Source organism: Kitasatospora sp. NPDC059146, assembly GCF_042786665.1.
In the GTDB taxonomy this organism is placed as follows: Bacteria; Actinomycetota; Actinomycetes; order Streptomycetales; family Streptomycetaceae; genus Kitasatospora.
The window spans coordinates 1-52,468 of the sequence record NZ_JBHZCY010000062.1; the positions used below are offsets into that span (position 1 = coordinate 1).

Genomic DNA, 52,468 nt, shown 5'->3' on the forward strand with positions numbered 1-52,468 from the left:
GGGTGGGGGAGCAGCGGCCGTCGGGCGTTCCGGGAGGGGGGTCAGCCGCGGACGGTGGACTCGAAGGCGTGGAGGTAGGGGTTGACGGGGCGGACGGCGGCGACGTCGAGGCCGGCCTCCTGCATGAGGTGGACCATGCTCTCCTCGGAGTGCTTGGCGCCGCCGACGTTGAGCATCAGCATCAGGTCCATCGCGGTGGTGAAGCGCATCGAGGGGCTGTTGTCGACGAGGTTCTCGACCACCACGACCCGGGCGCCGGGGCGGGCCACGGCGACCACGTTGGCGAGGGTGCGGCGGGTGCTGTCGTCGTCCCACTCCAGGATGTTCTTGATGATGTAGAGGTCGGCGCGCACCGGGATCTCCACCCGGCAGTCGCCGGGGACGAGGCGGGCGCGGGCCGAGAAGGCGCCGCCGTCCTGGAGGCGGCGGTCGGCGCCGGCGACCACCTTGGGCAGGTCGAGCAGGGTGCCGTGGAGGGCCGGGTGCTTCTCCAGCAGGCTGGCGAGGACATGGCCCTGGCCGCCGCCGATGTCGGCGACCGAGTCGATGCCGGTGAGGTCCAGGTACTCGGCGAAGTCCCGGGCGGACTGCCGGCTGGAGGTGGTCATCGCCTTGTCGAAGACCTTCGCCGAGTCGCCGGCGTCGCTGTGCAGGTAGTCGAAGAACTCCTTGCCGAACAGGTCGGGGAAGACGTTGCGGCCGGAGCGCACCGCCTCGTCGAGCTTCGGCCAGGCCTCCCAGGTCCACGGCTCGGTGCACCAGAGGGCGATGTGGCGGAGGGAGTTGGGGGCGTCGTCGCGCAGCAGGCGGGACATCTCGGTGTGTTCGAAGCGGTCGCCGCCGGTCTCCGCGAAGATCCCGTAGCAGGTGAGCGCGCGCAGCAGGCGGCGCAGCTGGCGGGGTTCGGTGTCGAGCTGCGCGGCGAGCTCGGTGGCGGTGGTCGGGGTGTCGCCGAGCACGTCGGCGACACCGAGCCGGGCGGCGGCGCGGACGGCGGCGGCGCAGGCGGCGCCGAAGACGAGTTCGCGCAGGCGCATCGCCGGCTGGGGGGTGGGGTTGACGGGGGCGGTGGTCATGGTGTGGTCCTTGTCGGTCGGGGACGTCAACGGGGGTGTCAGCAAAGGCCGGACGGCTCGGAGACCGCGCAGGTGTTGCGGACGAAGGAGTTGTCGGTGCCGGTGTCGCGGTCGGCGAGGTCGGCCGGGCGGTTGCCGCTGAGGCGGTTGTCGGCGATGGTCGCCCGGGTGTTGGGGATGCCGACGACGCTCTTGAACAGGACGATGCCGCCGGAGAAGTCGGTGGATCCGACGTTGTCGCGGACCTCGTTGTCGGTGACCCGGGTGTCCTCGGTGCCGGTGAGCACGATGCCCGCGCCCTGGATGGCGCCGAGGCGCGGATTGGCCGGGCAGAACTTGTTGTTGGCAACCACCCGGTTGCGCCGGACGTCGAGGTCCCCGGCGCGGGGCACGCCCTCGTCGCCGACCACGAAGACGCCGCCGCAGTTGCCGCTGATCTCGTTGCCCTGCACGGTGAGCACCCGCAGCCGGCGCACGGTGACGCCGACCCGGTTGCCGGTGAGCACGTTGTCCTCGACGACGGTGCCCCCGGTGTCGGGAGCGCCGCCCTCGCGGTAGGCGTAGTTGGCGAGGAAAACGCCGGACTGGCCGTTGTCGACGGAGCGGTTGCCCACGATGGTGGCCTTGGTGGAGATCTCCTGGCTGATGCCCTGCTGGGCGTTGTCGTGGACGTAGGTGTCGCGGACGGTCAGGCCGGTGGTGCCGCTGGCGTCGATGCCGTTCTTGCGGAAGCCGGTGACGGCGAGGGCCTCGACGGTGACCCCGGGCAGCGGGGCCTGCTCGGTGCCGACCACGCAGACGCCGTGCCCGGCGGTGGCGCAGGCGTTCTCGGTGCCGTCCCCGGGGGTGATCTCGGTGGCCGCTCCGGCGCCGCGCAGGGTGAGACCGGGGGTGGCGATGCGGACGCTGCCGCGGTAGCTGCCGGGCAGGACCTGGACCGTGTCGCCCGGGGCGGCGGCGTCGACGGCCTGCTGGATCGATTCGCCGGGCTGGACGAGGTGCAGGGTGCCTTCGGCGGCGTGGGCCGCGGGGGCGGCGGCCAGGGTGGCGAGAACGGTGGTCAGGGCGGTGGCGGCGGCGGTGGCCGCGGCGAGGTGGTGGACCCGGCGCGTGGGCATGAGTGGTGACCTGTCTTTCGGCGCGCGCGGTGGGGCGGTGGGCGCGCTGGTCGGCTGCGGGAGGGCGGAGGGGACGCTCCGACCCGGCGTGTGCGGGTGGTGACGTTCGGTGAGTACGGCCGAGTCGACGGTACGGTCGCCCCCGGGGGCCCGCCACCAGGGCTGGGCTGCCGGACTGACGGGCCGTCGGCCATTGGGACGGGTCCGGCGGTTCCCGCCGGGCGCGCCCCGGCGTGGCGTGCGCACCCGGCGCGGGGACGGGCCCGCGCGCCGTCGCCGGCCGGGACCGTGACATCCTCGGGGCATGAGCACCGCGACCGGACCGACCCCCGCCGCCCGCCGGAACCCGATCGGCGCCCACGTCCCGGTGGCCGGCCGGGGCCTGGCCGGGACGGGCCTGGCGTACGCGAACCGGGTCGGTGCCGAGACGGTGCAGGTGTTCGTGGCCAATCCGCGCGGCTGGGCCACGCCCGCGGGCAACCCGGCCCAGGACGAGGAGTTCCGTACGACCTGTGCCGAGCAGGGCATCCCGGCCTGGGTGCACGCGCCGTACCTGATCAACTTCGGCTCGGACAACCCGGCCACCCGGGAGCGCTCGGCCGACTCGCTGCGGCACTCGCTGCACCGCGGCCACGCGATCGGCGCGCTCGGCGTCGTACTGCACACCGGCTCGGCGGTCGGCACCGCGCCCGGCGGCGGTTCGCGCCGGGCCGAGGCGATGGCGCAGGTGCGCGCCGACGTCCGGCCGCTGCTGGACGAGCTGGACGCGCTCGGCGACGACGCGCCCTGGCTGCTGCTGGAGCCCACCGCCGGCCAGGGCAGCTCGCTCTGCTCGCGGCTGGAGCAGCTGGCCGAGTACGTGGAGGCGCTGGACGGGCACCCCAAGGTCGGCGTCTGCCTGGACACCTGCCACGCCTTCGCCGCCGGGCACGACCTGGCCGCCCCCGGCGGGGTGACGGCCGCGCTGGACGCCCTGGCCTCGGCCGCCGGTCCGGGCCGGCTGCGGCTGATCCACGCCAACGACTCGGAGGACGTGGTCGGTGCCCGCAAGGACCGGCACGCCAACATCGGCGCCGGGATGATCGGCGCGGAGCCGTTCCGCGAGCTGTTCGAGCACCCGGAGACGGCCGGGGTGCCGCTGCTGGTGGAGACCCCGGACCGCAAGCACGGCGGGGACGGCACCGGGCACGCGATGGACATCGCGGTGCTGCGGGAGCTGCGCGAGCGGGCGGCCGTACCGGTGTCCTAGCGGACGGCCGTGCCCGTGACCTGGCGGACGCCCGGAGCTGCCGGTCCGGCGGGGCGGTGGCAGGCTGGAACGAGTCACTGCGACCTGGGGGTGGATGCATGTCCACGACTCGGAAACTGGCCGCGCTGCCCTGCGGGCGCCGGGGCAAGTGGGTGGTGCTGGCTCTGTGGCTGGTGCTGCTGATCGCGCTCGGCCCGCTGGCCGGGAAGCTGATGGGCGCCGAGGACAACCAGGCGTCCAGCTGGCTGCCGGGCAACGCCGAGTCCACCCAGGTGCTGAACGAGCAGCGGGCCTTCCAGCCGGTGGACACCGCCCAGGCCGTCGTCGTCTACCAGCGGACCACCGGCATCACCCCCGCCGACCGGGCCGAGGCCGCCCGGCAGGCCGTCGGGTTCGCCGCCGTCCCGCACGTGGTCGGGCCGGTCATCGGCCCGGTGCTGTCCGCCGACGGGCAGGCGATGCAGACCGTCGTGCCGATCGACGTCGGCACCAACGGCTGGAACGACCTCAAGCCCGCCGTGGACACCCTGCGGCAGACCGCGACCGCCGACAGCCACGGCATGACCACCCACGTCACCGGCCCCGGCGGGATCGCCGCCGACCAGGCCAAGGCCTTCGCGGGCATCGACGGCTCGCTGCTCGCCGCCACCGTCGGCGTGGTGATCGTCCTGCTGCTGCTCACCTACCGCAGCCCGGTGCTGTGGCTGCTGCCGCTGCTCTCCGCCGCCGGTGCGCTGACCGTCTCCCAGGCCTTCATCTACCTGCTGGCGAAGCACGCCGGGCTGACCGTCAACGCGCAGAGCGCCGGGATCCTGATCGTCCTGGTGCTGGGCGCGGGCACCGACTACGCCCTGCTGCTCACCGCCCGCTACCGGGAGGAGCTGCGCCGGCACGAGGACCGGCACGAGGCGATGGCGTACGCCCTGCACCGGGCCGGGCCCGCCGTGCTGGCCTCCTCGGCCACCGTGGTCGCCTCGATGCTGTGCCTGCTGATCGCCCGGATGAACTCCACCCGCGGCCTCGGCCCGGTGCTGGCGATCGGTGTCGTGGTGGCCCTGGCCGCGATGCTGACGCTGCTGCCCGCGCTGCTGGTGCTCGTCGGCCGCTGGGTGTTCTGGCCGGTCAGACCGGACTACGGCACCCCGGAGCCGACCCGGACCGGCCGCTGGGCGCACGTCGGCGCCTGGATCGGACGGCGCCCGCGCAAGGTGTGGGTCGGGACGGCGCTGGCGCTCGCGGCCTGCTGCGTGGGGCTGGTCTCGCTGAACGCCAACGGGCTCAGCACGGCCGCCTCCTTCACCGGCAAGCCGGACTCGGTGGTCGGCCAGCAGGTGCTGGAGCAGCACTTCCCGGGCGGGACGGGCGCACCGCTCACCGTGGTCTCCGCCGCGGCCGGCGCCCCGGCCGTACGGGCCGCCGCGCAGTCCACCGCCGGGATCGCGGCCACCTCGCCGCCGGTGGTGCGGGACGGGCGGGCCCTGTTCCAGGCCACCCTGACCGACCCCCCGGACAGCCAGGCCGCCAAGGACACCGTCGACCGGGTGCGCACCGCCGTGCACGCCGTACCGGGGGCGGACGCCAAGGTCGGCGGGAACACCGCCGTCGTCCTGGACGCCGGGCGGGCCGCCGGGGACGACAACCGGGCGATCATCCCGCTGGTGCTCGGAGTGGTGCTGCTGATCCTGGCCGTACTGCTGCGGGCCGTCACCGCGCCGCTGGTGCTGATCGCGACCGTGGTGCTCTCGTACGCGGCGGCGCTCGGGATCAGCTCGCTGTTCTTCGCCCACGTCTTCCACTTCCAGGGCGAGGACAACGCGTTCCCGCTGTTCGTCTTCGTCTTCCTGGTGGCACTCGGGATCGACTACAACATCTTCCTGATGACCCGGGTACGGGAGGAGTCCGCCCACCACGGCACCCGGCGGGGCGCGCTGATCGGGCTGTCCGCGACCGGCGGGGTGATCACCTCGGCAGGGCTGATCCTGGCCAGCACCTTCGCGGTGCTGGGGACGCTGCCGGTGGTGGGGCTGGCCGAGATCGGGTTCGCGGTGGCGCTGGGGGTGCTGCTGGACACCCTGGTGGTGCGCTCGGTGCTGGTCACCGCGCTGACCATGGACCTGGACCGGCACATGTGGTGGCCGGGGCGGCTGTCCCGGCGTCCCGGGGCGGATGCGAAGACGGAGACGTAGGCGGACGGACGGCCGTGAGCCCGGGGACCGCTACGGGCGGTCCCCGGGCTCAGCTGCGGATCAGCCGGATCAGCAGTCGCCGATGCAGTCGTCCTCGGTGTGCGAGTGAGCGTTCAGCCAGCTGGCGTGCGGGCCGAACAGGCCGACACCCGCCGAGCCCGACTCCAGGCTCTGCCCGGTCGACGCGTGCGACCCGTGCCAGGCCGCCATCGCCGGCGCCGGCGCCGCAAGGGCCGCGGCACCCGTCACCACGGTGATCACGGCGAACTTGCGGATGTTCCCACGAAGCGACATCTGATGTCCTCTTGGTTGGTCTCTGGTCGTCAACCCGCGCCCCCGAACGGCCAGTTCGAGCCGGTCCGAAAGGCCGGGCGGCGCTCCACCGGGGAGCGCCGGGCCAAGGTTGGCACACGAACCCGCAGGCGGCGCGCGCGTCGCGGCCGCGCTGAGTCATTCGGGTGACACATCTCCCCCGGCCGGACGAACGTGCTCGTACATCCGCATTCCGGGTCGAACGCCCTCGCGGGGCGCACCGGACGAGTGCCGGTCCGACAGGCGTACGACCGTAAGTCTTGCGGTGTTCCCTCGGGCGAAATGAACAAATACCGTCGATTTGGTGCAAGGTGCCGCCCGGTCTGAGCATGAACGGTCGCTCCACCGAGCGCAGGCAGGACCACGAAAGGCGCACCACCCTCATGCAGACCAGCCCCGCCGCGACCCGGCAGGCGAACCCGCAGGCGACCCCGCACGCGACCCGACCGAGCAGCCCGGAGACCCCGGACCAGGCTCCGGCTCCTGGTTCGGCTCCGGCTCCGGCTCCGGCGAAGAGCGGCCGCTTCGGGCTGCCCGTCGCCACCGCCCTGGTGATGGGCAACATCATCGGCGGCGGCATCTTCATGATCCCGGCCGCCGTGGCGCCCTTCGGGACGGTCAGCCTGCTCGCCTTCGCCGTCATCACCGTGGGCTCGATCGCGCTGGCGCTGGTCTTCGGGCAGCTGGCCCGCCGCAACCCGCGCACCGGCGGGCCGTACGTCTACGCCCGCGAGGCCTTCGGCGACTTCGCCGGCTTCCTGTCGGCGTGGTCGTACTGGATCACCGCCGTGGTCAGCAACGCCGCGCTCGCCGTGGCGGCCGTCGGCTACCTGGACGTGCTGCTGCCGATGCACCACGACGTCGCGCTGGAGATCACCGCCGCACTGGTCCTGCAGTGGCTGCCCGCACTGGCCAACCTGGCCGGCACCCGGTACGTCGGGGCGGTCCAACTCGTGTCCACCGTGCTCAAGTTCATTCCGCTGCTGCTGATCTCGGTGGGCGGACTGTTCTTCTTCGACCCGAAGAACGTCGGCCCCTTCGAGGCCAGCGGCCAGGGCTGGATGGGCGGCATGACGGCCGCCGCGGCGATCCTGATGTTCAGCTACGTCGGCGTCGAGTCGGCCGCGATGAGCGCCGGCCAGGTCCGCGACCCGGAGCGCAACGTCGGCCGGGCCAGCGTGCTCGGCACCAGCGGCGCCGCGGTGGTCTACCTGCTGGGCACCCTCGCGGTGTTCGGCACCGTCGCGCACCAGCAACTGGTCGACTCCAGCGCGCCGTTCTCGGACGCCGTGAACGCCATGTTCGGCGGCACCTGGGGCGGCGCGGCGATCGCGGTCGCCGCGCTGGTCTCGATGACCGGCGCGCTCAACGGCTGGACCCTGCTGGCCGCCCAGGCGCCGTACGCGGCCGCCGGGGACGGGCTCTTCCCGGCCGCCTTCGGCAAGGAGAAGCGCGGCGTGCCGACCTTCGGCGTGCTGGTCAGCGTGGCGCTCGCCTCGGTGCTGACCGTCGTCAACTTCGCCAGCGGCGCCAAGGGCGCCTTCGACGTGCTCGTCCTGATCACCACGTTCACCGCCGTCGTGCCCTACCTGCTGTCCACCGCCGCCCAGTTGTACTGGCTGGTCCGCGGCGCCACCGACAAGGTCGACGGCACCCGCCTGGTCCGCGACGCGGTGCTCGGCCTCGGTGCCTTCGCCTTCTCGATCTGGCTGCTGGCCGGGGCCGGCTACGCCGCCGTCTACCAGGGCGTGTTGTTCCTGTTCGCCGGCATCCTGGTCTACGTCTGGCTGGCCGGCCGTCGCCACCGCCAGGAGCAGCAGGACCAGGAACAGGCGCGGCAGGAACAGGTGAACTGACCGCCGACCTCGGCGAGGTCGGCGAGGTCGGCACGACGAAGGGCCGAGGGCCCGGGACGCACAGCCGCGTCCCGGGCCCTCGTCGCGTCCGGGCCGGGTGCGAACGGCCCCCGGGAGTGCCGGACTTGTCCGTACCCGTCCGATGTCCACGAGGATTTCACTCCCGGGGTCTACCCGCGTAGCCGCGAAGCCGACACACTGGCGCACGCAACTCATCAGTCAATCCGATCTTCTGATGGAGCGTTCGCCATGGCCCTCACCGGATCCATACGCCGGTTCCTGTCCTGCCTGCCGGCCGCCGCCGCCCTCGTCGCCGCGACCGTGGTCGCCGGCGGCAGCCCGGCCCAGGCCGCACTGCCGACCCCGATCTCCGCCGCCACCGCCCGGCTCTACCTCGACGGGATGACCGCGACCCCCGAGACCCACGCGGACAGCTACGACAGAACCCTCTTCCCCACCTGGATCAAGATCAGCGGCAGCTGCGACACCCGCAAGTGGATCGTCAAGCGGGACGGCACCGACGTCACCACCGACACCTCCTGCAAGGCCACCAGCGGCAGTTGGACCTCGCCGTACGACGGCGCCACCACCACCAACCCGTCCACCTTCGACGTGGACCACCTGGTGCCGCTCTCCGAGGCCTGGGCCTCCGGCGCCTGGGCCTGGACCACCGCCCAGCGCCAGGCCTTCGCCAACGACGTCACCCGCCCCCAGCTGGTCCTGGTCTCCGCGAGCAGCAACCGCTCCAAGGGCGACCGCGACCCGGCCGAGTGGCTCCCCCAGGCCTCCTACCGCTGCACCTACGCCCGCGCCTGGGTGCAGGTGAAGCAGTACTACGGGCTCGGCGTGGACAGCACCGAGAAGACCGCGCTCACCGGCATCCTCGACAACTGCTGACCCGCCGAACGTCGGGGACGGGTGCCGGACCCGGGCGCCCGTCCCCGGGCCGGACCCACTCGCCCCCTGACCCCGGCCCCGCTCACCCCTCCGAGTCCGCGGGGAAGGCCACCGGGTAGGGCTCGGTGAAGTCGGCCGAGCGGGAGACCTCGCGCCACCGGCTGTCCTCCTCCAGCAGCCGGCGGTCCTGCGCGATCGAACCCTCGGCCGCGTTGACCCCCAGCGGCAGGTGGTCCGGGACATCGCGGCGCCCGGCCATCCGCACCAGGATCTCGGCAGCCCGGTCCGGGTCACCGGCAGCGCCGTCCACACCCTTGCGCAGCCGCTCGTTGACCGCGCCGACCGTTCCCGCGTAGGCCTCCGGGACCTCGTGCACCACCATCGACGCCCCCGCCCAGTCGGTACGGAAGCCGCTCGGCTCGACCACCAGCACCTTCACGCCGAACGGCGCGAGCTCGGCCCGCAGAACCCGGCTGAACCCGTCGATGGCGAACTTCGCCGCCTGGTACGAGGCGATGCCCGGCGAACCGCCGACCCGCCCGCCCACCGAGGAGAACTGCATCACCAGGCCCCCCTTCTGCTCGCGCAGCAGCGGGATCGCAGCCTTGGTGACGTGGTAGACGCCCCAGAAGTTCGTCTCGAACTGGGCCCGGAAGTCGGCGTCCTCGGTGGTCTCGATCGGCGAGACGTTGGCGTACCCGGCGTTGTTGACCAGCACGTCGATCCGGCCGAAGGCCTCCCGCGCCTGGGCGACGGCCGCCCGGGCCGCCGCCGGATCGGTGACGTCGAGCGCCACCGGGCGGACGCGCTCGCCGAACTCCTCGACGAGGTCGGCCAGCTGCTCCGGCCGCCGGGCCGTCGCGACCACCAGGTCACCGGCCTCCAGTGCCGCGCGCACCAGGCTCCGGCCGAAGCCGCGCGAGCTGCCGGTGACGAACCAGACCCGCGCCTCGGGGCGGCGTGCGCTCTCCGCGTTCTCCATGCTCTCCGCGCTCTTCGTGCTCTTCGTGCTCTCCATGACTCTCCTCCGCGTTCTCCGGCGTGCCGTGTCGTGCCGTGCCATTAGTAGAACACTGTTGCGCTAATAGTGCAACGCCGTTGCGGTAATACGGCAACGGCGTTGCCCTACCATGGGTGGATGGCAGACACACCGGAGTTCCAGCGCGCACGCTCGCCCGAGGCCAAGCGCCGACGCGAAGCCGCGATCCTGGAAGCGGCCGCGGCACTCGGCCGCGAGCGCGGCGTCAGGGAGATCACCCTGACCGACATCGCCTCCGCCGTCGGCATGCACAAGTCGGCCCTGCTGCGGTACTTCGAGACGCGCGAGGAGATCTTCCTGCGCCTCACCGCCGAGGGCTGGGCCGAGTGGTCGCAGGCCCTCACCGCGCGGCTGCGGGAGACCGGGGACCCGAGCCCGGCGACCGTCGCCCGGGCCTTCGCCGCCACCCTCGCCGAGCGCGGGAGCTTCTGCGACCTGCTCGCCCACGCACCGCTCAACCTCGAACGCCACGTCTCCGTCGACGCGGTCCGCGAGTTCAAGCTCGCCACGGTCGCCGCCCGCGAACCCGTCACCGCCGCGCTACGGGAACAACTCCCCACTCTCGACGACCAGGACGTCACCGACCTGTTCGCCACCGCCGTCTCCCTCGCCGGCGCCATGTGGCAGATCGCCAACCCGGGCCCCGAGGTCGCCGCCCTCTACCGCAGCGACCCCCGCCTCGCCCACGCCGTCGTCGAGGTCGAACCCCGGCTCGCCCGCATCCTCACCGCGACGATCACCGGCCTGGCCGGGAAGTCCGAGGGCTAGGGTCCGTCCCGCGTTCAGTCGGCCGGCCGGGACGGGAAGGCCCGCAGCGTCCGGAGGTCCGCGGTCGCGATCAGGGGCAGGCAGGAGAGCAGGCCGATCCCGGCGATCGTCCACAGCGTGGGGCGGGTGCCGAGGACCGAGCCGAGGTAGCCGCCGGCCAGTGCCCCGAGCGGGCGGGTGCCCCAGATGGCGAACCGCACGGAGGCGTTCATCCGGCCTTGCAGGCCGGTGGGGGTGATGGCCTGGCGCAGGCTCACCTGGCCGATGTTGTAGACGGTGATGCCGCAGGCCATGATGCCGGTCGCGACGCCCAGGGTCGGCACGGCACGGGCCGGCGCCGCGGTCGCGAGCACCAGCACGGCGATCCCCGACATGGACTTGGCCGCGACCAGGACGGGGCCGAGGCCCACGCGCCGGATGACCCGGCCGCTGAGCGTGGCCCCCAGCAGCGCACCGCAGTTGCCCATGCTCAGGGCCAGCCCGAGCTCCCCCGGCGAGAGCCGCAGGTCGCGCAGCGCGTACGCGGTCAGGACGGCGCCCAGCGCGCCGCTCAGGCCGACGAGATTGCTGATGCCCGTGGCCAGGGTCAGCGAGCGCAGGGTCCGGTGGCCGAAGACGAACCGCAGCCCCTCGGCGATCCGGGTGCGCATCCGCTCCCTCGTCCGCGGCACCGGCACCCGGGGCGTCCGGATGAGGCAGAGGAGCAGCGCGGACACCAGGTAGCTCACCGAGTTGACGGCCAGGACCAGGGGCGCGGCGACGGTCTGCAGCAGCAGGCCGCCGATGCTGGGGCCCGCCAGCTCCGCCGTCGAGCGGGAGAACTCCAGCCGGCTGTTGCCGTCCGGGGTCTGCTCCCGCGCCACGACCGTCGGCAGGAACGCCTGGTCGGCGATGTCGAAGAAGACCGTGCACAGCCCGATGGCGAACCCGACCGCGCAGAGCAGCGGCACGCTCAGCACCCCGGCGAGGTGGGCCGCCGGCAGCAGGGCGATGGTCACGGCCCGGCCGACGTCCGCCACGACCATCACCCGCCGGCGGTCCCACCGGTCGAGCAGCGCGCCCGCCGGCAGGCCGACCAGGAGGAACGGCAGGGACTCCATCGCCGAGACGAGTCCCAGCTGGCCGGTCGAGGCGGACAGGGTCGTCAGGGCGAGCACGGGGATGACGAAGAACGTGATCCGCGTCCCGAACTCGCTGACGGTGTGCGCCGCCCACAGGACCTGGAAGTTCCGCTGCCGCCAGACGCTGACCAGCGGTCCCGGCCGCGGCCGGGACCGGGGCCGGGCGGGAGCGGCCGGCCCCGGGGGCGGGACCACCTCGACCGGCCGGCTCACAGGTACAGCGGGTGCGGCCGTCCGGAGCCCGCGACGTTGTGGCGCTCCCCGTAACCGGCGCGGGAGAAGGCCGAGACCAGCCGGCCGTCGACGGCGCCCAGGGCCACGTCGTGGCGGGGGGCCGGCCCGTCCACGACCCCGAGGAGGTCGGGGCTGGTCACGTACTCCTGGACGAGCCAGCCCTCGGCGCCCGCGAGGTCGACGGCGGCCTCCCAGGCCGGTGCGTCGGCGGCCTCCCGGCCGATCACCACACCGTTGCCGCGGGTGTCCAGCGGGCGCTTGAGGACGTAGCGGTCGCGGTCGCGGACGACCGCGCGCAGCGTCGCCGCGTCGCAGTGCGCGAGGTTGCGCGACCACGGGATCGCCGGACGGACCCGGCGGTAGTCGGCGGCGTCGAAGAGGTGGGCGAAGCGCGGGTCGGAGAGCACGGCGAGGCACAGCTTGTTGTCGCCGATCAGGCGTCCGCGCAGCCCGTTCTGCACGAACAGCCGGCCCTCGCGCACGGCCTCCAGGTAGGACGCCGCGCCGTCGCCCATCCGCAGCAGGTCCTGGATGCCGACCTTGGCGAACGCGTGCCGCACCGCCTCCCCGCGTACGACGACGCCCCCGCGCCCGTCGAGCGAGATCTCGCGCGGGTCCGCGTGCAGGACCCGGACGCCCAGGGCCGTCAGGGCGGTGTCGTAGTCACGGGTGTCGGCGCGGTAGCTGCCGTCCGGGCAGAGCAGGGCCACCGTCTCCGGACGGGTCCCGGTGTGCTGCTCCGCCAGGCGCAGCAGCCAACTCCCCGGCCAGAGCGGGTCGTCGGCCGGCAGCGGGCCCGGCACGTCGACGCCGTGCCGGGCCAGCAGCGACCGCCAGGCCGCCCGGCCCCGGCCGGCCCCGGGCAGGCCCCCGGGGCAGTTGGCGTTGGTCTCCAGCACCCGCAGCGTGCCGTCGGCCTGGGGCAGCAGGTCGATCCGCAGCAGGTGCACCCGGGTGTCGCGGGCGGCGTCCACGTGCTCGCGCAGCACCTGGGGAAGCGTCAGCACCTCGCGCAGGTCGCGGTCGTGGTCCCAGGCCGCCACCAGCGTCTCGATCACCCGGTGGTACGAGGCGACGAACGCGTCCAGCTCGCCGCGCAGCTGCGGGCGCACCCGCAGCGGCAGCCCCTGCGGCTGCGGCTGCGCCCGGACGATCTCGAAGACCTGCGACTCGGCGAGCTCGCGCCCCTCGGCCGTCCGCGCGATCGCGACGACCTCCCGGGTGAACTCCTCGTCCAGCCCGGGCCAGGTGTACCCGCCGGCCCTGGGCCCGTCCGGGGACGGCACGTGGGGGCGGGCCGGCATGACCGTGGTCGTGCCGGTCGGCCCGCCGACCGCGCCCTGGTCGCCGCCGGGGCCGCCGGGGCCGGGAATCGACTGCATGATCCGGTGTCCTTCCGCAGTTGGGAGGCGTGCGCCCGCGCCCCGCCACGGCCGGTGCACACACGTGATCCCGGAGTATCCAGCCAGCCGCGGACGACTCGGTGGACCGCAGCGCGCGGTTCGTCAGATCGAGTGAGGGGACCGGACCCGCACAGGACTGCCTGCACCGGTCGGTCCGCGTCGCCCCGCCCACCGACGCGGACTGGTCACTGGGCGCTCGCCGCGGGGCGGACCACCAGCTCGTTGACGTCGACCGCCCGGGGCTGGGACACCGCGTAGGCGATGGCCCCCGCCGCCGCGGAGGCGGGAATGGCCACGGCGCGGTACGCCTTCATGGCCTCCCGCGCGGCGGGGTCCGCGATGCCGTCGGCGAGTTCGGACTCGGTCACGCCGGGAGAGACGAGGGTGACCCGGATGTCGCCGGCCGACTCCTGGCGCAGCCCTTCGGAGATCGCTCGGACGGCGAACTTGGTGGCGCAGTAGACGGCGGCGGTGGGCGAGACCTCGTACGCGCCGACGGACGCGATGTTCACGACGTGCCCGCCGCCCTGGGCCCGCATCACGGGCAGCGCGGCGGCGATGCCGTGCAGGACTCCCCTCACGTTCACGTCGATCATGCGGTCCCACTCGTCCGTCCTCAGCGCCTCCAGGGGCGACAGCGGCATCACTCCGGCGTTGTTGACCAGGACGTCGACCCGGCCGTAGCGCTCACCGGCGGCGGCCACGAAGGCCCGGACGTCGGCGGCGTCCGTGACGTCGAGGCGCCGGAACGCCGCGGTGGCGCCCGCGGCGGTCAGCTCGCCGGTGAGCGCGTCGAGGCGGTCGGTGCGCCGGGCCCCGAGGAACAGCCGGTGGCCGTCGGCGGCGAGCCGGCGGGCGGTGGCCTCCCCGATGCCGCTGCTCGCCCCGGTGACCAGTACGACCTTGGATGTCTGCGTCATGCCTGCTTCTCCTCCTGGTGGAGCACGGGGTTCGTCGACGGATGCGGATCCGTTCCGCCGGACCGAGTCTGGGCGGGGCTCGGGCGACCGACCAGGACGTGTCCTGCCTGGGTGCGGTACACCCAGGCAGGGCCCGGTCGGCGCCACCTAGGGTGAGGGCGTGACCGACAACCACCTGGGAGAGTTCCTACGCGCACGCCGCGCGGCCCTGCGGCCGCAGGACGCCGGCGTGGCGAGCCACGGGGTGCGCAGGGTCGCCGGACTGCGCCGGGAGGAGGTCGCCGTCCTGGCCGGGGTGAACGCGGACTACTACACCCGCCTGGAACAGGGGCGGGAACGCCACCCGTCGGCCCAGGTCCTCGACGCGCTCGGCCGCGCCCTGCGGCTCGACCCGGACGGGCAAGCGCACCTGCACCAGCTGGCGGGGACGGTGCCGGGCAGCCGGTTCGCCCACACCACCGACCTGGTCGGCCCCGCCCTGCGCCAGCTGCTGGACGGCTACCCCGCCGCCCCGGCCTTCGTCATCAACCGGACCCTGGACGTCCTGGCGGCCAATGCCCTGGCCGAGGCCCTGCACTCGCCCTTCGAGCGGATGGACAACCTCGCCCGGATGGCCTTCCTCGACCCGGCGGGCCGGCAGTTCCACGAACGGTGGGGCCACACGGCCCAAGCCGTCGTGGGCCATCTGCGGCAGGCCGCCGGGCTCGACCCGGACAGCCCCCGGCTGCGCGCGCTCGTCCGCACCCTCACCGACCACAGCACCGACTTCACCCGGCTGTGGAACACCCACGCCGTACGCGGAAAGACCCAGGAGGCCAAGCACTTCCTCCACCCGGACGTCGGCCCGCTGACCCTCACCTACCAGGCCTTCGACGTGCGCGACGCTCCCGGCCAGCAACTGGTCGTCTACCAGGCGGAGCCCGGCAGTTCCAGCGCCCAGGCCCTCGCCCTGCTCGGGTCCCTGCGCGCCACCGCGAACCGCGCCGCCGGCTGAGCCGGAGGTCGGCTCCGCGACTCGAACGGTCGCCACCCGGCTGGGTCAACTGGCGAGCGTTCCAACGGATTTGGGCCTACGGTGCGGTCCCAGGGGGGCCATCGAGCGAAAGGCTGTTGACGGCATGGCTGGGAAGTTCGAGCTGTACACGGACGAGAGCGGGATGCACCGGTTCCGGCTCAAGGCGAGCAACGGGACCGTCGTGGTGACCGGTGACCCGCAGGAGAGCAAGGACGACTGCCTGAAGAGCATCGAGTCGATCCGTAAGCTCGCGCCGTACGCGGAGCTCAAGGAGGCGGCCGGGTCGATGTGACGCGGCGGTGCCGGGGCGCGGGTCGGCGGTGCAAATCGCCGACCCGCGTTCGCTTGTACGACAGATCCCTTTGGCCGGGTGCACGCCGTGCGCGGAGACAACACAGGCATGCGCGTCGCCATCGTCACCGAATCCTTCCCTCCCGAGGTCAACGGAGTCGCCCACAGCGTGCTGCGGACGGCCGAGCACCTGCTCCGTCGGGGCCACCGGCCCCTCGTCGTCACCCCCGCACCGGCCCGGGGCGCCCAGTGCCCGCCGCAGACCTTCGGCTCCGGCGCCGACGCGGAACGGATCCCCGTCGTGCGGATCCCGTCGGTGCCGCTGCCCGGGTACCCGCAGGTGCGGATCGCCCTGCCGAGCCGGCAGCTGGCGGCCGCGCTGGCCGGGCACCGGCCCGACATCGTCCACCTGGCCAGCCCGTTCGTCCTGGGTGCGCGCGGCATGCAGGTCGCGGCCCGGCTCGGCGTGCCCGCCGTCGCCGTCTACCAGACCGACCTCGCCGGGTACGCCCACGCCTACCGGGCCGGACGCGGGCTCGGCGAGGCCGCCGCCTGGCGGCGCATCCGGGCCGTGCACCGGGCCGCCGCCCGCACGCTGGCGCCGTCCACCCCCGCCGCCCAGGACCTCACCGCGCACGGGGTGCCCCGGGTCCAGCTGTGGCCGCGCGGGGTGGACTCGGTGCGCTTCCACCCCCGGCACCGGGACGAGGCGCTGCACCGGGCCCTCGCCCCCGGCGGGGAGGTGCTGGTCGGGTACGTCGGGCGGCTGGCGCCCGAGAAGCGGGTCGACCTGCTGGCCGCCGCCTCAGCGCTGCCCGGGGTGCGGGTGGTGGTGGTCGGGGACGGCCCCTCGGCGCCCGGCCTCAGGGCCGCCATGCCCGGCGCGGTGTTCCTCGGGCGCCGCACCGGCGAGGAACTCGCGCGATGTTTCGCCACCCTCGACGTGTTCGTCCACACCGGCCCGCTGGAGACCTTCTGCCAGACCATCCAGGAGGCGATGGCCAGCGGCGTCCCCGTGATCGGCCCGGCCGCCGGCGGCCCGCTCGACCTGGTCTCCCACCACCGCACCGGACTGCTGGTGCCGCCCCGCGACGGCACGGCGGTCGCCCGGGCCGTCGCCGAACTGGCCGCCGACCCGGCCCGGCGGGCCCGGTACGGGCAGGCCGGACGGGCCGAGGTGACCGCCCGGACCTGGGAGGCGGTCGGGGACCTGCTGCTGCGGCACTACGCCGAGGTGCTGGCGGAGCACCGGGGGGTGGGGGTGGCTCCTTCGGCGGCTCCGTCCGGGGTCGGGGCCGAGGTCGGGATCGGGGCCGGGACCGAGGTCGAGGTCGAGCCCGGGTCGCCGGGGGCGTCGGCCGGGACGGTGGTGCCGGTGCTGCCCGTGCTGCCCGTACTGTCGGAGGAGTTGCCGGCATGACTGCGCCGCCCCGCGGCGGGCCGCTGACCATCGTGCGGCTCGCCAACTTCGTCACCCCGGTCTCCGGCGGCCTGCGCACCGCGCTGCGCCACCTGGGCGCCGGGTACCGGGCCGCCGGACACCGGCCCGTCCTGATCGTGCCCGGCGAACGGCGCACCGAGGAGGACACCGAGCAGGGTCTGGTGATCACCCTGCCCGGCCCGGTGCTGCCGGCCAGCGGCGGGTACCGGCTGCTCGCCGACCGACGGGCGGTCGCCGCCGAACTGACCCGGCTCGGCCCCGACCGGCTGGAGGTCTCCGACCGCACCACCCTGCGCTGGACCGGCGCCTGGGCCCGTCGGCACGGGGTCCGCTCGGTGATGGTCTCGCACGAGAGCGCCACCGGAGTGCTGCGGACCTGGGGCCTGCCCGGCCCGCTCGCCGCCGCGGCCGCCGACCGGCTCAACGCGGCCACCGCCCGCGGCTACGACTCGGTGCTCTGCACCACCGACTGGGCGGCGGCCGAGTTCCGCCGGATCGGCGTGCCCAACCTGGTCCGGGCCCCGCTCGGGGTCGACCTGGCGGCGATGCGCCCGCTGCCCACGGCCGTACGGGCGCTGGAACGGGCCCGGTACGCAGCGCCCGGGGACGTCCTGCTGGTGCTCTGTTCCCGGCTCTCCGCCGAGAAGCGGCCCGAACGCGCCGTCGAGGCACTGGCCCGGCTGCGGGCGCGGGGGCTCCCCGCCGTCCTGGTGGTGGCCGGGACCGGACCGCTGCGGTCCCGGCTCGCCGCCCGGGCCGCCCGGCTGCGGCTGCCCGTACGCTTCCTCGGGCACCTGAACGGGCGGGCGGAGCTGGCCGCACTGCTGGGCAGCGCGGACGTGGTGCTGGCCCCCGGACCGGTGGAGACCTTCGGACTGGCCGCCCTGGAGGCACTGGCCTGCGGCACCCCCGTCGCGGTCAGCCGCTCCTCCGCGCTGCCCGGCCTGATCGGGCCCGCCGGGATCGCCGCCGCCGACACCGGGGCCGGATTCGCCGCCGCCGTCACGGAGTTGCTCCGCCGACCGGAACCGGCCCGGCGGGCCGCCGCCCGGGCCCAGGCCGAACGGTACGGCTGGTCGGCGGCGGTGGCCGCCTTCCTGGCCGCGCACGGGGCCCGGACCGCCGATGCCACCGGGAGGAGTGGGGATGAGCGTGCTCGACGCGGGGCCTGACCGGACCGCCGACGACCAGCCCACCGCGGGCGAACTGCTGCGCTTCGTCGCGCTCGGCGACTCGCTCACGGAGGGCGTCGGGGACCAGGTCGGCGAACGGTGGCGCGGCTGGGCCGCCGTCCTCGCCCGGTCACTGGCCCCCGAGGGCCAGGACGTCGAATTCGCCAACCTGGCGTACAGCGGCGCACTGACCGCAGATCTGACGACTCGTCAACTCCCGGCGGCACTCGCCCTTCGGCCCCAGCTGGCGGCGGTCCTGGTCGGCGGCAACGACACCCTGCGGGCCGGCTTCGACATCCGCCGCACCACCCGGGAACTCGACGCCACCCTCGGCGAACTCTCCGGCCACGGCGCCGTCCTGCTCACCGCCTGCCTGCCCGACCCCGGCACCCTCCTCCGGCTCCCCGCCCCGCTCGCCCGACCACTGGCCCGACGGATGCGCGCCGTCAACACCGTCGTCCACGCCCTCACCACCCGGCACCGGGCCGTCCACCTGCACATCGCCGAACTGCCCTGGTGCGAGCAGCGCGGCCTGCTCAGCGTCGACCGCCTCCACCCCAGTGCCGAAGGACACCACCTGATCGCCCGCCGCTTCCACGAACTGCTCGCCACCCAGGGCCACCCCCTCGGCCCGCCACCCGCCGCCGAACCCGTCGAACCGCCGCCCGGCCTCGCCGCCGACCTGTGGTGGATGGCCACCCGCGGCACCCGCTGGCTCGCCGCCCGCAGCACCGACCTCCTACCGGGCCTGCTCGCCCTCGCGGCCGTCGAAGGCGCCGCCCGCCTCCGCGGATCGAGCGCCCGGCACGACGAACAGATGGCCCGAGCGGCCGCCCAGGCCCTGGCCTCCCTGGGGTGACGGCCCGCCGGGCGGGGCCGGGAGGGCAGGTCGGGCGGCGGTGCGGGGGCGTGTCCCTTCCGGGTGGTGGTCGGGGTGGGCGGGAACCATCGGGCACGTGGGGATGTCGTCCCCCGGGAGATGAGCGGGTGGAAGGAGTCGGGGTGGAGGGAGTCGGGGTGGAGGCGTCGGGTGCGGCGGGACGAGAGATGATGGCGGCCGCCGGGGTGCTGTTCCCGGACGGGCGGGGGCGGGTGCTGGTGGTGCGGCTGCCGTACGACCGGAAGCATCCGGTGGCGATCCCGGGTGGCGGGTGGGAGCCCGGCGACCGGTCGCCGCGGGAGACGGCGTTGCGGGAGATCGCCGAGGAGCTGGGGTTCACGCCCCGGCTGGGAGCGTTGGCGTGCGTCGACTGGGCGATGTCCCCGAGCCGGCCGCCGATCGTGGCCTACCTGTACTGGGCCGAGGCGTTGACGCCGGAGCAGGTGTCGGCGATCCGGCCGGACGCGGCGGAGGTCGGCGGCTGGGTCTGGCTGACGGCGGAGGAGGCCGGGCACGCCCTGCCGCCGCGGCTGTCCCGCCGGGTGGCGGCCTGTCTGCGGGCGCCGCGGGAGGCCGGGCCCCTGGAGCTGGAGGACAGCCGGCCGGTGGGGCACACCCTGGGGGCGCTGCCCGCCGAGGGGCCCGTGCCGGAGTACACCGGGCTGGCCGCCGCGCCAGGGCTGGGGTCGGGGCCGGGGTCGGGGCCGGGGTCAGCTGCGGGGCAGCCGTCGGAGGCGCCGGAGCCGCTGGAGCCGCCGATGGACCGGGACACCTACTACGCCACCCGGCCGCGGATCCGGGCGAAGGCGCGGGCCCTCTTCACGGACGGTGACGGCCGGGTGCTGCTGGTGCGGCTGCGGCCGTGGGACGGGCCGCGCGGGCGGGTGCCGTACTGGACACTGCCGGGCGGCGGGGTGGAGGCGGACCGCGAGACGCCCCGCACGGCGGCGGGGCGGGAGATCCGCGAGGAACTGGGCTGGGAGGTCGAGCCCGGGCGGCTGCTGGCGTTGGACTGGCTGCCGGGGGCGGCGGCCGATCCCGGGGCCGGTCCCGCGACCGACCCTGCGACCGGTCAGGACACCGCCGTGCTGGTGTACGTCTACGACGGCGGCGCGGTGACGGAGGAGTCGCTCGGCACGATCGTCCTCCAGGAGCAGGAACTGGTGGAGTGGCGGCTGTGCGACCCGGCCGAGGCGCGGACGCTGCTCTCCGGACCGTCCTGGGACCGGGTGGCCGCGGCCCTCGCGGCCCGGGAACGGGCGGGCGGACCGGTCGAGCTGGTACGCGGACGGCCGGTCGGTCCCGTGGTTGGGAACGCGTCGGCCGGTGAAGACTGGGAGCATGCAGAACACGATCACTGAGGTGCTGGCCGGCCGGACGGTCGAGGCGGTCAGCGGAGGCGACCGGCTGGACCTGCGGCTCGACGGGTCGGTGACCGTACGAGTGGTGCACGAGTTCCGCTTCGCGGCGCCGTCCTTCACCACGCCGGAGGAGGTCGGGCACTTCTTCCCCGCGCTCACCTTCCGGCCGACGCCCACCCTGCTGGCCCTGGTCGGCCGGACCGTCGGCACCGCCCGGATCACCCTGGCCGGCGGCCTGGAGCTGGGTTTCACGGAGGGCGGTGAGCTGTCCGTCCCGCCGCACGCGGTGCTCGCGCCGTGGACCGTGCTGAGCGCCGAGGGGGCGGTCTGCGCGGGGCTGGCCGGCGGGGAGGTCCAGTGGGCACCGCCGGACGGGGCACGGCTGGACGGGGCCGGGCCCGGCGGGGCGGGGCCCGGCGGGGCGTGAGCCGCCGCCGGGGCCGTGCCGGTGCCCGGTCAGACCTCCAGGTCGGCCTCGATCTTGACCAGCTGGTGGCGGGCCATCGCCAGGTTGGCGCGGCCCTTGTCCAGTGCCAGGTAGAGGAACAGGCCCTTGCCGGTGCGGCCGGTGAGCGGGCGGATCAGGTGGTACTGGGTGCTCAGCGTGATGAGGATGTCCTCGATGCCGTCCTGGAGGCCGAGCATGTCCATGGTGCGCATCTTGGCGCGCATCACGTCGGTGTTCCCGGCCGCGGCGACGTTGAGGTCGAGGCCGCCGGGGCCGTCGAGGGTGGCGAGCGCCATGCCGCTGTTGTAGTCCACCAGGGCCGCGCCGATGGCGCCCTCGATGACGGTCATGGCCTGCTTGAGCGCGCCGGCTGCGTCGGTCATTCTGATCAACTCCTGTGGGTCGGTTGGTCGGTGGGTCGGTAAGTCGACAGGTTGGTCGGTGGGTGGGTCAGTGGGTCGGTGGGTCGGTACGGGGGCGGGCGGGGCGTTCGGTCCCGGGACGGGTCAGAGCGCGTCGCGCGGGTCCTTCGGCACCAGGGCGTCGTTGAGCAGTTCGGCGATGTGCCGGGCACTGCGGCGGCCCTCCAGGTGGAGCCGGCCGACGTTGACGTCCGGGAGCGCCAGCAGGGTCAGCACACAGCTGCCGCCGGCCGCGTAGGTGGCGACGTAGCCGTGCTCACCGCGCACCACGGACTCACGGAACTCCCCCTGCCCGGTGGTGTCGGCGAGCCGCTGGGCGAGCGAGAGCGAGGCCGCCGTCATCGCGGCCAGGCCCGAGGGTTCGGTCCCGTGGGTGTCGTGCGCGACCAACAGGCCGTCCACGCTGGCCACCAGCCCGCCCGCGAGGTGCGGGACGCGACGTTTGACGGCGCGGAGTTCGGCGAGCAGCTCGGTCTCCAAGGCGATCAGTTGTCTCCTTCCGACACGCTGCTTGAGTGCCCGCCTCATGGCCGGTACGGCGGGGTCGCGGGCGGGGAGTGACTCAAAGTCGGGCCTCCAGAAGGTCTCGGACCCGGGTCAGCAGCGCGATGTCCGGGTCGGGGACGGTCAGCGGGTGGGCCGCTGCCGTGGTGGGCGGTCGGTCGGAGCGCGTGGGGGCGGGGGCTACGGGGACTGCGGGGCCGGTCGTTGCTGCGGAGCCGGTCGTTGCCGCGGGGCCGGTGCTCGGGAGGCCCCGGAGGGTGGCTCCGGGGACCCTGCGGTGCAGGCCGCTGCCAGGCCGGGAGGGTGCGGCGGCCGAGAGGACGGGGTCGGCGACCGGGCGGACGGGGTCGGCAGCCGGGCGGGAGGGTGCGGCGGCCGGCGCGGCGTGCCGGGGGGTGTCGAGCAGTCCGGCGGCGGCCAGGCGGCGGATGTCCGCCGTCACGCCGAAGCCGGAGCGGCCGAGCAGCCGGGCCAGGTCCGCCGGGGTTCTTCGGCCGTCGGCGTGGTCCAGCAGTTCGCGCCGCCGACGGCCGGGCGGGCGGTGGGAGGGCGATCGGCTGTGCTCGACCGGCCGGACCGGCGCGGTGTCGAGCTGCGGCCAGGGCCAGATCCGGTCGAGGAGTCGGTGCCGGCGCTCGACCTCGCGACCGAGCCGCGCCGGGTCGACCGGCGTCACCGTGCCGAGCCAGTGCCGGGCCTCGGACTCGAACCGCCAGGTGCCGCCGGCCCGGTCGGCGAGCACGAAGTAGGCGGCGTCGAACAGCGTTCCCAGGTGGCCGAGTTCGAGTTCGCCGCGGGTGAGCAGCTGCCGGTCGACCAGTGCCTCGCCGACCCGCCCCTGCGGGCCGTGGCGGTGCAGGAGGTCGGCCCACTCCTCGGGGGTGAGCCGACCGCAGCCGGTGAGCAGGTCGGCCAGGCCGGGCGCGCGGGGGGACTCCGCGGCGGCGACCTGGCCGTCGACGAGCCACAGGATGCCGAGCGGGCCGTGCAGGGCCCCGGTGGCGCGGCGGGCGGCGAGCAGGGCGACGGCCTCGCCCGGGGTCCTCGGCGCGGCGGGTTGGACGTGGTGGTCGGCGGCCTCCACCAGGGGCGTGTACGGGGCGGCCACGCGGTCGGCTGGCCGGAATGCGACGGTCGGTGCGGGCCTCGTGTTCACCCCAGCACCAGTTCCTCGGCGAGGGCCTGGAGGCGGAACCGGGCCGCGGCGAGGTTGCCCGACTCGCGGTCGAGCCAGAGGTGCAGGACGAGCCGGCTGTCGAAGACGGTGTCGATGAAGCGGATCAGGTGGTAACTGCGGCCCGCAGTGACGATGATGTCCTCCAACGGGGAGCGCCGGTCCTCCGCCGCGGTGAAGGTCTGGCTCTCAACGGCCGCGCGCACCAAGTCGGTTGCCTCGGCGGCAGCGGTCTCGTGTTCGCCGACCGGGCTTTCGCCCAGGCTCCCGAGGGCGAGTCCGCTGCTCCAGTCGACCAGGCTCGCCGAGCGGGCTCCGGCGATCGCCATCGCTCCGGAGAGACATTCGTCGATACCCGGCACACCGGCTCCTTCGAGGGGGTCTGGGGGTGGCCGGGCGCAGCGCAGATCCGGCCGGATCGCCACCAGCAGTGGCAGGTTCGACACGGAAGGCTACTGCCGGTTTCCGTATGACGAACATTCCAATGGCATATTCACACCAGCTACGGCGACTTCCGGCCAAGGTGCGACGATCCACCGGCTCGACCGGAGCGGCAAAACTGCTGGCCGCCCGGCCGCCGCAGACCGTCACTCGTCGGCCACCTGGTACGGGACCTTGGCCGATACCGGATCGCCGCCCGGAGTTTCGCCAGCGAAAGTGCGATAAGAGGACTCGGCGCACACCAGGGCCGAGGACGGTGCACAGCCGGACATGACGAAGGGGCCCGTTCCCTTGACGGAACGAGCCCCTTCGGATGGAGCGCCAGGCCCGGATCGCACGGACTCTTCCTACTGAAAGTAGGACGTGCTCTGGTAGCACCGCTGACGCATGTTCAAGGGTTCCGGGATCTCCGTTTCGGAAGATCATTTCCCCTCGACGAGAAGAACAGTAGCAGGCCATCGGGCCTGGTCAGAAATCCGCCGGGACGGCCGGGGAGCGGTGGAGTGGGCGGTCGCGCGGGCTGCGGAACGGGCGGCGCGGCAGGCGGCGCGGCAGGCGGCGGGCCGCAGCCGGTCAGAGCAGGCCGACGGCCTCGGCGAGCAGCCGGTACGAGTCGAGCAGGGCCGTCCGGTCGTAGGTACTGGTGGCGATCAGGACCTCGTCCGCACCGGTGCGTGCCACCAGGGCGGACAGCTCGGCGGCCGCCTGCTCCGGGGTGCCCGCGATGTGGCCCTTGAGCGACTGCTCGAAGGCCGCCCGTTCGCGCGGGCTCATCGTGCGCGCCCGGATCTCGGCGGCCGGGGCCAGCGGCGGGAACTCCCCGTGGGTGCGGGAGTAGGCGCCGGCCCAGGCCTCCGGGAGGAGGAGGTCATGGGCCCGCTCCTCGGTCTCGGCCACCGCGACCGTGCCCGAGACCACCACGTACGGTTCGGCGGCCTGCGCGGAGGGGCGGAAGCGGCTGCGGTAGCCGTCGAGCGCGGCGAGCATCCGCTCCTCCCCACGTGCGGCGGCGATGACCAGCGGCAGCCCGGCCTCGGCGGCCAGCTCGGCGCCCGCGCCGGTGGCCAGCACGAAGGCCGGCACGTGCAGGCCCTCGGCCGGGCGGGCGTGGACGCCGCGGTGCACCTGTTGGGAGCCGTCGAAGTACCCGAGCAGCTCGGTCAGCTGGCCGCCGAAGTCCTCGGCCGCGTCCTTCTCGCGCCCGAGCGCCCGCCGGACGCCGTCGGTGAAGCCCACCGAGCGGCCGAGCCCCATGTCGATCCGGCCCGGGAACAGCGCCGCCAGCACCCCGAACTGCTCGGCCACCACCATGGGCCGGTGGTTGGGCAGCATCACCCCGCCGGTGCCGACCCGGATCCGGCTGGTGGCCGCCGCGACCGCCGCGGCGAGGACCGTGGGCGCCGACCCGGCCACCCCGGGCACGCCGTGGTGCTCGGAGACCCAGAAGCGGTGGTAGCCCAGCCGCTCGATCTCACGCGCGAAGGCCACGGTGTCGCGCAGCGCCTGCGCCGGCTCCTCGCCCTGCCTGGTCCGGGAGCGGTCGAGGACGGAGAGCCTGGTCGCGGGCGTAGCGCTGGTCACGTGGGTGGACAACACCCACCCGCCGTACGGGCATTCCCCGCCGGTACGCCCGGGCGCGCCGTCACCGCCGTCACCGGCCCTCGGGCCCTTGCCCGGCCCCGGCCGCGCCGGAGGCCCCGGGTATTCGGCCCGGACGCGTGCCCGCGGCCTTGCGGCGGCCCAGGGCTTGTACACCGAGAGGATCACGTTGAACAGGTAGAGCGCCAGGGCCACCGCCGGGACGATCACCGTGTTGTAGCGGACGAAGCCGAGGTCCGCCACCGGGATGGGGCCGGTCGGGTGGGCGTCCGCCACCCGGACCGCGTCGTGCAGCCGGGCGGTGAGGGCGAAGACCGAGGCCGCCATCGCACCGAGCGTCAGCCAGAACTTGGTACTCACCCAGTAGTACCGGAACAGGCCCCAGGACGTGCCGAGCCCCAGCGCCACTCCGCTCAGGAAGGTGAGCAGGCTCAGCGGCAGGATGAGCGCGTCGCCGAGCAGGCCCATCGCCCGGTAGGCCGTTCTCAGCCGGTCGGCGTCGTCGGTGGTGAGGGCCGTCACCGCCAGGGTGAGCAGGCAGAGCATCAGGGCCAGCCAGCTCACCGAGGCGACGACGTGCAGCACCACCAGGCGTTTGCGCGCTCCCGGCGACAGTCGGCGGCCGGCGGACCGCCGCCCCGCGCCGGGGGCCGCGACGGCTTCGGTGGACGGGCGCACAGGTACCTCCTTCGAGTCGGGGTCACGAGGACGCGCCCAGACTCCCCCGTCCGCCCCTCATCGGGCATCTGACGGCGGAAGTAACCTCGGCTACTCCCCGGCGAGTACGTCCCCGGCCGTCGCCGCGACCGACCGACTCCCCGGGGAGTACCCACACCGACCCGCGGCCCCGCAGCGCCCCGCCCGTCGGCCCGTCAGTCCGTCAGTCCGTCACCGCGAACCCCCGCGCCGCCCCCAGCCGGTGCAGCGAGTCCCGCCCCGGGATCCCGTCCGCGGCACCCGCCGAGTACCCGCAGCGCCGCTGCCAGCCCGCGTACGCCGTCACCGTGAGGCTGCCGTAGGACCCGTCCACCCAGCGCTGTTCGAGCAACCCCTCGTCCGCCAGCGCCTGTTCGACGATCGCCACCTCGGCCCCGTACGTCCGGTGTCCCTGCTCCGCCCCCGGGTCGCTGCGCGCCGCCGCGACGACGTGGGCGAGCGAGACGGTGCGCGGGCCGGGCAGGTAGCCGAGCAGCCGGCGCAGCGAGGCCTCGCCCGGGACGCCGTCCGCCGCCGGCCCGGAGTACCCCAGGCTCGCCTGGTAGTCCGCGTAGTTCTCGGTGTCGGCGTCCGTCCAGGTCGGTCCGGGCCCGGAGTGGTAGTGGGTGCCGAAGCCGGCCGTGACCAGCGCCCGTCCGACGGTGGTCACCTGGTAGCCCTGGGCGCCGTAGCCGTACGCCAGGCCGTTGACGGTGACCTGGTAGCGGGCGGGGGTCGGGTCGGCGGGCGGGGCGGGGTGCTGCTGGGAGGGCGGGCCGGTGGGCGAGCCGGGGCCCGCGGTGAAGGCGGGCCAGGAACCGGGGTCGACGTGGTCGTTGTACGGCACGTGGGCGTGCGCGTACCAGCCGCCCGCGGTCTCCCAGACCCGCTCGTCGCGGTGCTCGGTGAAGTCGGTCGGCCGCCCCATCGGCCAGGCGTCGGGCACCCCCCAGGAGGTGATCCAGGCGTGGATCCGGTCCCAGCCCGCGCACGGGGTGTCGACCAGCCGGGGGTAGACGGTGCCCTGGTGGCGGCAGTAGGGGAAGAACACCGCCTCGATCTGGATCACCACCAGCCCGGCCCGGTTGGTGCGGGTGGGGCTCTGGGCCGGGCTGAGCAGGCTCTTGGAGCGGGAGTCGGCGGGGAACAGCTGCGCCGTGCGGCCGCTGAACGGGTCCCAGACCAGGTGCGGGGCGTCGCCGGCGCCGGCGCCGGTGAAGTACCCGACGAGGTCCTCGTAGGTGCACCAGTCCTGCGGCGCGGCGGCGGTGGCGTTGCGGTCCCAGGTGATGTGGGCGATGGCCTTCGGGGGGTACTGGTGGTCGGTCGGCGCGTGGTCGCCGAGGTCGTGGATCTCGGCACCGGGCAGCCACGGTTCGGGCATGCTGGCTCCTCCGAACGGCGTAATGACGTCGTTGCCGGTATCGGCAGGTCCGGGTCGCGGATTGACCCCGGCGGCGGGATCGGCGGGGTTGAACCGCCCGGGGCCGCACGGCCGTTCGGATCAACGAGGGGAATTCGTCCTCACGTGCGGACCCGGCGGCGACAGGGCGCGCCGCCGGTTCCGTGCTCCGCCCTGTCCGGGAAGCGGGTCCGGGCTCGGTCCGCACGGCCCCCGGACGACCCCGAAGGCCCTCCGAGGGCCCTCCGGAGCCACCGGGCGGGGGCGCATTCCACCCCGCCGCAGCCCCGCTGTCAATCGTTGACTTGGGAAGTGGTCTAGTCCACGGTGGTGCGCTCGAAGCCCTCACGGCGCCACCGCCGCAACCGTTCTGACGAACCGACGGAGAACCACCGCCATGCAGAGAGTCTGCCTCGCCCTGCCCACCATGCGTTCCTGCCCCGAGACCATCGCGGAACTCGCCGAGGAGGCGGCCTACGCCGTCGCGACCTTCGGCGTCGAGGTGCACCTGCTCATCCTCGACACCACCGACGCCGCCGCCTTCGCGCAGAACGCGGACGCCGTGGCCGCGCTGGAGCCGACCCCCGGCGTGGCCGTCCACCACCTGGGCGAGGCGCGGCAGCGGGAGTTCCTGCGCCGGGTGGCCGAGCGCTCCGGCGCCGCCGACCCCGGCCTGCTGCTCGACCTGATGCTCCCGCCGGCCGTCGCGTACGGCTCCTGCGTCAACCGGCTCTTCCTCGGCGCGGCCGCCCTCGGCTGCACCTCGGCGCACCTGCGCAACGACGACGCCGACTTCCAGGTCGTCGACGGCCGGAAGGTCTTCCCGATCCACCACGAGCTGCTCTCGATCGGCCGGCCGGCCGGCGAGGCGGTGGCCGGGGTGACCCGCTCCGAGCTCGACCCGGCCGACGCGGACAAGCCGGTGATGCTGGTCAGCGGCTCCTTCATCGGCGAACTCAACGTGGACATCAGCGAGATCCACGAGCTGGACCCGGCCGTCTACCGCGAGATCGTCCGCCTCTGGACCCCGCCGGTCTGGCCGGAGGAGGACCGGGACGCGATGGTCGACGTCTCGTTCAAGGGCGCCGGCTCCGAGCCGTTCACCGCCGACGAGTCCGTCCTCGGCGTCCCCGACATCTGGGACGTCTACATGTGCAACATCGCCCTGGACCACCGGGCCTACGAGGTGCTGCCGCTGCTGCCCTCGATCGAGACCATCGGCAGCGACTACGCCCTTCTGCACGCCCTGGTCCACTCCCGGCTGCCCGGCGTCGTCCATAACCGGCACATCGTCAACTACTACACGCCCGAGCGCCGCATCGGCGCCGGCTTCGTCAACTACCAGCTGCGGTTCGTCAAGTTCCTGCTCTCGATGCTGTACCTGTACCCGGTCTACGGCGGCATGATCGACCTGGGCCGCGGGCTGCTGGACGAGCGGCACGGGCTGAAGGTCGAGCCGATCGTCGACCTGGTGCGCGGCAGCGTCGACTGGGACCAGGCCGGGAACGAGCACTGCCTGGACGTTCTGGACCGCTCCTACCGCAAGCTCGGCGGCAAGTACACCGAGCTCGCGGACGTGGTGGCCGAGCGGCGCGGACAGCTCCTGGACGAGGCCCGGCAGGACGCCGAACGCTGGGCGGTGCTGGTCGAGGCCTGGGCCGCGATGGTGTCCGCCGCCCGCGCCCACGGACTGGACGCCGGTCCCGAAGGTGCGGAAGGCCCGGAAGGCCCGGACGCCGGTGCGGAGGGGGCGACCCGGTGAGCGAGGACCTCCGGATCCGGCGGCTGGCCGACGGGGACTGGGACGCCGTGGTCGCGCTCGAACACGACGCCTACGCCGCCGACGGCCTGTCCGAGGGCCGGGAGGCGCTGCAGTCCCGGGCCCGCAGCTCACCGGACACCTGCTACGTGCTGGAGCAGCAGGGCGTCGTCCGCGGCTACCTGCTGAGCCTGCCGTACCCGCCGCTGCGCTGCCCGGACCTCACCCGGCCGGAGGAGACGGCGTACACCTCGGCCAACCTGCACGTGCACGACCTGGTGATCGCCGAGGACCTGCGCGGCCGGGAGGTCGCCCTGGGGTTCATGCGGCACTTCCGGGAGCGGGCCGAGGAGTCGGGCTTCGAACGGATCTCGATGGTCGCGGTGCGCGGCGCGGACATCCTGCTGCGGCTGCTCGGCTACCGGGCGCACCGCGAGGTCACGGTGCCGGAGTACTACGGGCGGCGGGCCGTCTACATGTCGGCGCCCGTGCGCTGACCCGGGCCGACGCCCCGGCGGGCGGACGACGGCAACCGGTCGGGCCCGCACGGAAATCGGTCGGGCCCGCACGGAAATCGGCGGCGGGCCCGACCGGGCGGCGGGCAGAATGCGCGGATGCCCACCCTGCTGTACGCCGTCGCCCGCAACCCCGCCCTGCCGCCCGAGCTGCTCGGGCAGCTGATCGACCGACTTCCCGCCGCGGACGAGGAGTTGGCGTGCGCACTCGCGGAACGGCCGGACCTCGACCCGGGGCAGGTCCGGCTGCTGGCCGAACGCTTCGAGGACGCCGCCGTACGGCTCGCCGAGCGCGGCCTGTTGCCCGTCGGGGACGTCGACCCGCTCGCCCGGCCGCGGGTCGCGCTCGTCCTGCTGGACGAGGGACGCGGGGACCCGGCCTGGGCCCGGCTTTTCGCCCGCGACCCGGACGAGCTGGTGCGGGAACGGCTCGCCTCCGCGGTCGGGCTCCCGGACGAGGTCGCGGACCTGCTCGCGGTGGACGAGTCCGACGACGTGGTGGCCGTTCTCGGACACTGCACCGGGCGCCCGGACCTGCTGGCACGGCTGGCCGCGCACCCGGCGGCGCAGGTCCGACGCGCGGCCGCGGCCAACGAGGCCACGCCCGCGGAACTGCTCACGGCCCTGCTGGACGATCCCGAGGTGATGGTCCGCGAACAGGCGGCGGCCCATCCGACCACCCCGGGGTCGGCCGCCGCCCGCCTGGTGGGTGACCACATGATGATCCGGCAGGCGCTCGCCACCCACCCCGGGCTGCCCGCCGAGCCGTACCGCCGGCTGGCCGGGGACGAGATCCCCTGGGTCCGGTCCAACCTGGCCCGGAACCCGGGGATCGACGCGGCACTGATGAGCCGGCTCGCCGAGGACGACGGCTACGACGTCCGGCGCTCGCTCGCCCACAACCCCGCCATCCCGTTCGACCTCCTCGCCCGGCTCGCGGCCGCCGTCCGGATCGGCTCGACCCTGCTTCCCCGGATCGCCGCCGCCACTCCGGCCGAACTCCGCGCCCTCGCCGCCGTGCCCGAACCCAGGGTCCGCGTGCTGGTCGCCGAGCACCGGGCCCTGCCGACGGACCTCCGGGACCGGCTCGCCGCGGACCCGGACGCGAGCGTGGTCAAGTCGGTGGCCCCGCATCCGGGCCTCAGCGGTGCCCAACTGGCCACCGTGCTGGACCGGTTCGGCACGAAGGTGGCCACCGCCGTGACCAGGAACCCGGGTACCCCCACCGCACTGCTCGACCGCATCGCCACCACCCCGCCCACCCCCGTCAAGGCCCTGCGGACCCTCGCCGCCCACCCGAACGCCTCCCCCGCCGCGCTGACCGCCTGCCTGGCCTCCCCGGACCACCGCACCGCCGAGGCCGCGGCCGCCAACCCGGCGCTGCCGGTGGCGGTGATGGCGGAGCTGGCCACCCGGTGACGGACCGGACCGGCGACCGACGGGACCGGCGACGGACGGGACCGGTGGGCCGCCGGGTCTCCGCCAGGTCCGCGCGCGGTTGCAGTTGCGTCTCCGTTCAACCGGAGGGGGGTGTGCCCCGGCGGCCGGTCCGGGAGCCTGGGGGCAACGACTCGTACGGCGGGGGGAGTTGCCATGGGGGACGGCCGCGGGCTGGTGGCGGGTGTGGTGGGGGCGCTGGTGCGACTGGCCCGGGGCACGCCCGGCGGGCGGGGGCGGGCGGTGGCCGAGGTGGTCCGGGCCCGGTTGCGGCTGACGCCCGAGGGGGCCCGGGCGCTGTCGGCGATCGAGGCGGACCCGGACGATCCGGCGGCGCGGGCCGAACTGGCCGCGGCCGTCGCCCGGCTGCTCGCCACCGACCAGGGGTTCGCGCAGTACCTGACCACCACCGACCTCGGCGGGACGGCCGATCCGAACACCGTCCAGCTGCGGACGGACGCGAGCCCCAGCACGGTCCAACTGCGGACCGGCCCGAGCACCGTCCAGCTGCGCACCGGGGGGCCGGACGCGGAACCGGAGCCTCGCACCGTCCGGCCGGGGGCGGACCCGGACGCCCCGGCCGGCGGCCCGAGCACCGTCCAGCTGAGGGTCGACCCGGCGGCCGCCGGCGCCGCCCGGGCCCTGGCGGCCCGGCGCGGCAACGTCGCCGTCCTCACCGTCCTGGCCCTGGTCCTGATCGCCGCGCTGGTCGCACTCGGGATCAACCTCGGCTCGCGCCCGCTGCTGCAACCCACCGGGCCCGACTTCGCCCACGCCGCCCGGACCATCCGCGATCCCGCGCGGGTGCAGGGCGTGCTGCCGGACGCCGCCGCGATGCCGGGCGGCTGGCAGCAGCAGGGGGCGCCGCGTTCGGGGACGGGCAGCGGGCCGGGCGCGCCCTGTCTGCTCCCGGGCGCCTGCGACCAGCAACTCGCCTATGCGACGGTGTCGTTCAGTGCCGCGCCGCTGCCGTCCGTGCAGTTCACCGTGGTCACCTTCAGCTCCGCCGAGGCGGCCGGCCGGGCCTTCGACACCCGGCTCGACCTCCTCGACGCCCGGGGCGACGCGGCCCCGGCGGCCGTCCAGGCGGTCGGCGACCGGAGCGCCGCCCGCACCCGGGGCGACTCGACGGCGGAGACGGTGGTCCGGGTCGACTCGACGCTGCTCTACGTGCACTACGCCGGGCCGGGGGCCGCGGTGGCACTGCCCGGGCTCACCCCGTTCGCCCGGATGCTCGCCGAGCGCGCCCGGCAGGCCGAGGACGGCCGGACCCCGGACGCCGTCTTCCACGCCACCGGGGGCTGAACGCCGACGCTTCCCGGCCGCCCCGGCAAGCCCGGCCACCCGGCAAACCCGGCAAACCCGGCCGCCCAACGAGGCACAGCCACCCCGTGAAGCCCAGCCACCCCAGGAACCCCACCCGCACCGCAGCACCCCTGCGCCCCGCAGGCCCCACCGGCCGGCGGGGCGTTCCGCTCGCCCCGCCCCGCCCCTGACCTGCGCCGACCGCCCCCGTCGCCCGAATGCATGTATCGCTCTCTTGACTGGCGTCACGAGCGCGCCATACTGGCTTCACTCCCGCTCGCCCGACGAGGTGCCGCCCATGGAGCTCTCCCCCTCGGCGCACATGGACACGTTCTGCCGAGACCATCTCCCGCCCTTCGACCAGTGGCCAGAACTCCTCTTCGAACTCCCGGAGTTGGCCTACCCCGACCGACTGAACTGCGCGTCCGCCCTGCTCGACGACACCATCGCCCGCCTGGGCCCCGACCGCCGCTGCCTGCTCACCCCCACCACCCGGTGGAGCTACGGCGAACTGCGCGACCACGCCGACCGGACAGCCCGCCTGCTCACCGAGGAACTGGGCCTGGTCCCCGGCAACCGCGTCCTGCTGCGCGGCCCCAACACCCCCTGGCTGGCCGCCTGTTGGCTCGGGGTCCTGAAAGCCGGCGGGGTGGTCGTCACCACCGTGCCGCTGCTCCGGGCGGCCGAGCTGACCGAACTGGCCCGGATCGCCCGCCCCACCCTCGCCCTGTGCGACCACCGCTTCCGCACCGAGCTCGACCTCGCCGACGCCCCCGGGCTGCGGGTCCTCTCCTTCGGCGGCCCCGGCCCCGAGGACCTCACCGCCCGCAGTGCCACCCAGCGGCCCGGCTTCACCGCCGTACCGACCGCCGCCGACGACGTCGCGCTGATCGCCTTCACCTCCGGCACCACCGGCCGGCCCAAGGCCACCCTGCACTTCCACCGGGACGTGCTGGCCAACGCCGACACCTTCTCCCGCCACCTGCTCCGCCCCACCCCCGACGACCTCTTCACCGGCACCCCGCCGTTCGGCTTCACCTTCGGCCTCGGCGGCCTGCTGGTCTTCCCGCTGCGGGCCGGCGCCGCCAGCCTGCTGCTGGAGCGGGCCACCCCCGAACAGCTCGCCGAGGAGGTCGCCCGGCACGGGGTGAGCGTGCTGTTCACCGCGCCCACCGCCTACCGGGCGATCCTGGCCGCCGGGCTCGCCGACCGGCTGTCCGGCGTACGGCGCTGCGTGTCGGCCGGCGAGCCGCTGCCCGCCGCCGTGTGGGAGGCCTTCCACGCCGCCACCGGCCGACGGCTGATCGACGGGATCGGCGCCACCGAGCTGCTGCACGTGTTCATCTCGGCCGCCGACGACGACGCCCGGCCCGGCGCCACCGGCCGCCCCGTCCCCGGCTACCGGGCGGCGATACTCGACCGGCAGGGCAACCCGGTGCCGGACGGCCAACCCGGACTGCTCGCCGTCAAGGGCCCCACCGGCTGCCGCTACCTGGACGACGAGCGCCAGCGCGAGTACGTCCGCGGCGGCTGGAACCTCACCGGCGACACCTACCTCCGCGACCGGGACGGCTACTTCCGGTACCAGGCCCGCAACGACGACATGATCGTCTCGGCGGGGTACAACATCGCCGGCCCCGAGGTGGAACAGGCCCTGGCCGCCCACCCCGCGGTCGCCGACTGCGCCGTGGTGGCCGCGCCGGACGAACGGCGCGGCACGGTGGTCAAGGCGTACGTGGTGCTGACCGGGGGCACCCCGGCCGGCGCCGGGACCGTCAAGGAGCTCCAGGAGCACGTCAAACGCACCATCGCGCCGTACAAGTACCCGCGCGCCGTCGAGTTCGTCCCCGAGCTGCCGCGCACCGCGACCGGCAAGCTGCTCCGCGCCGAGCTGCGCAGAAGGGCCGCCGTGACACACCGATCCGAGCCGGAGCCCGCCCCGGCCGCCATCACCATCGAGCGCCGGGTCGAGTGGTCGGACACCGACGCCGCCGGGCACTACCACTTCTCCGCCGTCCAGCGCTGGGCCGAGGCCGCCGAGGCGGCGCTGCTGCGCCGGCTCGGCCTGGCCGAGCTGTTCGGACGGATCCCCCGGGTGCACTTCGAGGCCGACTACCGGGAGCGGCTCTGGTTCGGGGACGTGGTCCGCACCGAGCTGCGGGTCGTCCGGGTCGGCGGCTCCTCGCTGCACTACGCCTTCGAGGTGCACGGCCCGCAGGGGCTGGCCGCCAGCGGCCGGATGTCGGTGGTGCACGCCGCGCCGCGGGTCAAGGGCGCCGAGCCCTGGCCCGACCCGGTCCGCCGGGCGCTCACCGAGGCCGGTCCGCAGCAGCCCGAGGTGGTCGCGTGACGGGCGGGCCGCAGCAGTCGACGGCCGGACAGCAGACGGGCGGGCAGCGGCCGACGGGCGGGCCGCAGCAGCCGACGCCCGGCGGGCCGCGCCGCATCGCGGTGATCGGCGCCGGCCCCGGCGGGCTCTACTTCGCCGCCCTGGCCAAGCAGTTGGACCCCGCCCGCGAGATCACCGTGTTCGAACGGGACGGCCGGGAGGACGCGTTCGGCTTCGGCGTGGTGTTCTCCGACGAGACCCTGGACGGCATCGCCCAGGCCGACCCGAAGGTCTTCGCCGCGATCAGCGCCGAGTTCGCCCGCTGGAGCGACATCGACATCCGCTACGCCGGCCAGGTCCGCACCAGCGGCGGGCACGGCTTCGCCGCCCTGGACCGCAACCGGCTGCGCGCCGTCCTCCAGGACCGCTGCGCCGAGCTGGCGGTGGACGTGCGCTACCGCACGCCCGCCCCGCCGGCCGACCGGCTCGCCGCCGAGTACGACCTGGTGGTGGCCGCCGACGGCATCCACTCCGGCACCCGGGCCGCCCGCCCGGAGGCGTTCCGCACCGAACTGGACGAGCGGCACTGCCGCTACATCTGGCTCGCCACCGACAAGGTCTTCGAGGCCTTCACCTTCATCGTCGAGGAGTTCGACTTCGGCACCGTGCAGGTGCACGCCTACCCGTACAGCGCCACCCGCTCGACCTTCATCGTCGAGATCGCCGCGGACGCCTGGCGCCGGGCGGGCTTCGAGGCCCTCGCCGCAAGGGAGTTCGCGCGCGGCGAGAGCGACCTGGCGAGCGTGGAGCGCTGCGCGGAACTGCTCGCCGGGCACCTGGACGGCCACCGGCTGATCCCCAACGCCTCCCGCTGGATCCGCTTCACCACCGTCCGCAACGCCAGTTGGCGCCACGGCAACACCGTGCTGCTCGGCGACGCCGCGCACTCCGCGCACTTCTCGATCGGCTCGGGCACCAAGCTGGCCCTGGAGGACGCCCTCGCCCTGGCCGCCGCGCTGAGCGAACAGCCCACCCCGGACGGCGCGTTGGCCGCCTACGAGGCCGAGCGGCGGCCGGTGGTGGAGTCCACCCAGCGGGCCGCGCAGGCCAGCCTGGAGTGGTTCGAGACGGTGGGGCGCCGCACCGGGCGGGACCCGGACCGGTTCGCCTTCGACCTGCTCACCCGAAGCCGCCGGGTCACCTACGACAACCTGCGGGCCCGCGACCCGGAGTTCACCGCCGCCGTGGACGCCGCCACCGGCGGCTCCCCCGGGGTGCCGCCGATGTTCCGGCCGCTGAAACTCGGCGCCCTGGAGCTGCGCAACCGGATCGTGGTGCCCCCGCTGGCGACCTTCACCTCCCCCGACGGGCTGCCCAGCGCCTTCGACCGGGCCCAGCTGACCGCCCACGCGCTCGGCGGCGCCGGGCTGGTGATCGCCGGGATGACGGCGGTCAGCCCCGAGGGCCGGGCCACCGACCGCTGCCCCGGGCTGTGGACCGACCGCCAGGAGGGCGCCTGGGCGGAACTGCGGCGCGCCGTCGCGGCGGTGAGCGACACCCCGGTCGGCCTCCAGCTCACCCACGCCGGCCGCCGGGGCGCCACCGCCGCGCCCGGACCGGACGGCATCGGCCGCCCGCTCGCCGACGGCTGGCCGCTGCTCGCCCCCTCACCGCTGCCCTGGGACTCCGGCAGCGCCGTCCCGCACGAGGCGAACGACGTCCACCTGGCCGTCGTCACCGCCGACTTCGCGGCCGCCGCCGAACGCGCCGCCCGGGCCGGGTTCGACGTGCTGGAGCTCCAGTTCGGCCACGGCCACCTGCTCTCCGCCTTCCTCTCCCCGCTCACCAACCACCGCACCGACGGCTACGGCGGCCCGCTCGCCCACCGGCTGCGGCTGCCGGTCGAGGTGCTGTCCGCCGTCCGCGCCGTCTGGCCCGCCGGGCGGCCGCTGCTGGTCCGGATCTCGGCCGCCGACTGGGCCCCCGGCGGCACCACCGAGGACGAGGCGGTGGCGATCTGCCGGGCGCTGGGCGAGGCCGGGGCGGACGCGGTGGACGTCTCCACCGGCGAGGTGGTGGCGCACCAGCGGCCGCCGTACGGGCGCGGCTTCCAGACGCCCTTCGCCGAACTGGTCCGCGCCGCCACCGGCCTGCCGACCGTCGCGGTCGGCGCGATCTCCGGCCACGACGACGCCAACTCCGTCCTGCTGGCGGGCCGCGCCGACCTGGTCGCGGTCGGCCGGGCCCAGCTGCACGACCCGTTCTGGACCCTGCACGCCGCCGCCGAGCAGGCGTACACCGGCCCGGGCGCCCCCTGGCCCGCGCCCTGGCTCGCCGGGCGCCGCAGGCCGCCGGGCCCGGGCGCCGACAAGGTCGCCCCGCGCCTGCACCTGCTGCGGGAGGCCGCCCCGCCCGTCCACCGCCGCTGGCGGCCGGCTCCGGACGGGCAGTGAGGAGGACGCATGGACCTGCCGCGCTTCACCGCCGCCGCCGTCCAGGCCGCCCCGGTCTACCTGGACCCGGCCGCCACCGTGGACAAGGCCGTCGCCCTGATCCGGGAGGCAGCCGGCCGCGGCGCCGAACTCGTGGTCTTCCCCGAGGTCTTCGTGCCCGGCTACCCGTACTGGAACTGGACGATGACCCCCGTGCAGGGCTCCCCCTGGTACGAACGGCTGTACCGCGCCGCGGTGGACGTCCCCGGACCGTACGTGGACGCCCTGTGCTCGGCCGCCCGGCAGGCCGGGGTGGTGCTGGTGATCGGCGTCAACGAGCGCGGCCGGCACAGCCTCGGGGTGCTGTACAACACCCTGCTGATCATCGGCTCGGACGGCGAACTCCTCGGCGTGCACCGCAAACTGGTACCCACCTGGGCCGAGAAGCTGACCTGGACCCAGGGCGACGGCAGCTCGTTGAAGGTGCACCGCACCGCCGTCGGCCCGCTCGGCGCCCTGGCCTGCGGGGAGAACACCAACACCCTGGCCCGCTTCACCCTGCTGGCCCAGGGCGAACTCGTCCACGCCGCCGCCTACATCGCCCTGCCGGTCGGCCCCGAGGACTACGACATGGCGGAGGCGATCGCGCTGCGCGCCGCCGCCCACTGCTTCGAGGGCAAGCTGTTCACCGTGGTCTCCTGCTCGACCGTGTCGCCCGAGATGATCGACCTGATCGCCGGTGACGACCGCCGGCTGCGCAGCCAACTCGCCCGCCCGCACAGTGCGTTGTCCGGGATCTTCGGACCGGACGGCCGGGCGGTCACCGAACCGCTGGTCGACGAGGAGGGCATCGTCTACGCCGAGATCGACCTCGGCCGCTGCATCCAGCCCAAGCAGATGCACGACATCGTCGGCCACTACAACCGCTTCGACGTCTTCCGGCTGCACGTGGACGACCGCCCGCTGCGGCCACTCACCTTCCCCGAGGAGGAGTCATGAGCACCGAAGGCACCTACGACGACGGCCGGATCGGCCGGGCCCGCGTCAACGACAGCCCCGAACTGCTCGCCTACTACGAGGAGTTGGCCAAGCACGAGGCCGGCGCCCTGTGGACGGTGGCGAACGAGATCGAACCCTGGTACCCGCAGCCGAAGTCCGTCCCGGTGCTCTGGCGCTACGCCGACCTGCGCCCGCTGGTCCGCAAGGCCCTCCCGCTGGTGAAGGCCGACGACGCGGGCCGCCGGGTGGTGATGCTGGTCAACCCCGGGCGCCGCGAACTCAGCGCCGCCGTCGGCCTGTTGTACACCGGCCTGCAGATCATGGGCCCCGGCGAGGCGATGACCGCGCACCGCCACCAGGCCTCCGCCCTGCGTTTCGTCCACGAGGGCACCGGTGCCTGGACGATCGTCGACGGCCAGAAGCTCCGGGTCGGCCCGCGCGACTTCGCGATCACTCCCAACAGCACCTGGCACGAGCACGGCAACGAGGCCGAGGACAACCCGGTGATCTGGCAGGACGGCCTGGACATCCCGCTGGTCAACACCCTGGACGCCAACTTCTACGAAGTCCACCCGGACCTCTACCAGCGCCCCGGCCCGGTCCCGAACTCCTCCCTGCTCAGCTACGGCGGCAACCTGCTCCCGTACGGCGTCGAGAAGTGGACCCGCCCGTACTCGCCGCTGCTCGGCTGGCTCTGGGAGCCCAGCTACCACGCGCTGTGCCGACTGGCCCGCGCCACCGAGGGATCCCCGTACGACGGCGTGATCATGGAGTACACCAACCCGGTCACCGGCGGCTCGGTGATGCCCACCATGGCCGCCCACCTCCAGCTGCTCCGCCCCGGCCAGGCCACCCGCGCCCACCGGCACACCGGCTCGGTGGTCTACACCGCCGCCAAGGGCCGGGGCGTCTCGGTGATCGCCGGGCAGCGCTTCGAGTGGCAGCAGGGCGACATCTTCGTCGTCCCGTCCTGGGCCTGGCACGAGCACGAGAACCTCGACCAGGGCGAGGACGCCTGCCTGTTCTCCTTCAACGACTTCCCGGTGATGCACTCCCTCGGCCTCTACCGCGAGGAGGCCCACCCGGCCCACGACGGGCACCAGGACACCCCCGAGCCCACCGCCCCGTAACAGGAGTCCACCCGATGCAGCTGCTGACCTTCCGCGCCGACGGCGACCCCACCCCCCGGCTCGGCGCCCGCACCGACGGCGACCGGGTCGTCGACCTGACCGCCCTGGCCACCGCCGCCGGGGCCGAACTCCCGCCCGACCTGCTGGGGTTGATCCGGGCGGGCGAACCGGCCCTGGCCACCGCCCGCGCCCTGACCGCCCGCGCCCTGACCCCTGGCGCCCTCACCGCCGGCGCGCCGGCCACCCGGCCGCTCGCCGAGGTCACGCTGTGCGCCCCGCTGCGCCCCGGCAAGATCGTCGGGGTCGGCCTCAACTACGTGGAGCACGTGGCCGAGTCCCACCGCACCCTGGACACCGAACGCGAACTCCCGGACCGCCCGGTGCTGTTCGGCAAGCCCACCACCGCCGTCACCGGCCCCGGCGGACCGATCCTGCACAACGCCGACCTCACCAAGCAGCTCGACTGGGAGTGCGAACTCGCCGTGGTGATCGGCGAGCCCGCGTTCCGGGTGAGCGAGGCGGACGCCTGGCGGCACGTGTTCGGCTACAGCATCGTCAACGACATCAGCGCCCGCGACCAGCGCCGCAGCGGGCAGTGGTTCTTCTCCAAGGGCCAGGACAGCTACGCGCCGTTCGGCCCGGTCGTGGTCACCGCCGACGAGATCCCCGACCCGCAGCGGCTCGACCTCTCGCTGCGGGTCAACGGCGAACTGCGGCAGGACTCCAACACCCGCCACATGCTGTTCGGCATCGCCCGACTGATCGCCGACATCTCCGCCGGGATGACCCTGGAACCCGGCGACGTCATCTCCACCGGCTCCCCCTCCGGGGTCGGCGCCGGCATGGTCCCGCCGCAGTTCCTGCAGCCCGGCGACCTGGTCGAGGCCACCATCGAGCGGATCGGCACCCTCGCCAACCCCGTGATCGACGCCCGCTGAGAGGAGTCCGGCGCAGATGACCACCTACCGGATCGGCCAGATCGTCCCGAGCTCCAACGTCACCATGGAGACCGAAGTCCCGGCCCTGCTGCGGGCCCGCGAGGCGGTCGCCCCGGAACGGTTCACCTTCCACTCCAGCCGGATGCGGATGACCAGGGTCACCCCCGAGCAACTGCGCGCCATGGACGGCGAGTCCGACCGCTGCGCCGCCGAGCTCTCGGACGCCCGGGTCGACGTGATCGGCTACGCCTGCCTGGTCGCGGTGATGGCCACCGGCCCCGGCTACCACCGCGAGGCCGAGCAGCGGCTGCACCGCCGCACCGTCGAGAACGGCGCGCCCGCGCCCGTGGTGACCAGCGCCGGCGCCCTGGTCGCCGGGCTGCAGGCGCTCGGCGCGCGGAAGGTCGCGATGGTCACCCCGTACCTGCGCCCGCTGGCCGCGACGGTGGTCGACTACCTCGGCGGGGAGGGCATCGAGGTGCTCGACCACGTCGCGCTGGAGATCGCCGACAACCTCGACGTGGCCGCCCACGACCCGGCCCGGCTGCCCGGGATCGCCAAGGGCCTGGCGCACGGAGACGCGGACGCGGTGGTGCTCTCCGCCTGCGTGCAGATGCCCTCGCTGTCCGCCGTCGAGGAGGCCGAGCAGCAGCTCGGCAAGCCGGTGGTCTCGGCGGCGATCTGCACCACCCACCAGTTGCTCCGGGCGCTCGGCCTGCCCGCCGTCGCCCCCGGCGCCGGGCACCTGCTCTCCGGCGCGTACGCCTGAGCCACGCCCCGGTCACGCCCGGCCCCCACCCGCCCCGAGGCCGATCCGCACCAACCCGCCACCGGCCCGCGCCCGACCCGCGGTGCCGTCGCTATGATCACCACCAGCCGTCGGGGAGGAGGGCCCGCAGATGCCGGAGAGCACCACCCGGCCCAGCTCCCTGATCAACACCGTCTACGGAGAGTTCGTCCGCCGCCTCGGCGGCTGGATATCGATCGCCGACCTGATCGCGCTGATGGCCGAGCTGGACGTCGACGGCCCGGCCGTCCGCTCGGCCATCTCCCGCCTGAAGAAGGCCGGCACCCTGCTCCAGGAGCGCCGTTCGGGCACCGGCTACCGGCTGGCCCCGGCGATGGGCCCGGTGTTCGACGAGGGCGACCGCCGGATCTTCCACAGCCTGGAGCCCGCCGAGCTCGCCGACGGCTGGGTGGTGGCGGTCTTCTCGGTGCCGGAGTCCGAACGCGCCCACCGCCACCAGCTGCGCTCCCGGCTGAGCTGGCTCGGCTTCGGCAACGCCGCCCCGGGCGTCTGGCTGGCCCCCGCCCGGCTGCTGCCGGACGCCCGCCGGCTGCTGGAGCGCCTCGGCCTGAGCGCCTACGTCCACCTGTTCCTCTCCGCCGAGTACGCCGGCTTCGCCGAACTCCGTACGGCGGTGGCGACGTGGTGGGACCTCCCGGCGATCGAGGCGCAGTACGCGGCCTTCACCGACGCCTGGCGGCCGGTCGCCGAGCAGGTGCGCGGACGGGAGCGGATCGACCCGGTCGAGGCCTTCCGGGACTACGTGCCGATGCTCACCCAGTGGCGCCGGCTGCCGTACCTCGACCCCGGGCTGCCCGCGCCGCTGCTGCCCGAGCACTGGAACGCCGTGCCGGCCCGCGCGGTGTTCACCGAGGTGCACGGGCTGTTCGCCGAGCCGAGCCTGCGCTACGTCGAGAAGGTCACCGGACTGTCCCACCCCGAGGAGCTGCCATGACCGCCCCGGACCGCACCCCCACCCCGGACCGCACCCCCGCTCCGGCCACCAGCACCCCCGCCCCGGGCACCAGCACACCCCCCGCCGATCTGCTGATCCGCGCCGCCGCCGTGCACACCCTCGTCCCGGGCGGGGCGCCGCAGCGGGCGGTCGCCGTCACCGGCGGCCGGATCACCGCCCTCGCCGCCGAACCGAACGGCCTGGACGCCCTGGTCGGGCCGGACACCGAGGTGGTGGACGCCCCGGACACGACCGTGCTGCCCGCCTTCGACGACACCCACACCCACCTGATCCTGGCCGGGCACAGCGTCCACGGCGTCCCGGTGCACCGGGCCCGGGACCTCGACGGCTTCCTGGCGCTGATCCGCGACCGGGCCGCCCGCACCCCCGCCGGGGAGTGGATCGCCACCACCGTCAACTGGCAGGAGGTGCTGCTCGCCGAGCAACGCCTGCCGACCACCGCCGAGTTGGACGCCGTCACCGCCGACCACCCGGTGCTGGTGCGCCGCGGCGCGTACAACATGGTGCTCAACTCGGCCGCGCTGCGGCTGGCCGGGATCGACGAGTCCACCGAGGCCCCGGACGGCGGGGTGATCGAGCGGGACGCGCGGGGGCGGCTGACCGGCCGGCTGATCAACCGGGCGGTCGAGGCGGTCGAGCGGGTGCTGCCGCGGCCGACCCTCGCCGAGCGGATCGAGGGGCTGCGCGCGGCCTCCGCCGACTACGCGGCCACCGGGATCGGGACGGTGCGCGACTGCCTCGTCCCGGTCGAGGACCTCGACGTGCTGGACGCGGCCCGGGCCGCGGGGGCGCTCGCCGTCCGGGTCCGGGCCCTGGTCTCCGGCTTCGCGGCCCGCACCCCCGCCCAGGTGGACGCCCTGCTCGACCGGATGGACGGCTGGCGCGCGGACGGCCGGGACGACGCCCGACTGCGGCTGTGGGGCGTCAAGTTCGGCATCGACGGCGGCTTCGAGGCGGGCGCCCTGGAGCAGCCGTACCAGGGGCAGCCCTGCTACCACGGGCGGCTGCTCTGGGAGCCGGCCGAGCTGCTCGCCGCGGTGGAGCGGGTGGTCGGGCGCGGCTGGCGGGTGGGTGTGCACGCCTGGGGCGACCGCGGGCTGCGGGTGCTGCTGGACGTCTTCGAGCAGGTGGTGAAGCGCCACCCGGGGCTGCCGCCGGGAACGCTCGTGGTCGAGCACGGCGGACTGGCCCGGGCCGACCAGCGGGCCCGGGCGGTGGCGCTGGGCATCCCGGTGACGGTGCAGCACCCGCTGCTGCACGACGGCGCGCTCACCCAGCAGCGGGCCTGGGGCGAGGAGCGCACCGCCGCGCTGTTCCCGCTGCGCGAGTGGCTGGACGAGGGAGCGCAGCTGTCGGCCGGATCGGACTTCCCGGTCGGCCCGTACGGCGCGATGGTGTCGGTGTGGGGCATGACGACCCGCGGCACCACGGCCGGGGTGGTCGGCCCCGAGCATGCGATCGGACGGGCCGAGGCGATCGCGCTGCACACCGTGAACGCCGCCCGGCTGACCGGCGAGGAGGCCGAGCGGGGCAGCCTGCGGCCGGGGGCGCTCGCCGACCTGACGCTGTGGCCGGTCGACCCGCTGCACTGCCCGACGGCGGACCTGCGCGGGCTGCTGCCGCTCCGTACGGTGATCGGGGGCCGAACCGTGCACGGGGGATGACGGCCCGACCGTGCACGGCAGTTGATGGGCCGTCAGGCCGCGATGAGCTCCCGCAGGTCGATGTCGCCGCGGTGCAGGGCGCGCAGGTCATCGTGCAGGGTGGACGGCGGGACGACGAGCACGCCGCCGCGCGCGTGGTCGAGGCAGTGGCGGGCGACCGAGCCGCGCAGCAGTCGGCGCAGGCGGCCACGCAGCGAGCCGTGCCGGCCGGCGCTGATCACCAGCAGGTCGCCGGGCCGGTCGGCCAGTGCGGTCAGCACCGGGCCGGGCTCGCCGCGCATCACCAGCGGCTGCACCGGCAGGCCGATCGGCAGACCGCCGAAGGCCTGGCCGAGGGCGCTCTCCAGCCGGGCCCCGGCGGCGTCCTGCCAGGCGCGGAGCAGCGGCGGGCAGGGCCGGGCGCGGTAGCTGCGCTCGCCGCCGACCGGGGTCCAGGCCAGCACCGGGACGAGGACGGCCCCTCGGGCCCGGGCCTCCTCCGCCGCCCGGTGCAGGGCGGTCAGGCTGTGCAGGGAACCGCTGACTCCGACGATGACGCGGGCGCCGTCCGACATGATCCTTCGCTTTCCGATGTGAAGCCTATCCAGTGTCTGCGATTATGCTGCCACACCGTCGCGCAGACCTACAAATCAAAGGCATTCACTGAATATCGCCTTGCAATCGCCCCGACTGGGCGCCCGGGCCGGCCCCGTCCAGGTAATTCGAGCGCCTGTTCGAATCACGGCGTACGCTGGCCCCATGCCCGGCACCGTCCACCTCCAGCCCTCGCTGTTCGAAGAAGCCGCCGACCCCCGGCTCGGCCCGCTCGACGGCGTCCAGCGCCTGCTCCTCGGCGACGGCGCCTGGCTGGACGTGCTGCCGGGCTGGCTGCACGGCGCCGACCGGCTGTTCGAACAGCTGGCCGCCGACGTCCCCTGGCGGGCCGAACGGCGGGAGATGTACGAGCGCACCGTCGACGTCCCCCGGCTGCTCGCCTCCTACGGCGCCGACGCCGAACCGCCGCACCCCGTCCTCGGCCTGGCCCGGACGGCGCTGAGCCGGCACTACGCGGCGGAGCTGGGCGAGCCCTTCCGCACCCTCGGGCTCTGCTACTACCGGGACGGCCGGGACAGCGTGGCCTGGCACGGCGACCGGATCGGGCGCGGCGCCCGGGAGGACACCATGGTGGCGATCCTCTCCGTGGGCGAGCCTCGCGTCCTCGCCCTGCGGCCCCGGTACGGCGGCGGCGCCGTCGTCCGCCGGCCGCTCGGCCACGGGGACCTGGTGGTGATGGGCGGCTCCTGCCAGCGCACCTGGGAGCACGCGATCCCGAAGACCGCCCGCCCGGTCGGCCCGCGGATCAGCATCCAGTTCCGCCCGTACGGGGTCGCCTGAGAGCCACCCCCTCGCTCATCAGTCCTTGACCGCGCCGGCCAGCCCGGACACCAGCCTGCGCTGCACCGCGACGAAGAACACCAGCACCGGCACCGTCATCAGCGTGGACGCCGCCATGATCCCGCCCCAGTCGTTCTCGTCCGGCTTGAAGAACACCAGCAGTGCGGAGGGCAGCGTCTGGTTCTGGCTGGCGCTGATGATGAAGGTCTTCGCGAAGACGAAGTCGTTCCACGCCGCGATGAAGGAGAACACGCTGGTCGCGGCCAGACCCGGGGCCACCAGCGGCAGCAGGATCCGCCACAGGATGCGGGTCCGGCTCGCCCCGTCGATCTGCGCGGCCTCCTCGATCGAGACCGGCACGGCCGCGACGAAGCCGCGCATCATCCAGATCCCGAACGGCAGCGAGAACGCCAGCTGCACCAGCACCAGCGAGGCCAGGGTGTTCAGGCCGACGCCCGGCGCGAACCGGCCGGCGTCGCGGAACATGAAGAACAGCGGGATGGTCAGCGCCTCGACCGGGATCATCTGGGCGATCAGGAACATCACCATGATCGTGGTGCGGAACCGGAACCTGAACCGGGTCACCGCCACGGCGGCCAGGAAGACCACCACCGCCGACAGCACCACCACCGACAGCGCGACCACCAGGCTGTTGACGAAGTACCGGCCGAAGCCGTCCACGCTGAGCACCTGCCGGAAGCTGTCCAGCGTCGGGTGGGCGGTCCACGGCCTCGGGTCCAGCGACTGCACCTCGCCCTTGGGCTTGAAGGCCGAGAGCACCATCCAGAAGATCGGGAAGGCGGTGACCACCGCCAGCACCACGGCACCGCTGTTCGCCGCGAGCCGCCACCGGCCGCGGGGGTTGCGCAGGGCGTTCACAGCTCGTTCCCCGTCCGTCGCAGGCTGCGGATGTACAGGACCGTCGGGACCACCAGGATCAGCAGCATGATCACGCCGATCGCCGCGCCCAGCCCGTACTGCGAGGAGGCGAAGGCCTTCTGGTACGCGTACACGTTGAGCACCAGGTTCTGGCCGGCGATGCCGCCGCCCTCGGTCATCACGTAGATCTGGGTGAAGACCTTGAAGTCCCAGATCACCGACTGGATCACCACGATGGTCAGGATCGGCCGCAGCATCGGCGCGGTGATCCGGCGGAAGGTGGTCCAGGTGCCGGCGCCGTCCAGGGCGGCGGCCTCCATGACCTCCTCCGGGATGGCCCGGATGCCCGCGTAGAGGGTGACCATGACGAACGGGTAGGAGTGCCACACCACCACGGCGCCGACGATCAGGAACGCCGTCCACTTGTCGTAGAACCAGTTGAACTCGTGGAAGCCGCTCAGCCCGAGCCGCACCAGGGTGTGGTTGACCAGCCCGAGGTTGGTGTCGAACAGGAAGCTCCACACCGTCGAACCGGTCATCGCGGGCGCCGCCCAGGCGGCCATCGCCGCCGTGGTCAGCACCAGCCGCGGCCAGCGGCCGACCCTGGTCAGCAGCACCGCGAGGGTCGCGCCGACGGCCAGGGTGGCGACCACGCAGAAGGCGGCGAAGCCGACGGTCTGCACCAGCACCGTCCAGAACTGGCCGTCCTCCAGGATCTTCGTGTAGTTGCCGAGGCCGACGAAGGAGGTCGGGACACCGCCGGAGGCCTGGGCCTGCCCGAAGTCCAGCACGGACAACAGCCCGAGCTGGTAGATCGGGTAGGCCACCAGCGGGACCAGGATGACCGCGGCCGGCAGGAGCAGCAGCAGCGGGGGCCGGCGGCGCCGGCCGCCCGGGGGTGCGGCCGGCGCCCTGCCCCCACGGCGCCGCTGCGGGGAGGCCGGCGCCGACGGGGCGGTCGTGGTGGATGCGGACACGTGCGGGACCTGCTCTCTGCTCGGCGGGTCAGTGCGCGGCGAAGGCCGAATTGATCTGCGCCGCGGCGTCGGCGGAGGCCTTGGCCACGTCCGCCTTGCCCGTGACCACCTGCTGCAGCATGGTCGGGATCACCGCCTGGGCGTCGATCTGCGCCCACGCCTGGTCCAGCGGCACGAAGCGGGTGCCGGCGGCGATGGTGTCGGTGAACGGCTTGAGGAAGGCGTCCTTCGCCCCGACCTCGGCGCTGACCGACTTGAGCGTCGGCAGGTTGCCCATCGCGTCGTACATCTGCGCCTGGTAGGCCGGGCTCGCCAGCAGCTTCGCGAACTCCACCGCCAGCGTGCGGTGCTTGGCCGCCTTCATCACCCCGAGGTTGTTGCCGCCCGCGAAGGCGGGGGCGATCGAGCCGGCCTTCTCCCCGGGCAGCGGCACCACGCCGTACTTGCCCTTGACCGCGCCCGCCTCCACCTTGCCGCGGTTGGAGTTGACCAGGATCGCCATCGCCGACTTCCCGGCCGCGAACAGGTCGACGGTCTTGCCGCCGGTCAGGTCCGCGCACTGCTGGGCGGGGCAGCCGTCCGGGCCGAACAGGTCGGTGTAGCGCTTGATCCCGGCCTGCGCGGCGGGCGAGTCGATGGCGGCCTTGAAGGCCGTGCCGTTCTTGGCCGCGATGTCGCCGCCCGCGTCCCAGACGAAGGGCAGCGCGCCGAAGGTGTACTTGCCGCCGACCGCGATGCCGAAGGTGTCCGGGTGCGCGGCGTGGATCTTCGCACCGGCCGCGACCAGTTCGGCGTACGAGGCGGGCGGGTTGAGACCGGCCTCGGTGAACAGGTCGGTGCGGTAGTACAGGGCGCGCACGCCGACCCACCACGGCAGGCCGTAGGTCTTGCCGTCGACCACCGCCGTCCCCGCGATCGCCGGGTCGAGGTCGCCCTTGGACTGCCACGTGTCCAACTCGGCGCCGATCTCGGCCAGTCCGCCGGCGGCGACGTAGCCGGGCAGGTCGGTGTTGCCGAACTCGACCAGGTCGGGGGCGCTGTTGGGGTCGTTGAATGCGCCCTTCATCTTGGCCGCGCGGGCCGAGGCGTCGGTGTCGATGTAGCCGACCTTCACCGTGACGCCCTGGTGGGAGGCCTGGAACTCGTTGACGGCCTTGGCCACCACGGCTTCCTTGGCCGCGTTGCCCGCCTCGTTGTACAGCCACACCTGGAGGGTGCCGGTGCGGTCGTCGGCCTTGCCGCCGGCCGGCGCCGCGGTGCCCGGGGCGCAGGCGGTGGCGGCGAGGCAGCAGGCGGCGAGCGCGACGGCCGCAGCGGCCCGACTGGTGAGTCGCATGGGTGGAGACCTCCCCTCCCGACAGCTGCCGCCGAGACGCTCCCCGCCGGGGGACGGGCGCGTCGAAGCAGGCCCTGACCGGGGCCGATGGTGGGTGAAGTGGTGGGGGTGACGGCAGGGCGCAGCGCCTCGGGTGGGCGACGCCGCCTGCTCGATGGCAGGGACGTTAGGCGTGGGCGATCGGGCCCAACAAGAGGTGGTTCACGAAGTTTTGCACTGCACAACGTTGTATCGAGGATGCGCCGACCCGGGCCCGAAGGGGTACGTTCTGACCACCCCCGCCGACGTGCGGGGGCCACGCCAGCAGAACCCGGACCAGGGAACGGACCCATGACGGAGACGTCGCCCCAGCAGCCCACGACGACGGCCGCGCCCGCGTCGAAGCCCACGACCGAGCGCAACCAGTCCTCCTCGCTGCGCCGCGCACTCGCCGTCCTCGGCCACGTCCGCGACCACGGCGACGGGCGCGGCGTGCCGCTCGCCCAACTCGCCGACGCCCTGGGCCTCAACAAGAGCACCGTGCTCCGGCTGGCCGGCCCGCTGCTCGACGAGCACCTGCTCGAACGGGACCGCGAGACCGGCTGGTTCCGCCTCGGCCACGGCTCGCTCCGGCTCGGCCAGGCCTACCTGACCACCCTCGACCTGCGCAGCGTCGCCGCCGAACACCTGCGCCGGCTCCAGCGCGAGGCCGGCGAGACCGTCCACCTGACCGTCTGGCAGGCACCCGGGATCGTCTACCTGGACAAGGTCGAGGACGAGACCAACGTCCGGATGGCCTCCCGGGTCGGCAGCCGGGCGCCCGCCTACTGCACCGCCACCGGAAAGGCGATCCTCGCCTGGCTGCCCGAGGAGGCGGTCACCGAGGTGGTCGCGGCCGGCCTGCGCCCGGTCACCGCCTGGACCATCGCGGACGAGACCCGGCTGCGCGCCGACCTCGCCCGGATCCGCGCCCGCGGCTACTCGATCGACGACCGGGAGAACGAACCCGAGGTGCGCTGCGTGGCCGCGCCGATCTTCGACCACACCGGCGAGGTCACGGCGGCCCTGTCCGTCTCCGGCCTCACCTCCCGGATGACGGCCGCCCGGGTCCGCGCCCTCGGCCCGGTCGTCGCCCAGGCCGGCCTGCGGATCTCCCGCGAACTGGGCTCCGACCGCCAGCCGTCCTGAACTCCCGCTCCCCGCGGGCGGAAACGCGGACGGAAACGCGGACGGGGTCCGGCACCCGTGAAGGTGCCGGACCCCGTCCGAACCGTGGAGCGCCAGGCCCGGATCGCACGGACTCTTCCTACTGAAAGTAGGACGTGCTCTGGTAGCACCGCTGACGCCTGACGAGAGATCATCTCCCTCGCGACAGGAAGTACAGTAGCAGCTCCGTGACCACCCATCGAATCGGAGGCGAACCCGGCATGACGACCGCGCGACCGGAGGCCGTTCCGTACGCGGACGGACGCCTGTTGGACGTCCACCGCCCCGCCGCCACCGACTCCGGGCCCGCCCCCGTCGTCCTGCTCTGGCACGGCTCGGGCCCCGACGAGCGCGACGTGCTGCACACCCTCGCCCAGGAGGCCGCCGGACTCGGCCTGCTGGTCCTCGTCCCGGACTGGCGCTCCGACCGGGCGGACGGCGGCCGCGCCGACCTGCTCGCCTCGCTGGCCTTCGCCCGGCGCAACGCGGCGGCGTACGGCGGGGATCCGGACCGCTTCGTGCTCGCCGGCTGGTCGCTCGGCGGCCGGGAGGCCGTGGCGGTGGCCACCCACCCGGACACCCCGGCCGAGCTGCGCCCCACCGCCGCCGTCGGCATCGCCTCCGCGTACGGCCGCCCGGCGGCCACCACCGGGGACGTCCCGCTCGACCACCTGGCGGCGGGCCCGTCCCCGGTGCCGGTCCTGCTGGTGCTGGGCACCACGGACGAGGTGGTACCCGGCTGGCTGACCCATCAGCTGCACGCGGTCGTGCCGACCGCCGAACTGCTCGAACTCCCCACCGACCACGCCGGCGTGGTGATGACCACCTACGACCCCGGGGCCGACCGTTGCCTGCCCGCCACCGACCCCGCCACCCTGGCGGCCGGCCGGCGGACCGCCGCACTCCTCGCCCGGGCGGCCGGGCTCCGATAGGGGCGGGCGCCGCCCAACGCCCCTACTCCGCAGGCCAGTTGACTGCCTAGTTGCCCGCCACCAGGTCCCGCAGGCCGTAGCCGCGCTCCAGCGCCTCCAGGTCCCGCTGGAGGGGCGGGCGCGGCACGGTGAGCACCGGGCAGGCCGCGTGCCGGACGCAGTAGGCGGTGACGGACGGCCGGATCAGCCGGGAGAGGCAGCCCCGCTCCCGTCCGGCGCCGAGCACCAGGACGTCGCCCGGCCGGTCCGCGCAGCGCAGCAGCGTGTGGGCGGTCTCGCCGCGCACGGCCTGGCAGCGCAGCCGGGCTCCGGCGTACCGCCCGGCGAAGGCCTCGTCGAGCGCCTGCCGCAGCCGGGTGACGGCCGCGTCCCGGCCGGCGCCCACCACCGGCGGGCAGACCGAGCGGCGGTAGCCGAGCTCCTCCCCCGGCGGGGTCCAGCACAGCACCGCGAGCACCTCGGCGTCCGTCCGCCGGGCCTCGGCCACCGCGTGGTGCAGGGCCGCGAGGCTGCCGAGCGACCCGCTGACGCCGACCACGATCCGGCCGTCGCCCGCACCCGTGTCCGTCATCGCCCGCCCCGCCTCTCCGTCCGCGCCGCCGCCCCCGGGCGGATCACCCCAGCTAACCGGCGCACCCGAGCCCGCCCGCACCCGTTGACACGGTCCTGACGCCCCACCCGGCGTTCCGTACGCGTCCCTGATGCCGACAGGAGGGCAGGGGAGGCGGGGGAAGGGCGGGGGCGGTCAGACCTCCGGGGCCCCGGCCTCCCACAGGTCCGCGAACATCCGGTCCAGGTGCTCCTCGCCGATCGGCGGGACCGGCAGCGGGTGGGCGGCCCGCGCGCGGAAGCCGTCCAGCAGCAGGGCGAGGTACCGGCGCCAGAGGTCGGGGCGCAGCTCGGTGGCGGCGGGCAGGGCGCGGCAGAGCGGGCCGAGCAGGAAGAGCAGGTCCATGGTGACCACGTCGCGCCGCATGGTGCCCTGCTCCTGGGCGCGGGCGATCAGGGCGCCGACGGTGGCGGCGTGCCCGCGGCTGATCTCGATCATGCCGGGGATGACCGGGATGGCCTGGGTGACCAGGTCGTTGATGCCGCGGTCGGCGGCGACGAGGGCGAAGATCCGCTCGAAGTAGCCCTCCAGGCCGGTCCAGGCGTCCTCGGCGGCGAGCGCCTCCCGCCCGGCTTCGGCGAGTCCGGTCCCGGCGTCCGCGAAGACCTCGGCGATCAGCGCCTCGCGGGTCGGGAAGTGCCGGTAGAGGGTGGCGTTGCCGACGCCGGCCTCCTTGGCGATCTGGTCCAGCGGGACGTCGAGGCCGTGCCGGGAGAACATCTCGCGGGCGGCGGCGAGCAGCTGGTCCCGGTTGCGCTGCGCGTCGCGCCGGAGCCGTCCCGGGGGGTTCGCGCTGCTCGGTGCCATGGGCAGACCCTAGCAACCGCACGGCCGCCGGGTGTTCACCGGCACGACGGCCGGTCCGGTCCGCGCCCGCCCTGCAACTACCCTACGGGGGCGAGGAGAAGAGCGGCCCGAGCGGCCGCGGACCACGGGGGCGGCATGGCGACGGTGACGGAACTCCGGTACTACCCGGTGAAGGGCTGCGCCGGGGTGCGCACGGAGCGGGCGGAGGTGACCGCGGCGGGGCTCGCCCACGACCGGGAGTTCATGGTGGTGGACCAGGACGGCGTGTTCCGCTCCCAGCGGCGGGATCCGCTGCTGGCGACCGTCCGCCCGGCGGTGGCGGAGGGCGGCGCCCGGCTGGCGCTGGCCGCGCCCGGGGTGGCGCCGGTGGCCTTCGCCGTGGACACCGCGGGCCCGCGCCGCAAGGTCGAGCTGTTCGGCGTGCCGTACCCGGCCGTCGACCAGGGCGAGGAGGTCGCCGCCTGGCTGTCCCGGGTGCTGGGCGCGCCCAGCCGGCTGGTCCGGGTGCCACCGGAGCACGACCGGGCGACCGACGGGCTGACCCCGGGGACCTCGGGCTTCGCCGACAGCAGCGCGATGCACCTGCTCTCCCGGGCGACCTTGGACGACTTCAACGCGCGCACCGGCGAGGGCGTCGCCCCGCTGCCGGTGGAGCGGTTCCGCCCGAACCTGGTGGTGGACGGCTGGCCGGAGCCGCACACCGAGGACCTGCTGCGCCGCTTCCGCGTCGGCGGCGCCGAGTTCGGCTACACCAAGCTGGCGATCCGCTGCGCGGTGACGCTGGTGGACCAGCCGACCGGCGCCAAGGCGGGCCCGGAGCCGCTGCGCACCCTGGCGCGGTACCGCCGGGCGGCGGTCGGCGGGGTGGCCCTCGGCAGCAAGTTCGCCGTACTGCGCCCGGGCACCGTGCGGGTGGGGGACGATCTGGCGGTGGACGACTGGGGGCCGTCCGAGCTGTGACGCGGGTCCCGGTACGACCGTGGGCCCGCCGGAGGATACCCCCGGGCCCCCGGGTTCCCGGGCACAGCCCCCCCTGGACACAGCCCGAACCGGGCAAGAAAAAAACAAAAAC

At 74.6% G+C, this 52,468-nt stretch carries 46 protein-coding genes and 2 pseudogenes; 29 read left to right on the plus strand and 19 right to left on the minus strand.

What is annotated here, in order from left to right:
• Nucleotides 1–41: 41 nt before the first annotated feature.
• A complete protein-coding gene (locus ACFXPX_RS24670) occupies nucleotides 42–1,076 on the minus strand; it encodes a methyltransferase (protein WP_380643319.1) in 1,035 nt (344 codons plus the stop codon).
• 38 nt (nucleotides 1,077–1,114) lie between these two features.
• Nucleotides 1,115–2,194, minus strand: coding sequence for a nitrous oxide reductase family maturation protein NosD (locus ACFXPX_RS24675; protein ID WP_380643321.1), 1,080 nt, complete (start codon nucleotides 2,192–2,194; stop codon nucleotides 1,115–1,117).
• 304 nt (nucleotides 2,195–2,498) lie between these two features.
• On the opposite strand from ACFXPX_RS24675, the gene ACFXPX_RS24680 reads away from it, so the two are divergent.
• Both ACFXPX_RS24680 and ACFXPX_RS24685 read left to right on the plus strand, forming a co-directional pair.
• Nucleotides 2,499–3,443: a deoxyribonuclease IV gene (locus ACFXPX_RS24680; protein WP_380591788.1), complete on the plus strand. Its 945-nt coding sequence runs from the start codon at nucleotides 2,499–2,501 to the stop codon at nucleotides 3,441–3,443.
• 98 nt (nucleotides 3,444–3,541) lie between these two features.
• On the plus strand, nucleotides 3,542–5,629 hold the full coding sequence (locus ACFXPX_RS24685) for an MMPL family transporter (RefSeq protein WP_380591790.1): 2,088 nt from the start codon (nucleotides 3,542–3,544) through the stop codon (nucleotides 5,627–5,629).
• Nucleotides 5,630–5,698: 69 nt separating this feature from the next.
• Here the strand turns inward: ACFXPX_RS24685 and ACFXPX_RS24690 are convergent, their stop codons facing one another.
• Nucleotides 5,699–5,923, minus strand: a complete 225-nt coding sequence (locus ACFXPX_RS24690) for a hypothetical protein (RefSeq protein WP_375885909.1) — start codon at nucleotides 5,921–5,923, stop codon at nucleotides 5,699–5,701.
• Between the two features lie 401 nt (nucleotides 5,924–6,324).
• Here ACFXPX_RS24690 and ACFXPX_RS24695 point away from each other — a divergent pair, with 401 nt between their 5' ends.
• Both ACFXPX_RS24695 and ACFXPX_RS24700 read left to right on the plus strand, forming a co-directional pair.
• Nucleotides 6,325–7,797 (plus strand): amino acid permease, encoded by a 1,473-nt coding sequence (locus ACFXPX_RS24695; RefSeq protein ID WP_380643353.1) that lies wholly within the window; start codon nucleotides 6,325–6,327, stop codon nucleotides 7,795–7,797.
• Between the two features lie 249 nt (nucleotides 7,798–8,046).
• Nucleotides 8,047–8,694: an HNH endonuclease family protein gene (locus tag ACFXPX_RS24700; protein ID WP_380526764.1), complete on the plus strand. Its 648-nt coding sequence runs from the start codon at nucleotides 8,047–8,049 to the stop codon at nucleotides 8,692–8,694.
• Between the two features lie 82 nt (nucleotides 8,695–8,776).
• On the opposite strand, the gene ACFXPX_RS24705 is transcribed toward ACFXPX_RS24700, so the two are convergent.
• Entirely contained in the window at nucleotides 8,777–9,676 is a 900-nt protein-coding gene (locus ACFXPX_RS24705; RefSeq protein WP_380643355.1) for an SDR family NAD(P)-dependent oxidoreductase, read from the minus strand.
• Nucleotides 9,677–9,832: 156 nt separating this feature from the next.
• On the opposite strand from ACFXPX_RS24705, the gene ACFXPX_RS24710 reads away from it, so the two are divergent.
• Complete coding sequence (locus ACFXPX_RS24710) at nucleotides 9,833–10,501, plus strand: TetR family transcriptional regulator (RefSeq protein WP_375885901.1); 669 nt, start codon at nucleotides 9,833–9,835, stop codon at nucleotides 10,499–10,501.
• A gap of 14 nt (nucleotides 10,502–10,515) precedes the next feature.
• On the opposite strand, the gene ACFXPX_RS24715 is transcribed toward ACFXPX_RS24710, so the two are convergent.
• The 3 genes from ACFXPX_RS24715 to ACFXPX_RS24725 all read right to left on the minus strand — a co-directional run bounded on the left by ACFXPX_RS24715 (nucleotide 10,516) and on the right by ACFXPX_RS24725 (nucleotide 14,179).
• On the minus strand, nucleotides 10,516–11,835 hold the full coding sequence (locus tag ACFXPX_RS24715; RefSeq protein WP_380526766.1) for an MFS transporter: 1,320 nt from the start codon (nucleotides 11,833–11,835) through the stop codon (nucleotides 10,516–10,518).
• Nucleotides 11,832–13,238, minus strand: a complete 1,407-nt coding sequence (locus ACFXPX_RS24720; RefSeq protein WP_380643323.1) for a hypothetical protein — start codon at nucleotides 13,236–13,238, stop codon at nucleotides 11,832–11,834. The genes ACFXPX_RS24715 and ACFXPX_RS24720 overlap by 4 nt, the downstream gene beginning before the upstream one ends.
• Before the next feature lie 206 nt (nucleotides 13,239–13,444).
• Complete coding sequence (locus tag ACFXPX_RS24725) at nucleotides 13,445–14,179, minus strand: SDR family oxidoreductase (RefSeq protein WP_380643325.1); 735 nt, start codon at nucleotides 14,177–14,179, stop codon at nucleotides 13,445–13,447.
• Between the two features lie 160 nt (nucleotides 14,180–14,339).
• Here ACFXPX_RS24725 and ACFXPX_RS24730 point away from each other — a divergent pair, with 160 nt between their 5' ends.
• The 7 genes from ACFXPX_RS24730 (at nucleotide 14,340) to ACFXPX_RS24760 (ending at nucleotide 20,766) form a co-directional block, all read left to right on the plus strand.
• On the plus strand, nucleotides 14,340–15,173 hold the full coding sequence (locus ACFXPX_RS24730) for a helix-turn-helix transcriptional regulator (RefSeq protein ID WP_380643327.1): 834 nt from the start codon (nucleotides 14,340–14,342) through the stop codon (nucleotides 15,171–15,173).
• Nucleotides 15,174–15,297: 124 nt separating this feature from the next.
• Nucleotides 15,298–15,486, plus strand: a complete 189-nt coding sequence (locus ACFXPX_RS24735; RefSeq protein WP_375885888.1) for a YegP family protein — start codon at nucleotides 15,298–15,300, stop codon at nucleotides 15,484–15,486.
• A gap of 108 nt (nucleotides 15,487–15,594) precedes the next feature.
• Nucleotides 15,595–16,905 carry a glycosyltransferase family 4 protein gene (locus ACFXPX_RS24740; protein ID WP_380643329.1) on the plus strand — a complete coding sequence of 437 codons (1,311 nt, stop codon included), beginning with the start codon at nucleotides 15,595–15,597 and terminating at the stop codon, nucleotides 16,903–16,905.
• Entirely contained in the window at nucleotides 16,902–18,098 is a 1,197-nt protein-coding gene (locus ACFXPX_RS24745) for a glycosyltransferase (RefSeq protein ID WP_380643331.1), read from the plus strand. The genes ACFXPX_RS24740 and ACFXPX_RS24745 overlap by 4 nt, the downstream gene beginning before the upstream one ends.
• Entirely contained in the window at nucleotides 18,073–18,957 is an 885-nt protein-coding gene (locus ACFXPX_RS24750; RefSeq protein WP_380591806.1) for an SGNH/GDSL hydrolase family protein, read from the plus strand. The genes ACFXPX_RS24745 and ACFXPX_RS24750 overlap by 26 nt, the downstream gene beginning before the upstream one ends.
• 143 nt (nucleotides 18,958–19,100) lie before the next feature.
• Nucleotides 19,101–20,339 carry an NUDIX domain-containing protein gene (locus tag ACFXPX_RS24755; RefSeq protein WP_380643333.1) on the plus strand — a complete coding sequence of 413 codons (1,239 nt, stop codon included), beginning with the start codon at nucleotides 19,101–19,103 and terminating at the stop codon, nucleotides 20,337–20,339.
• A complete protein-coding gene (locus ACFXPX_RS24760) occupies nucleotides 20,320–20,766 on the plus strand; it encodes a DUF6188 family protein (protein ID WP_380643335.1) in 447 nt (148 codons plus the stop codon). Before ACFXPX_RS24755 ends, ACFXPX_RS24760 begins: the two co-directional genes overlap by 20 nt.
• A gap of 29 nt (nucleotides 20,767–20,795) precedes the next feature.
• Here ACFXPX_RS24760 and ACFXPX_RS24765 read toward each other — a convergent pair whose 3' ends face one another.
• The 6 genes from ACFXPX_RS24765 to ACFXPX_RS24790 form a co-directional block, all read right to left on the minus strand.
• Entirely contained in the window at nucleotides 20,796–21,170 is a 375-nt protein-coding gene (locus ACFXPX_RS24765; RefSeq protein WP_375885872.1) for a hypothetical protein, read from the minus strand.
• Nucleotides 21,171–21,293: 123 nt separating this feature from the next.
• Entirely contained in the window at nucleotides 21,294–21,689 is a 396-nt protein-coding gene (locus ACFXPX_RS24770) for a roadblock/LC7 domain-containing protein (protein WP_375885869.1), read from the minus strand.
• Between the two features lie 82 nt (nucleotides 21,690–21,771).
• Complete coding sequence (locus tag ACFXPX_RS24775) at nucleotides 21,772–22,821, minus strand: hypothetical protein (protein ID WP_380643337.1); 1,050 nt, start codon at nucleotides 22,819–22,821, stop codon at nucleotides 21,772–21,774.
• Nucleotides 22,822–22,865: 44 nt separating this feature from the next.
• A complete protein-coding gene (locus tag ACFXPX_RS24780; protein WP_375886195.1) occupies nucleotides 22,866–23,249 on the minus strand; it encodes a hypothetical protein in 384 nt (127 codons plus the stop codon).
• Between the two features lie 652 nt (nucleotides 23,250–23,901).
• Entirely contained in the window at nucleotides 23,902–24,909 is a 1,008-nt protein-coding gene (locus ACFXPX_RS24785) for an MsnO8 family LLM class oxidoreductase (protein WP_380643357.1), read from the minus strand.
• Between the two features lie 898 nt (nucleotides 24,910–25,807).
• Entirely contained in the window at nucleotides 25,808–27,007 is a 1,200-nt protein-coding gene (locus ACFXPX_RS24790) for a peptidoglycan-binding protein (RefSeq protein WP_380526786.1), read from the minus strand.
• Nucleotides 27,008–27,422: 415 nt separating this feature from the next.
• Here ACFXPX_RS24790 and ACFXPX_RS24795 point away from each other — a divergent pair, with 415 nt between their 5' ends.
• The 13 genes and pseudogenes from ACFXPX_RS24795 (at nucleotide 27,423) to ACFXPX_RS24855 (ending at nucleotide 43,296) form a co-directional block, all read left to right on the plus strand.
• Nucleotides 27,423–28,787: a DUF6271 family protein gene (locus tag ACFXPX_RS24795; protein WP_380526788.1), complete on the plus strand. Its 1,365-nt coding sequence runs from the start codon at nucleotides 27,423–27,425 to the stop codon at nucleotides 28,785–28,787.
• Nucleotides 28,784–29,281 (plus strand): GNAT family N-acetyltransferase, encoded by a 498-nt coding sequence (locus ACFXPX_RS24800; protein WP_375885858.1) that lies wholly within the window; start codon nucleotides 28,784–28,786, stop codon nucleotides 29,279–29,281. Before ACFXPX_RS24795 ends, ACFXPX_RS24800 begins: the two co-directional genes overlap by 4 nt.
• A 117-nt stretch (nucleotides 29,282–29,398) precedes the next feature.
• On the plus strand, nucleotides 29,399–30,718 hold the full coding sequence (locus tag ACFXPX_RS24805; protein ID WP_380643339.1) for a hypothetical protein: 1,320 nt from the start codon (nucleotides 29,399–29,401) through the stop codon (nucleotides 30,716–30,718).
• Between the two features lie 174 nt (nucleotides 30,719–30,892).
• Nucleotides 30,893–32,041 (plus strand): hypothetical protein, encoded by a 1,149-nt coding sequence (locus tag ACFXPX_RS24810; RefSeq protein ID WP_380526792.1) that lies wholly within the window; start codon nucleotides 30,893–30,895, stop codon nucleotides 32,039–32,041.
• Nucleotides 32,042–32,339: 298 nt separating this feature from the next.
• Nucleotides 32,340–33,947, plus strand: a pseudogene (locus ACFXPX_RS24815) (AMP-binding protein); the annotation flags it as partial.
• A 99-nt stretch (nucleotides 33,948–34,046) separates the two neighbouring features.
• Nucleotides 34,047–34,391 (plus strand): annotated as a pseudogene (locus ACFXPX_RS24820) (acyl-CoA thioesterase); the annotation flags it as partial.
• The gene (locus ACFXPX_RS24825) at nucleotides 34,388–36,823 is read left to right on the plus strand and encodes an FAD-dependent monooxygenase (protein WP_380643341.1); all 2,436 of its coding nucleotides are present in this window, start codon (nucleotides 34,388–34,390) and stop codon (nucleotides 36,821–36,823) included. The pseudogene ACFXPX_RS24820 and the gene ACFXPX_RS24825, both read left to right, overlap by 4 nt.
• A gap of 9 nt (nucleotides 36,824–36,832) precedes the next feature.
• A complete protein-coding gene (locus ACFXPX_RS24830; RefSeq protein WP_380643343.1) occupies nucleotides 36,833–37,801 on the plus strand; it encodes a carbon-nitrogen hydrolase family protein in 969 nt (322 codons plus the stop codon).
• Nucleotides 37,798–38,931, plus strand: a complete 1,134-nt coding sequence (locus ACFXPX_RS24835; RefSeq protein WP_380643345.1) for a cupin domain-containing protein — start codon at nucleotides 37,798–37,800, stop codon at nucleotides 38,929–38,931. Before ACFXPX_RS24830 ends, ACFXPX_RS24835 begins: the two co-directional genes overlap by 4 nt.
• A gap of 14 nt (nucleotides 38,932–38,945) precedes the next feature.
• The gene (locus tag ACFXPX_RS24840; protein WP_380396000.1) at nucleotides 38,946–39,869 is read left to right on the plus strand and encodes a fumarylacetoacetate hydrolase family protein; all 924 of its coding nucleotides are present in this window, start codon (nucleotides 38,946–38,948) and stop codon (nucleotides 39,867–39,869) included.
• Nucleotides 39,870–39,885: 16 nt separating this feature from the next.
• Entirely contained in the window at nucleotides 39,886–40,638 is a 753-nt protein-coding gene (locus ACFXPX_RS24845) for an Asp/Glu racemase (protein WP_375885842.1), read from the plus strand.
• Between the two features lie 130 nt (nucleotides 40,639–40,768).
• Complete coding sequence (locus ACFXPX_RS24850; protein ID WP_375885840.1) at nucleotides 40,769–41,611, plus strand: PaaX family transcriptional regulator C-terminal domain-containing protein; 843 nt, start codon at nucleotides 40,769–40,771, stop codon at nucleotides 41,609–41,611.
• Nucleotides 41,608–43,296, plus strand: coding sequence for an amidohydrolase (locus ACFXPX_RS24855; protein ID WP_380526800.1), 1,689 nt, complete (start codon nucleotides 41,608–41,610; stop codon nucleotides 43,294–43,296). Before ACFXPX_RS24850 ends, ACFXPX_RS24855 begins: the two co-directional genes overlap by 4 nt.
• A gap of 32 nt (nucleotides 43,297–43,328) precedes the next feature.
• Here ACFXPX_RS24855 and ACFXPX_RS24860 read toward each other — a convergent pair whose 3' ends face one another.
• On the minus strand, nucleotides 43,329–43,850 hold the full coding sequence (locus ACFXPX_RS24860) for a universal stress protein (protein ID WP_380526802.1): 522 nt from the start codon (nucleotides 43,848–43,850) through the stop codon (nucleotides 43,329–43,331).
• Between the two features lie 184 nt (nucleotides 43,851–44,034).
• Here ACFXPX_RS24860 and ACFXPX_RS24865 point away from each other — a divergent pair, with 184 nt between their 5' ends.
• Nucleotides 44,035–44,670, plus strand: a complete 636-nt coding sequence (locus ACFXPX_RS24865; RefSeq protein ID WP_380591834.1) for an alpha-ketoglutarate-dependent dioxygenase AlkB — start codon at nucleotides 44,035–44,037, stop codon at nucleotides 44,668–44,670.
• Between the two features lie 18 nt (nucleotides 44,671–44,688).
• On the opposite strand, the gene ACFXPX_RS24870 is transcribed toward ACFXPX_RS24865, so the two are convergent.
• Genes ACFXPX_RS24870 through ACFXPX_RS24880 form a run of 3 tightly spaced genes read right to left on the minus strand, consistent with a single transcriptional unit; the run spans nucleotide 44,689 to nucleotide 47,862 of the window.
• Nucleotides 44,689–45,540 (minus strand): carbohydrate ABC transporter permease, encoded by an 852-nt coding sequence (locus tag ACFXPX_RS24870; RefSeq protein WP_380643359.1) that lies wholly within the window; start codon nucleotides 45,538–45,540, stop codon nucleotides 44,689–44,691.
• 5 nt (nucleotides 45,541–45,545) lie between these two features.
• The gene (locus ACFXPX_RS24875; protein ID WP_380526806.1) at nucleotides 45,546–46,526 is read right to left on the minus strand and encodes a carbohydrate ABC transporter permease; all 981 of its coding nucleotides are present in this window, start codon (nucleotides 46,524–46,526) and stop codon (nucleotides 45,546–45,548) included.
• Nucleotides 46,527–46,554: 28 nt separating this feature from the next.
• Complete coding sequence (locus ACFXPX_RS24880; protein ID WP_380643347.1) at nucleotides 46,555–47,862, minus strand: extracellular solute-binding protein; 1,308 nt, start codon at nucleotides 47,860–47,862, stop codon at nucleotides 46,555–46,557.
• A 330-nt stretch (nucleotides 47,863–48,192) separates the two neighbouring features.
• On the opposite strand from ACFXPX_RS24880, the gene ACFXPX_RS24885 reads away from it, so the two are divergent.
• Both ACFXPX_RS24885 and ACFXPX_RS24890 read left to right on the plus strand, forming a co-directional pair.
• Entirely contained in the window at nucleotides 48,193–49,029 is an 837-nt protein-coding gene (locus ACFXPX_RS24885) for an IclR family transcriptional regulator (protein ID WP_375885829.1), read from the plus strand.
• 239 nt (nucleotides 49,030–49,268) lie between these two features.
• Nucleotides 49,269–49,979 carry an alpha/beta hydrolase gene (locus ACFXPX_RS24890; RefSeq protein WP_380591840.1) on the plus strand — a complete coding sequence of 237 codons (711 nt, stop codon included), beginning with the start codon at nucleotides 49,269–49,271 and terminating at the stop codon, nucleotides 49,977–49,979.
• A 46-nt stretch (nucleotides 49,980–50,025) separates the two neighbouring features.
• On the opposite strand, the gene ACFXPX_RS24895 is transcribed toward ACFXPX_RS24890, so the two are convergent.
• Nucleotides 50,026–50,550 carry a universal stress protein gene (locus tag ACFXPX_RS24895; protein WP_375885827.1) on the minus strand — a complete coding sequence of 175 codons (525 nt, stop codon included), beginning with the start codon at nucleotides 50,548–50,550 and terminating at the stop codon, nucleotides 50,026–50,028.
• A 174-nt stretch (nucleotides 50,551–50,724) separates the two neighbouring features.
• On the minus strand, nucleotides 50,725–51,396 hold the full coding sequence (locus ACFXPX_RS24900) for a TetR/AcrR family transcriptional regulator (RefSeq protein WP_380643349.1): 672 nt from the start codon (nucleotides 51,394–51,396) through the stop codon (nucleotides 50,725–50,727).
• Nucleotides 51,397–51,531: 135 nt separating this feature from the next.
• Between ACFXPX_RS24900 and ACFXPX_RS24905 the strand changes: the two genes are divergently transcribed.
• On the plus strand, nucleotides 51,532–52,356 hold the full coding sequence (locus ACFXPX_RS24905; RefSeq protein WP_380643351.1) for an MOSC domain-containing protein: 825 nt from the start codon (nucleotides 51,532–51,534) through the stop codon (nucleotides 52,354–52,356).
• Nucleotides 52,357–52,468: the final 112 nt, after the last annotated feature.

Coding starts and splice junctions, on each gene's coding strand:
- ACFXPX_RS24905 (WP_380643351.1), top strand. CDS start 51,532: ATGGCGACGGTGACGGAACTCCGGTACTACCCGGTGAAGGGCTGCGCC.
- ACFXPX_RS24685 (WP_380591790.1), top strand. CDS start 3,542: ATGTCCACGACTCGGAAACTGGCCGCGCTGCCCTGCGGGCGCCGGGGC.
- ACFXPX_RS24835 (WP_380643345.1), top strand. CDS start 37,798: ATGAGCACCGAAGGCACCTACGACGACGGCCGGATCGGCCGGGCCCGC.
- ACFXPX_RS24745 (WP_380643331.1), top strand. CDS start 16,902: ATGACTGCGCCGCCCCGCGGCGGGCCGCTGACCATCGTGCGGCTCGCC.
- ACFXPX_RS24795 (WP_380526788.1), top strand. CDS start 27,423: ATGCAGAGAGTCTGCCTCGCCCTGCCCACCATGCGTTCCTGCCCCGAG.
- ACFXPX_RS24855 (WP_380526800.1), top strand. CDS start 41,608: ATGACCGCCCCGGACCGCACCCCCACCCCGGACCGCACCCCCGCTCCG.
- ACFXPX_RS24720 (WP_380643323.1), bottom strand. CDS start 13,238: ATGCAGTCGATTCCCGGCCCCGGCGGCCCCGGCGGCGACCAGGGCGCG.
- ACFXPX_RS24865 (WP_380591834.1), top strand. CDS start 44,035: ATGCCCGGCACCGTCCACCTCCAGCCCTCGCTGTTCGAAGAAGCCGCC.
- ACFXPX_RS24765 (WP_375885872.1), bottom strand. CDS start 21,170: ATGACCGACGCAGCCGGCGCGCTCAAGCAGGCCATGACCGTCATCGAG.
- ACFXPX_RS24750 (WP_380591806.1), top strand. CDS start 18,073: ATGAGCGTGCTCGACGCGGGGCCTGACCGGACCGCCGACGACCAGCCC.
- ACFXPX_RS24695 (WP_380643353.1), top strand. CDS start 6,325: ATGCAGACCAGCCCCGCCGCGACCCGGCAGGCGAACCCGCAGGCGACC.
- ACFXPX_RS24740 (WP_380643329.1), top strand. CDS start 15,595: ATGCGCGTCGCCATCGTCACCGAATCCTTCCCTCCCGAGGTCAACGGA.
- ACFXPX_RS24860 (WP_380526802.1), bottom strand. CDS start 43,850: ATGTCGGACGGCGCCCGCGTCATCGTCGGAGTCAGCGGTTCCCTGCAC.
- ACFXPX_RS24885 (WP_375885829.1), top strand. CDS start 48,193: ATGACGGAGACGTCGCCCCAGCAGCCCACGACGACGGCCGCGCCCGCG.
- ACFXPX_RS24690 (WP_375885909.1), bottom strand. CDS start 5,923: ATGTCGCTTCGTGGGAACATCCGCAAGTTCGCCGTGATCACCGTGGTG.
- ACFXPX_RS24895 (WP_375885827.1), bottom strand. CDS start 50,550: ATGACGGACACGGGTGCGGGCGACGGCCGGATCGTGGTCGGCGTCAGC.
- ACFXPX_RS24850 (WP_375885840.1), top strand. CDS start 40,769: ATGCCGGAGAGCACCACCCGGCCCAGCTCCCTGATCAACACCGTCTAC.
- ACFXPX_RS24675 (WP_380643321.1), bottom strand. CDS start 2,194: ATGCCCACGCGCCGGGTCCACCACCTCGCCGCGGCCACCGCCGCCGCC.
- ACFXPX_RS24880 (WP_380643347.1), bottom strand. CDS start 47,862: ATGCGACTCACCAGTCGGGCCGCTGCGGCCGTCGCGCTCGCCGCCTGC.
- ACFXPX_RS24735 (WP_375885888.1), top strand. CDS start 15,298: ATGGCTGGGAAGTTCGAGCTGTACACGGACGAGAGCGGGATGCACCGG.
- ACFXPX_RS24670 (WP_380643319.1), bottom strand. CDS start 1,076: ATGACCACCGCCCCCGTCAACCCCACCCCCCAGCCGGCGATGCGCCTG.
- ACFXPX_RS24710 (WP_375885901.1), top strand. CDS start 9,833: ATGGCAGACACACCGGAGTTCCAGCGCGCACGCTCGCCCGAGGCCAAG.
- ACFXPX_RS24680 (WP_380591788.1), top strand. CDS start 2,499: ATGAGCACCGCGACCGGACCGACCCCCGCCGCCCGCCGGAACCCGATC.
- ACFXPX_RS24810 (WP_380526792.1), top strand. CDS start 30,893: ATGGGGGACGGCCGCGGGCTGGTGGCGGGTGTGGTGGGGGCGCTGGTG.
- ACFXPX_RS24700 (WP_380526764.1), top strand. CDS start 8,047: ATGGCCCTCACCGGATCCATACGCCGGTTCCTGTCCTGCCTGCCGGCC.
- ACFXPX_RS24725 (WP_380643325.1), bottom strand. CDS start 14,179: ATGACGCAGACATCCAAGGTCGTACTGGTCACCGGGGCGAGCAGCGGC.
- ACFXPX_RS24705 (WP_380643355.1), bottom strand. CDS start 9,676: ATGGAGAACGCGGAGAGCGCACGCCGCCCCGAGGCGCGGGTCTGGTTC.
- ACFXPX_RS24840 (WP_380396000.1), top strand. CDS start 38,946: ATGCAGCTGCTGACCTTCCGCGCCGACGGCGACCCCACCCCCCGGCTC.
- ACFXPX_RS24805 (WP_380643339.1), top strand. CDS start 29,399: ATGCCCACCCTGCTGTACGCCGTCGCCCGCAACCCCGCCCTGCCGCCC.
- ACFXPX_RS24890 (WP_380591840.1), top strand. CDS start 49,269: ATGACGACCGCGCGACCGGAGGCCGTTCCGTACGCGGACGGACGCCTG.
- ACFXPX_RS24790 (WP_380526786.1), bottom strand. CDS start 27,007: ATGCCCGAACCGTGGCTGCCCGGTGCCGAGATCCACGACCTCGGCGAC.
- ACFXPX_RS24830 (WP_380643343.1), top strand. CDS start 36,833: ATGGACCTGCCGCGCTTCACCGCCGCCGCCGTCCAGGCCGCCCCGGTC.
- ACFXPX_RS24845 (WP_375885842.1), top strand. CDS start 39,886: ATGACCACCTACCGGATCGGCCAGATCGTCCCGAGCTCCAACGTCACC.
- ACFXPX_RS24900 (WP_380643349.1), bottom strand. CDS start 51,396: ATGGCACCGAGCAGCGCGAACCCCCCGGGACGGCTCCGGCGCGACGCG.
- ACFXPX_RS24760 (WP_380643335.1), top strand. CDS start 20,320: ATGCAGAACACGATCACTGAGGTGCTGGCCGGCCGGACGGTCGAGGCG.